Origin of the sequence: Palleronia caenipelagi, assembly GCF_007004065.1 — a bacterium.
Taxonomy (GTDB): Bacteria; Pseudomonadota; Alphaproteobacteria; order Rhodobacterales; family Rhodobacteraceae; genus Palleronia; species Palleronia caenipelagi.
Genome location: NZ_VFSV01000006.1, coordinates 113,241 through 164,970 on the forward strand (window position 1 = coordinate 113,241; position 51,730 = coordinate 164,970).

At 62.6% G+C, this 51,730-nt stretch carries 51 protein-coding genes, 1 tRNA gene and 1 pseudogene (1 of these 53 running past the window's edge); 23 read left to right on the plus strand and 30 right to left on the minus strand.

Annotated elements, in window-relative coordinates:
* Together FEV53_RS05120 and FEV53_RS05125 are read left to right on the plus strand one after the other, a co-directional pair.
* Positions 1-1,529 carry the 3' portion of an efflux RND transporter permease subunit gene (locus FEV53_RS05120; protein ID WP_142833742.1) on the plus strand. 1,831 nt of this gene lie to the left of the window's left edge, so the window shows 1,529 of its 3,360 coding nt (coding positions 1,832-3,360); its start codon lies beyond the left edge, outside the window; it ends in the stop codon at positions 1,527-1,529.
* 46 nt (positions 1,530-1,575) lie between these two features.
* Positions 1,576-2,655 (plus strand): Hint domain-containing protein, encoded by a 1,080-nt coding sequence (locus tag FEV53_RS05125; protein ID WP_142833743.1) that lies wholly within the window; start codon positions 1,576-1,578, stop codon positions 2,653-2,655.
* 146 nt (positions 2,656-2,801) lie between these two features.
* On the opposite strand, the gene FEV53_RS05130 is transcribed toward FEV53_RS05125, so the two are convergent.
* The 9 genes from FEV53_RS05130 to secG all read right to left on the minus strand — a co-directional run bounded on the left by FEV53_RS05130 (position 2,802) and on the right by secG (position 12,354).
* The gene (locus tag FEV53_RS05130; protein WP_142833744.1) at positions 2,802-3,125 is read right to left on the minus strand and encodes a 2Fe-2S iron-sulfur cluster-binding protein; all 324 of its coding nucleotides are present in this window, start codon (positions 3,123-3,125) and stop codon (positions 2,802-2,804) included.
* Between the two features lie 99 nt (positions 3,126-3,224).
* Positions 3,225-4,622, minus strand: a complete 1,398-nt coding sequence (locus tag FEV53_RS05135; RefSeq protein ID WP_142833789.1) for a DegQ family serine endoprotease — start codon at positions 4,620-4,622, stop codon at positions 3,225-3,227.
* Between the two features lie 196 nt (positions 4,623-4,818).
* Positions 4,819-6,219 (minus strand): MATE family efflux transporter, encoded by a 1,401-nt coding sequence (locus FEV53_RS05140; protein WP_246100734.1) that lies wholly within the window; start codon positions 6,217-6,219, stop codon positions 4,819-4,821.
* 91 nt (positions 6,220-6,310) lie between these two features.
* Positions 6,311-7,192 carry a protease modulator HflC gene (gene hflC / locus FEV53_RS05145; RefSeq protein WP_142833745.1) on the minus strand — a complete coding sequence of 294 codons (882 nt, stop codon included), beginning with the start codon at positions 7,190-7,192 and terminating at the stop codon, positions 6,311-6,313.
* A complete protein-coding gene (gene hflK / locus FEV53_RS05150; RefSeq protein ID WP_142833746.1) occupies positions 7,192-8,328 on the minus strand; it encodes an FtsH protease activity modulator HflK in 1,137 nt (378 codons plus the stop codon). The genes hflC and hflK overlap by 1 nt, the downstream gene beginning before the upstream one ends.
* A 71-nt stretch (positions 8,329-8,399) precedes the next feature.
* Positions 8,400-9,848, minus strand: a complete 1,449-nt coding sequence (locus FEV53_RS05155; protein WP_142833747.1) for an FAD-dependent oxidoreductase — start codon at positions 9,846-9,848, stop codon at positions 8,400-8,402.
* A gap of 98 nt (positions 9,849-9,946) precedes the next feature.
* A complete protein-coding gene (locus FEV53_RS05160; RefSeq protein WP_142833748.1) occupies positions 9,947-10,126 on the minus strand; it encodes a CsbD family protein in 180 nt (59 codons plus the stop codon).
* Positions 10,127-10,234: 108 nt separating this feature from the next.
* Entirely contained in the window at positions 10,235-11,881 is a 1,647-nt protein-coding gene (locus tag FEV53_RS05165; protein ID WP_142833749.1) for a CTP synthase, read from the minus strand.
* Positions 11,882-11,985: 104 nt separating this feature from the next.
* A complete protein-coding gene (secG, locus tag FEV53_RS05170; protein WP_142833750.1) occupies positions 11,986-12,354 on the minus strand; it encodes a preprotein translocase subunit SecG in 369 nt (122 codons plus the stop codon).
* 176 nt (positions 12,355-12,530) lie between these two features.
* Here secG and FEV53_RS05175 point away from each other — a divergent pair, with 176 nt between their 5' ends.
* Together FEV53_RS05175 and FEV53_RS05180 are read left to right on the plus strand one after the other, a co-directional pair.
* A complete protein-coding gene (locus tag FEV53_RS05175; protein WP_142833751.1) occupies positions 12,531-13,823 on the plus strand; it encodes an adenylosuccinate synthase in 1,293 nt (430 codons plus the stop codon).
* 3 nt (positions 13,824-13,826) lie between these two features.
* On the plus strand, positions 13,827-14,051 hold the full coding sequence (locus tag FEV53_RS05180) for a DUF2842 domain-containing protein (protein ID WP_142833752.1): 225 nt from the start codon (positions 13,827-13,829) through the stop codon (positions 14,049-14,051).
* Positions 14,052-14,059: 8 nt separating this feature from the next.
* Here FEV53_RS05180 and FEV53_RS05185 read toward each other — a convergent pair whose 3' ends face one another.
* Positions 14,060-15,199 carry a hypothetical protein gene (locus tag FEV53_RS05185; protein ID WP_142833753.1) on the minus strand — a complete coding sequence of 380 codons (1,140 nt, stop codon included), beginning with the start codon at positions 15,197-15,199 and terminating at the stop codon, positions 14,060-14,062.
* Between the two features lie 79 nt (positions 15,200-15,278).
* Here FEV53_RS05185 and FEV53_RS05190 point away from each other — a divergent pair, with 79 nt between their 5' ends.
* Entirely contained in the window at positions 15,279-15,968 is a 690-nt protein-coding gene (locus FEV53_RS05190; RefSeq protein ID WP_142833754.1) for a thiamine diphosphokinase, read from the plus strand.
* On the opposite strand, the gene FEV53_RS05195 is transcribed toward FEV53_RS05190, so the two are convergent.
* The gene (locus FEV53_RS05195) at positions 15,949-17,322 is read right to left on the minus strand and encodes an L-serine ammonia-lyase (protein ID WP_142833755.1); all 1,374 of its coding nucleotides are present in this window, start codon (positions 17,320-17,322) and stop codon (positions 15,949-15,951) included. The genes FEV53_RS05190 and FEV53_RS05195 overlap by 20 nt on opposite strands.
* Positions 17,323-18,008: 686 nt before the next feature.
* Here FEV53_RS05195 and rpiA point away from each other — a divergent pair.
* Positions 18,009-18,791 (plus strand): ribose-5-phosphate isomerase RpiA, encoded by a 783-nt coding sequence (gene rpiA / locus FEV53_RS05200; protein WP_142833756.1) that lies wholly within the window; start codon positions 18,009-18,011, stop codon positions 18,789-18,791.
* A 60-nt stretch (positions 18,792-18,851) separates the two neighbouring features.
* Here the strand turns inward: rpiA and FEV53_RS05205 are convergent, their stop codons facing one another.
* Positions 18,852-19,643, minus strand: coding sequence for a MipA/OmpV family protein (locus FEV53_RS05205; RefSeq protein WP_185962109.1), 792 nt, complete (start codon positions 19,641-19,643; stop codon positions 18,852-18,854).
* Positions 19,644-19,782: 139 nt separating this feature from the next.
* Between FEV53_RS05205 and FEV53_RS05210 the strand changes: the two genes are divergently transcribed.
* From FEV53_RS05210 to FEV53_RS05235, 6 genes are all read left to right on the plus strand, one after another.
* A complete protein-coding gene (locus FEV53_RS05210; protein ID WP_142833758.1) occupies positions 19,783-20,223 on the plus strand; it encodes a tellurite resistance TerB family protein in 441 nt (146 codons plus the stop codon).
* A gap of 67 nt (positions 20,224-20,290) precedes the next feature.
* Positions 20,291-21,082 (plus strand): ABC transporter ATP-binding protein, encoded by a 792-nt coding sequence (locus FEV53_RS05215; RefSeq protein ID WP_142833759.1) that lies wholly within the window; start codon positions 20,291-20,293, stop codon positions 21,080-21,082.
* 122 nt (positions 21,083-21,204) lie between these two features.
* Complete coding sequence (locus FEV53_RS05220) at positions 21,205-21,927, plus strand: transporter substrate-binding domain-containing protein (protein ID WP_142833760.1); 723 nt, start codon at positions 21,205-21,207, stop codon at positions 21,925-21,927.
* 56 nt (positions 21,928-21,983) lie between these two features.
* A complete protein-coding gene (locus tag FEV53_RS05225; RefSeq protein ID WP_142833761.1) occupies positions 21,984-22,841 on the plus strand; it encodes an ABC transporter permease in 858 nt (285 codons plus the stop codon).
* Positions 22,838-23,644 (plus strand): ABC transporter permease, encoded by an 807-nt coding sequence (locus FEV53_RS05230; RefSeq protein ID WP_142833762.1) that lies wholly within the window; start codon positions 22,838-22,840, stop codon positions 23,642-23,644. The genes FEV53_RS05225 and FEV53_RS05230 overlap by 4 nt, the downstream gene beginning before the upstream one ends.
* 249 nt (positions 23,645-23,893) lie before the next feature.
* Complete coding sequence (locus FEV53_RS05235; protein ID WP_142833763.1) at positions 23,894-24,634, plus strand: hypothetical protein; 741 nt, start codon at positions 23,894-23,896, stop codon at positions 24,632-24,634.
* Here FEV53_RS05235 and FEV53_RS05240 read toward each other — a convergent pair.
* From FEV53_RS05240 to coxB, 10 genes are all read right to left on the minus strand, one after another.
* Positions 24,606-25,991 carry an FAD-binding oxidoreductase gene (locus FEV53_RS05240; RefSeq protein WP_142833764.1) on the minus strand — a complete coding sequence of 462 codons (1,386 nt, stop codon included), beginning with the start codon at positions 25,989-25,991 and terminating at the stop codon, positions 24,606-24,608. The genes FEV53_RS05235 and FEV53_RS05240 overlap by 29 nt on opposite strands.
* 21 nt (positions 25,992-26,012) lie before the next feature.
* Positions 26,013-26,591 carry a GNAT family N-acetyltransferase gene (locus tag FEV53_RS05245; protein ID WP_142833765.1) on the minus strand — a complete coding sequence of 193 codons (579 nt, stop codon included), beginning with the start codon at positions 26,589-26,591 and terminating at the stop codon, positions 26,013-26,015.
* On the minus strand, positions 26,588-27,850 hold the full coding sequence (locus FEV53_RS05250; protein ID WP_142833766.1) for a M16 family metallopeptidase: 1,263 nt from the start codon (positions 27,848-27,850) through the stop codon (positions 26,588-26,590). The genes FEV53_RS05245 and FEV53_RS05250 overlap by 4 nt, the downstream gene beginning before the upstream one ends.
* Positions 27,850-29,226, minus strand: a complete 1,377-nt coding sequence (gene thrC / locus FEV53_RS05255; RefSeq protein WP_142833767.1) for a threonine synthase — start codon at positions 29,224-29,226, stop codon at positions 27,850-27,852. The genes FEV53_RS05250 and thrC overlap by 1 nt, the downstream gene beginning before the upstream one ends.
* Positions 29,227-29,236: 10 nt before the next feature.
* Positions 29,237-29,899 carry an SURF1 family protein gene (locus FEV53_RS05260; RefSeq protein ID WP_142833768.1) on the minus strand — a complete coding sequence of 221 codons (663 nt, stop codon included), beginning with the start codon at positions 29,897-29,899 and terminating at the stop codon, positions 29,237-29,239.
* A gap of 72 nt (positions 29,900-29,971) precedes the next feature.
* Positions 29,972-30,775: a cytochrome c oxidase subunit 3 gene (locus FEV53_RS05265; RefSeq protein WP_142833769.1), complete on the minus strand. Its 804-nt coding sequence runs from the start codon at positions 30,773-30,775 to the stop codon at positions 29,972-29,974.
* A gap of 16 nt (positions 30,776-30,791) precedes the next feature.
* On the minus strand, positions 30,792-31,358 hold the full coding sequence (locus FEV53_RS05270) for a cytochrome c oxidase assembly protein (protein ID WP_142833770.1): 567 nt from the start codon (positions 31,356-31,358) through the stop codon (positions 30,792-30,794).
* Positions 31,355-31,495 carry a hypothetical protein gene (locus FEV53_RS20785; protein ID WP_185962110.1) on the minus strand — a complete coding sequence of 47 codons (141 nt, stop codon included), beginning with the start codon at positions 31,493-31,495 and terminating at the stop codon, positions 31,355-31,357. The genes FEV53_RS05270 and FEV53_RS20785 overlap by 4 nt, the downstream gene beginning before the upstream one ends.
* Positions 31,496-31,539: 44 nt before the next feature.
* Positions 31,540-32,451, minus strand: coding sequence for a heme o synthase (gene cyoE, locus FEV53_RS05275; protein WP_142833791.1), 912 nt, complete (start codon positions 32,449-32,451; stop codon positions 31,540-31,542).
* Between the two features lie 41 nt (positions 32,452-32,492).
* On the minus strand, positions 32,493-33,395 hold the full coding sequence (coxB, locus tag FEV53_RS05280; RefSeq protein WP_142833771.1) for a cytochrome c oxidase subunit II: 903 nt from the start codon (positions 33,393-33,395) through the stop codon (positions 32,493-32,495).
* A 160-nt stretch (positions 33,396-33,555) separates the two neighbouring features.
* Here coxB and tldD point away from each other — a divergent pair, with 160 nt between their 5' ends.
* The 9 genes from tldD (at position 33,556) to FEV53_RS20790 (ending at position 44,109) form a co-directional block, all read left to right on the plus strand.
* The gene (gene tldD, locus FEV53_RS05285) at positions 33,556-34,977 is read left to right on the plus strand and encodes a metalloprotease TldD (RefSeq protein ID WP_142833772.1); all 1,422 of its coding nucleotides are present in this window, start codon (positions 33,556-33,558) and stop codon (positions 34,975-34,977) included.
* A 161-nt stretch (positions 34,978-35,138) separates the two neighbouring features.
* Positions 35,139-36,257, plus strand: a complete 1,119-nt coding sequence (gene dprA, locus FEV53_RS05290; protein WP_484217475.1) for a DNA-processing protein DprA — start codon at positions 35,139-35,141, stop codon at positions 36,255-36,257.
* A gap of 88 nt (positions 36,258-36,345) precedes the next feature.
* Positions 36,346-39,039, plus strand: a complete 2,694-nt coding sequence (topA, locus tag FEV53_RS05295; RefSeq protein ID WP_142833774.1) for a type I DNA topoisomerase — start codon at positions 36,346-36,348, stop codon at positions 39,037-39,039.
* 111 nt (positions 39,040-39,150) lie between these two features.
* Positions 39,151-39,855 (plus strand): CoA transferase subunit A, encoded by a 705-nt coding sequence (locus tag FEV53_RS05300; RefSeq protein ID WP_142833775.1) that lies wholly within the window; start codon positions 39,151-39,153, stop codon positions 39,853-39,855.
* Positions 39,855-40,034: a hypothetical protein gene (locus FEV53_RS05305; protein ID WP_142833776.1), complete on the plus strand. Its 180-nt coding sequence runs from the start codon at positions 39,855-39,857 to the stop codon at positions 40,032-40,034. Before FEV53_RS05300 ends, FEV53_RS05305 begins: the two co-directional genes overlap by 1 nt.
* A gap of 3 nt (positions 40,035-40,037) precedes the next feature.
* Complete coding sequence (locus tag FEV53_RS05310; RefSeq protein WP_142833777.1) at positions 40,038-40,664, plus strand: 3-oxoacid CoA-transferase subunit B; 627 nt, start codon at positions 40,038-40,040, stop codon at positions 40,662-40,664.
* Between the two features lie 106 nt (positions 40,665-40,770).
* Positions 40,771-43,209 (plus strand): ligase-associated DNA damage response DEXH box helicase, encoded by a 2,439-nt coding sequence (locus FEV53_RS05315; protein ID WP_142833792.1) that lies wholly within the window; start codon positions 40,771-40,773, stop codon positions 43,207-43,209.
* 15 nt (positions 43,210-43,224) lie between these two features.
* A complete protein-coding gene (pdeM, locus tag FEV53_RS05320) occupies positions 43,225-43,938 on the plus strand; it encodes a ligase-associated DNA damage response endonuclease PdeM (protein WP_142833778.1) in 714 nt (237 codons plus the stop codon).
* Between the two features lie 12 nt (positions 43,939-43,950).
* Entirely contained in the window at positions 43,951-44,109 is a 159-nt protein-coding gene (locus FEV53_RS20790) for a hypothetical protein (RefSeq protein WP_185962111.1), read from the plus strand.
* A gap of 60 nt (positions 44,110-44,169) precedes the next feature.
* On the opposite strand, the gene FEV53_RS05325 is transcribed toward FEV53_RS20790, so the two are convergent.
* From FEV53_RS05325 to dapF, 7 genes are all read right to left on the minus strand, one after another.
* Entirely contained in the window at positions 44,170-44,754 is a 585-nt protein-coding gene (locus FEV53_RS05325; protein ID WP_142833779.1) for an MOSC domain-containing protein, read from the minus strand.
* A 198-nt stretch (positions 44,755-44,952) separates the two neighbouring features.
* Entirely contained in the window at positions 44,953-45,825 is an 873-nt protein-coding gene (locus tag FEV53_RS05330; RefSeq protein ID WP_142833780.1) for a cytochrome c1, read from the minus strand.
* Between the two features lie 8 nt (positions 45,826-45,833).
* The gene (locus FEV53_RS05335) at positions 45,834-47,177 is read right to left on the minus strand and encodes a cytochrome b (RefSeq protein ID WP_142833781.1); all 1,344 of its coding nucleotides are present in this window, start codon (positions 47,175-47,177) and stop codon (positions 45,834-45,836) included.
* Positions 47,178-47,189: 12 nt separating this feature from the next.
* Positions 47,190-47,768: a ubiquinol-cytochrome c reductase iron-sulfur subunit gene (gene petA / locus FEV53_RS05340; RefSeq protein ID WP_142833782.1), complete on the minus strand. Its 579-nt coding sequence runs from the start codon at positions 47,766-47,768 to the stop codon at positions 47,190-47,192.
* A gap of 171 nt (positions 47,769-47,939) precedes the next feature.
* Entirely contained in the window at positions 47,940-48,539 is a 600-nt protein-coding gene (locus FEV53_RS05345; protein WP_142833793.1) for a glutathione S-transferase, read from the minus strand.
* Between the two features lie 50 nt (positions 48,540-48,589).
* Positions 48,590-49,843 (minus strand): tRNA (N(6)-L-threonylcarbamoyladenosine(37)-C(2))-methylthiotransferase MtaB, encoded by a 1,254-nt coding sequence (mtaB, locus tag FEV53_RS05350; RefSeq protein WP_142833783.1) that lies wholly within the window; start codon positions 49,841-49,843, stop codon positions 48,590-48,592.
* Positions 49,840-50,673 carry a diaminopimelate epimerase gene (gene dapF, locus FEV53_RS05355; RefSeq protein ID WP_246100735.1) on the minus strand — a complete coding sequence of 278 codons (834 nt, stop codon included), beginning with the start codon at positions 50,671-50,673 and terminating at the stop codon, positions 49,840-49,842. Before dapF ends, mtaB begins: the two co-directional genes overlap by 4 nt.
* 91 nt (positions 50,674-50,764) lie before the next feature.
* Here dapF and FEV53_RS05360 point away from each other — a divergent pair.
* Positions 50,765-50,840: transfer RNA gene (locus tag FEV53_RS05360), tRNA-Lys, on the plus strand.
* A gap of 227 nt (positions 50,841-51,067) precedes the next feature.
* On the opposite strand, the pseudogene FEV53_RS05365 reads toward FEV53_RS05360, so the two are convergent.
* A pseudogene (locus FEV53_RS05365) lies at positions 51,068-51,412 on the minus strand (integrase core domain-containing protein); the annotation flags it as partial.
* A gap of 140 nt (positions 51,413-51,552) precedes the next feature.
* On the opposite strand from FEV53_RS05365, the gene FEV53_RS05370 reads away from it, so the two are divergent.
* Positions 51,553-51,730: transposase (locus FEV53_RS05370; RefSeq protein WP_185962112.1), on the plus strand; the 178-nt coding region annotated here is incomplete at its 3' end.

Consider the following 51,730-nt stretch of genomic DNA (forward strand, 5'->3'; position numbering starts at 1 on the left):
CCGAGCTGGGCGGCAATACAGGGCGCGGGCTGTCCGGCGCCGATAATATCGACCCCGACCTCCTGGGCGCCATCTCCATCGAGCTGATCGACCCCGACCTGCGCCCCTATTCCAGCTTTGCCTTCGTGGGCGACCTTCAGGACCGCGTTGCCCGCCATCCCCGCCTGCAAGAGCTGAGCTTCCGCGGCTGGCGCTCCGGTCCCGGCGGCAGCGCCATCGACATCCGCCTGTCGGGCGCGGAAACCCGCATTCTGAAGGACGCCGCCGAAACGCTCAAATCCGAGATCAGTGCCTTTGGCGAGGTATCCGGCGTCGAGGACAGCCTCTCCTATGACAAGCAGGAATTCGTCCTCGAACTGACCCCGCGGGGCGAGGCGCTGGGCTTTACCATCGACGAGATCGGACGGCTCCTGCGCGACTGGCTCTCGGGGATCGAGGCCGCCACCTATCCCGAGGGCAACCGCTCCGCCACGATCCGCGTCATCGCCCCCGAAGACGAGGTGACCGCCGACTTCCTCAGCCGTGCCATCCTGCCCACCGAAGACGGCAAATTCGCCCCGCTCGCCGATCTGGTGGAGATCACGGTTCTGGACGGCTTCTCCACCGTGCAGCGCGAGGACGGGCTACGGGTGGTCACGGTGATCGGCGATCTGGACAGCTCCGACGCCGCCCGCGCTGCTGACATCACCACGCAGATCGCCGAAGAGATCCTGCCCCGCCTTTCAGAGACCTACGGCGTCACCACCGAAATGGCGGGACTGAACGCCGAGGAGAAAGCCTTCCTCAACGACGCCCTGATCGGGTTCCTCCTGTGCCTGCTCGGGATTTACCTGACCCTGGCGTGGATCTTCGCAAGCTGGACCCGGCCCGCCGTGGTGATGGCCGTGATTCCCTTCGGCCTCATCGGGGCGATCTGGGGCCATTTCATCTGGGACGTACCCCTGTCCATGTTCTCGGTCGTGGGCCTGATCGGCATGACGGGAATCATCATCAACGATTCGATCGTTCTCGTCACCACAGTGGACGAATACGCCGAAGCGCGCGGCATCCGCCCGGCAATCATCGACGCCGCCTGCGACCGCTTGCGCCCGGTGCTCCTGACCACGCTGACCACGGTGCTGGGCCTCGCGCCGCTGCTTTATGAACAATCGAGTCAGGCGCAATTCCTCCGCCCTACGGTGATCACGCTGGTCTACGGTCTGGGCTTCGGCGTGGTGCTGGTGCTCCTCGTCGTCCCCGCGCTGCTGGCCGCCCAGGAAGACGTGGGCCGCGCCTTTAAAGCGCTCCGCCGGGGCCTCAGACCCCGCGCCGGTACGGCCCGCACAGCGATTCTGCTCGCCGGTCTCGGCATCGCCGCCGCCTTTGCCGCCACCGTCGGATCGCTGGCCGTCACCGGAGCGATGGCAGGTCCGTTAGCGGCCCTTGGCCCCGGACCCTTTACGGCCTTCGGGGTCTTCACCGTGATCGCCCTCACCGCCTGCGTCACGGCGCCGCTAGTACTTTCGAGATCTTGCTCCAAGCGAAACTGACAACTAGAGGTGTAAAAAATATAAGAAAATCATCAATGGTACACGCATGGCGACCTACACGCTGAATAACCTGTACAGAGCAAACCAGCTCACCGGCTCAGGCCTTGTGGCTCAGGGCGGGGTGACAAGTGACGGGGCCTTATTTGAATTTACCTACAACGGTGGCGCGGCGCAGACCACGACGGTTCTGGATATCGATCCGTCCCCCAAGGACTTCCAGCTCAACGACGCGCCCCAAACCTCGGTCAATGTAAACAACCAGAAAATTCAGTCTCCCATTGTCCATGAGGTCACGACCTACAACTCCGGGACGAACCTGAACGCCGAGGCGGTTTATGATATCGAGATTGACCGTGGCGGCACGATCATCACTGCGACGCTCCATGCGCTGAACCTCGGTTCGACGGCCTTCCCGCGTGAGTTCATCTACTATACCAGTGAGACGCTGCAGGACGGCGACGTCATCACGTATACGCGGACAGCCAACATCGACGGGACGATTTTTATCTGCTTCGTCGCGGGGACTATGATTGAGACCAAGGCGGGCCTGAAGCCGGTGGAAACGCTTGAGACAGGCGATCTGGTTTTGACCAAGGACAACGGCTGGAAGCCCGTTCAGTGGATTGGCAAAAAGACGGTCCCCCTGCGCAACGGGATCAACGCGGAACGCGCCTATCCTGTCCGGATCAAGGCCGGAGCCCTTGGCGGGGACCTGCCGGAGCGGGATCTCTACGTCTCCCAACAGCACCGCGTCCTCGTGAAGTCCAAAGTGGCGGAACGGATGACGGGCAGTACGGAAATCCTCGTCCCGGCCAAGAAACTGGTCGGCATGGACGGCATCGATCTGGTGACAGACTGCGACGAAGTGACATACGTGCACTTCCTGCTCGACCAGCACGAAATCGTTTACGCGAACGGCGCCGAGGCGGAATCCCTGTTCACCGGCCCGGAAGCGCTGAAAGCGGTGTCGAGAAAGGCCAGGGAGGAAATCCTGGAACTGTTCCCGGAGTTGACGGAAATGATGTCCACCACGCGCGTCGGGGTCCGGGACATCCCCTCGGGCAAGATTGCGAAAAAGCTGGTCGACCGAATCAAGTCGAACAATCGGGCTCTGTACGAGGTCTGAGCGCGGCCTCAACGCCCCCGGTTTCCGCCCCACGACGGAGACTTGGGCGTTCCGTACAAAATCGGGGATGGAATTGCCAAATGGCGTACATTTCCGATGGCGAAAATATACGGAACCGCCCCATGAGGGGCGGTTTTTTTGTGAGTTCAGATCTGCTTTTCGGGCATGTGGACCACGAGACCGTCCAGCGCGTCGGTGACTTTGATCTGGCAGGTCAGACGAGACCGCTTGGTATCCGGCTCGAAAGCGAAATCGAGCATGTCTTCTTCCATGTCATCCTTGGCGGGCAGCTTTTCCACCCAGTTTTCAGCCACATAGACGTGACAGGTCGAGCAGGCACAGGCGCCGCCGCAATCGGCCTCGATCCCCGGAATGCCATTATCCCGCGCGCCTTCCATGACTGTCAGGCCGTTGGCGACCTCGACCACATGCTCTTTACCGCCATGTTCCACATAGGTAATTTTCGCCATCTCGGGGCTCCCAGACTCTCGTTTCCGCCTAGCTAGGACGAACAGCGTCAAAATGCCAGAGGCAGCGCGTCGCGCGCCGCCTCCGGTGTCGTCAGGACGTCACTCGCCCACGGGCAAGGCGACAAAGCGCGGGTCTTCGCCACGACGGATCAGCAGGAGCACGGTCTTGCGCCCGGCCTCGCGGGCCTCCTCAACCTGCGCATCAAGATCCTCCAGAGACGCAACCCGCTGCTGACCGGCCTCGTAGATCACATCACCGGGTCGAATGCCCTTTTGATAGGCGTCGCTGTCTTCGGCCACGTCGAGGACCGCCAGACCAGAGGCATCGCCGTCGAGACCCAGCTGCTCACGCAATTCGTCGTCGAGGCCACGCAGGGTGACGCCCAGCACATCGCGCTCAGGCTCTTCCTCCGGCATGTCCTTCGACAGCGAAGCGGGTACCGCCTCGGCCTCTTCACGGCGGCCAAGGGTCACCTGCAGATCCTCGGTGTCGCCGTCCCGCCAGACGGTCACGTCAACCTTTTGGCCCACGGGCGCATCGCCCACGCGACGCACCAGATCCCGGGTATCCTCGATCTCGGACCCGTCAAAGGAGAGGATCACGTCGCCTGCCTTCATGCCTGCCTCAGCCGCCGGACCTTCGGGAACGTCGGTGACAAGCGCGCCTGTGGCCGATGCCAGACCGATGGATTCCGCAATGTCATCCGTGACATCCTGAATGCGCACGCCGAGCCAGCCGCGCCGGGTCTCGCCGAATTCCTTGAGCTGATCGACCACATTGGCAACCACGTTCGACGACATGGCAAACCCGATCCCGATGGAGCCGCCATTGGGCGACAGGATCGCGGTGTTCACCCCAATCACTTCCCCGTCCATGTTGAACAGCGGACCGCCGGAGTTGCCACGGTTGATCGCGGCATCGGTCTGGATGTAGTCGTCATAGGTGCCCGACAGCTCGCGATTGCGGGCCGAGACGATCCCGGCGGACACGGAGAAACCCTGCCCCAGCGGGTTGCCCATGGCCATCACCCAGTCGCCCACGGAGGCGTCGTCCGAGTCGCCGAAAGGCACGGGCTTGAGAGGCGCGTCGCTCTCGACCTTCAGCAGCGCGATGTCTGTCTTGGGGTCGGTGCCAACGACCTTGGCGGGCAGAACCTCACCGTTGAAGAACTCGATGTCGATCTCATCGGCGCCGTCGATCACGTGGTTGTTGGTCACGATGAAGCCGTCATCGGAGATCACAAAGCCCGAGCCCAGCGCCTCGGAGCGGCGAGGACGGTTGGGACCCTGATTGCGCTCCATGAAGTCGCGAAAAAAATCCTCGAAGGGCGAGCCTTCGGGCACGATCGGACCGGGGCCAGAACGGGCGGAAACCGTGGTGGCGGTGGTGATGTTCACCACAGAATCGCTGATCTTCTCCGCCAGAGGTGCGAACGAGTCAGGCGCCGCAGCCACGGCTTCATAGGCCGGGACAAGGGCCAGAGCGGTGCCGAGCATCAGCGCCCCGGTCAGGTTCCTCAGGCCGCCAAAGGACGATTGTTTAAAGCTGTTCACGTGTCTCTCCTTGGAATCAGAACTACGCGTCGCTGGCCGCCAAACCGGCCTGCTGCTTTTTCCAGATATGTTGCCTGAATGACAACACAAGCACCCGTGAGCCCTGTTCAACAGCAGGTGATTGGACTGAAACCAACCCTTAGCGGTTTCGACCGGTAATAATCAGCAGGCGACGTTCCTTTTGGAACGGGTCAACTTCCTCGGCCTCTGCTGCCGCAGCAACCGGGTTGGCGGTGATACGTCGCAGCAAAATGACCGATAGCAGGGCAAAGATCACGCCCCCCGCCGCTTGCCCGATCAGCACGCCCGGCGCACCGAGGAGCACCGCTCCCAATGCCGCGAGGGGCCATGTCCCCAGCGTGTGCCGCCCCCAGTTCACCACGGTGGAATAGAACGGAGAGCCCAGATTATTGAACCCCGCGTTGCCGACGAAGATCACCCCGTTAAAGAACCACGTGAGCGCGATAGGGCCGCAAAACAGGTAAATGAGCGATCTGGACACCCCTTCAGCGTCGAAAATCCCGGCGATGGGCGCGCGCAGGAGGAACAGCACCACCGAGACCACCAGCACATAGGCCCCGACAAAGAGGATCCCCGCGCGGATCGCAGCCCGGACCCGGTCGAAAAGCCCAGCGCCGAAATTCTGCCCGATGATCGGCCCGATGGCGCCCGAGAGCGCAAAGACCACGGCAAAGGCCACCGGCGAGAGGCGCGAAATCACGGCCAGTCCGGCCACCGCATCGGTGCCGAATTTCGCCATCTGCCGGGTGACGATGGCCATGCCCACGGGGGTCGCCACATTGGTCAGAACGGCGGGCAGCGCGATGGCAAAGATCGAGCGAAGCCGCGCCAGAATGTCGCGCGCCGACGGGATCGCAAAAGCGTCATAACGCCGGATCGCCGGGGCCAGCGTCATCACCGCCATGGCCACACGCGCGCAAACCGTGGCCCAGGCCGCGCCCTCCAGATCCAGCCCAAGGCCAAAGATGAACAACGGGTCAAGCGCGGCATTCACCGTGCCTCCCGCCACTGTGGCCAGCATTGAGCGGCGCGCGTCGCCATAGGCGCGCAGCACCGCGCCTCCCGCCATGGCAAGCCCCACGATCATCATCGAGGGCAGCACGATCCGCAGGTATTCTGCTGCGCGCAGGGCGACGTCTCCTTCGGCGCCCAACAGGGACAGAAGCTGCGGCAGGAACATCAGCGCGCCAATGGGTACGACGATACCGACCCCCACCACCAGCGCCGCCACACCCGTGGCGTAGGATCGCGCGTCTTCGGCCTGCCCGCCGCCGACAGATCTGGCCACCAGCGAGCCAGCGGCAATAGAGAGGCCAATGTTGATCGCGCTGGTAAAAAACAGCAGCGTCGCCGCGTAGCCGACGGCAGCTGCCAGCGCGGTTTTGCCAAGCATCGAGATGAAAATCATGTCGATGAAATCCACCGCGAACATGGCCATCAGGCCGATGCTGGTGGTGAAGGACATGACAGAGACATGCCGCATCAGGCTGCCTGTCAGGAATACGGCACGGGTGGTCATCGGACCTCCGGTATGGGTGCTGGATCTGAAGATCGCAAGAAAAAGGCCCACCAGCGCGGTGGGCCTCTTCAGAACGGTCGCGCCGGTCGGATCAGTTGTCGGACAGCGTGTCGCTCTTCAGGTAGTCAAAGAACTCGCTGTCAGGAGACAGGATCATCGTCGAATTCTCGCCCTTGAGCGACCGCTGATAGGCGGTCAGCGAGCGGTAGAATTCGAAGAACTCCTGATCCTCGCCAAAGGCTTCGGCAAAGATTCCGTTCCGCTCGGCATCGGCGAGACCGCGGGTGATGTCCGCTTCGCGCTGGGCCTCGGAGACCAGCTCGACCCGGGTCCGGTCGGCCTGGGCACGGACACGCTGAGCGGCTTCTTCACCACGGGCACGTTCGTCGGTGGCTTCACGCTCCCGCTCGGCCCGCATCCGCTCAAAAGTGGCGTTGAGGTTCTGCTCGGGCAGCGCGGTCTGCTTGAGCCGCACGTCGATCAGCTCCAGCCCCAGATTATCAGCTTGCAGCCGGGCCTGATCGCGGATCCGCGTCATCAACTCGGCCCGGTCCGAGGACAGGATGGTGTTCGAGGTCACACCGTCCGAACCGAGAACCGCTCGGGTCTGGGTGACGAGAATCGGGGCCAGCCGGCCCTCGGCAGCCCGGATGCCCCCCACGCCCACGGCGCGGCGGAACTGCTCGACATCCTTGATCCGGTAGCGCGCGAAGGCGTCCACGATCAGACGACGGTCATCGGAAGGCGTGACTTCGATCGGGTCCGTGTCGAGCGACAGAATCCGGTCGTCATAGCGCACAACGTTCTGGATGAAGGGCAACTTGACCGCGAGGCCCGGGTCTTCCTTCACCGCCTTGATCTGGCCAAATTGCAGCACCAGCGCTTTTTGCCGCTCGTCCACGACGAACAACGCATTTCCAGCCACGAAGAGGATCACGGCGACCAGAATGAGAAAAATCGGTCCCTTACGCATCAGTTGGACCCTCCGTCAGTCGTGCGCCCGGAGCGCAGCTCGTTCAGGGGCAGGTAGGGGACAACGCCCTGTCCGCCGCCACCGCCGGATTCGTCGAGAATCACCTTATCCACGCGGCCCAGAACCTCTTCCATGGTCTCCAGATAGAGACGTTTGCGGGTGACCTCGGGTGCCTTGCGGTATTCTTCGAGCACAGAGGTGAAGCGCGCCGCCTCACCCTGAGCCTCGTTAACCTGCTGCGCGCGATAGCCTTCGGCATCCTCAAGGATCGAGGCCGATTCACCCCGTGCCCCGGCGAGAATGCGGTTAGCGTAGGCGTCGGCCTGTCGTTCCAGACGATCCCGCTCCTGCTCGGCGGCCTGCACATCACGGAAGGCGTCGATCACCTCGTTCGGCGGGTCGGCCTTATCGAGGTTCAGTCGCACGATGTTCACGCCGCTGTCATAGCTGTCGAGCGTGGACTGGATCAACATCCGCACGTCGTCGGCGATCAGACCCCGGTCCCGGTTCAGGATCGGCGCCAGCTCGGACTGGGCGATGACTTCGCGCATGGCCGATTCGCTCACCGCACGAATGGTTTCTAAGGGTTCGGCGAGGTTGAACAGGAACAGGGCCGGATCGCTGATGTTCCAGACCACCTCAAAGTCGATATCGACGATGTTTTCGTCGGTGGTCAGCATCAAACCATCATCGCCCGTGCTGCCACGTCCAACACCGATTTGCTCGGTCTGTTCGCGCGTCACAGGGATAACCTCGTAGGTCACAAACGGCCACGGAGCAAAATTCAGACCGGGGTTGCCAGTCGAGGAATACTTACCGAGGAACAGTTCCACCGACTGCTCTTCGGGCTTTACCGTGTAGAGGCTGGCAAAAATCCACGCACCAACAGCCAAAAGCCCGGCAAGAATCCACGTGCCGCGCCCAAAGGACGGCATACCGGGACCGCCGGAGCCATCGCCACCGGACCCGCCCCTGCCGCCCATGAGGACGCGGAGCTGGTCCTGGCTCTTCTTCATCAGCTCTTCGATGTCAGGCACATTGCCCTGATTTCCTCCCGGACGCTGTCCGGGCGGACGCCGGTCTCCGCCGCCGCCTCCCTTATTGCTGCCCCAGGGGCCGCCATTATTGCTCGCCATGCGTGGTGAGTCCCTTTGTTCGTATTCGTTCGTGGCTATCGTGACCTACATGTGTCCGAAGCGAAAGGCGTTCAACCCACCCGGACCGGCTGCGACATGGTGACGAGCTCTTCGGCAACGGTGGGATGGACCGCACAGGTCGCATCAAACTGCGCCTTGGTCAGCTTGTTCTTCACGGCGATGCCGATGAGCTGGATCATCTCGCCCGCGTTTTCATCGACCACCTGAGCGCCCATGACCACCTGCGATTCCTTGCAAACAATGAGCTTTAGCATGGTGCGCGTGGGCTGTCCGGCAAAGGAAGACCGCATCGGGCGGAACGAGGTCGCATAAACCTCGATGGGACGATCGTCCCGCGCTTCTTCTTCGGTCATGCCCACCGTGCCCAGTTCCGGTCGGGTGAACACCGCCGAGGGGATATTTTCGTGATCCACCGGACAATCGTGCCCCTGAAACACCGTCTGCACAAAAGCCATGGCCTCGCGAATCGCCACCGGGGTGAGCTGCACCCGGTCGGTCACGTCGCCGATGGCGTAGACCGAGGGGATGTTGGTCTGGCTGTAACCATCCACGAGGATCTCGCCCTTGCGCCCGGTTTTCACCCCGACCTCTTCAAGACCCAGATCATCCGTATTCGGCGCCCGACCGGTGGCGAACATCACGTGATCGTAGACCCCCTCATGGCCGGTGGTACATTTCACCCAGATCGGTCCCGATCCGGTGTGGTCAGAGCGGGTAAAATCCGTCCCGGTTCCGCTGGAGGCCGCGTCAGACCCGCGCAGGATCGGGTGATCCTTATGCTCCGAGGCGCGCTCCATTTCGAGGATCGACGTGCCGGTGTGGATGTCGATACCCTGCTCGCGCATCATCTCGGCCACCAGCCCCCGGCATTCCTCGTCAAACCCGTTCAGGATCTGACCGCCCCGCAGGAACATGGTCACCTCGACCCCGAGCCCGGCCATGATGCAGGCAAATTCGCAACCGATATACCCGCCGCCGACGATCAGGAGACGCTTGGGCAGGGCATCGAGGTTGAACATATCGTCAGACACAAGGCCCATCGTGGCGTTCTTCATGTCGGGCCGGACGGGGCGGCCGCCAGTGGCAATTAGGATATGGCGCGCGGATTTCACCGTACCATCGGCCAGCGTCACCTCGTGGGGCCCAGAGAGCCGGGCGCGACTGTCGAACACCTCGACCCCGGATTTATTCAGCAGAGATCCGTAGACTCCTTCGAGCCGGTCGAGTTCCTCGTGGAGCTTGCCCCGGAACTTCAGCCAGTCGAAATCCGTGCAGGAGGCATCCCAGCCATAGGCGTTCGCGTCCTCGATATGGGAGGGATAGCTGCTGGCAAAGACCATCAGCTTCTTCGGCACGCAGCCCCGGATCACGCAGGTCCCGCCGAGGCGGCTGTCCTCGGCCAAGGCGACCCTGGCCCCGGTTCCGGCAGCCACCCGCGCCGCGCGGACCCCGCCAGAGCCCCCGCCGATCACGAAAAGATCGTAGTCGAATTCACCCATGGCATTTTCCCCTCAAGCCGGCGCATCGTTCAGAGATCTATGCCTAAAAAAAACGGGCGCTTGAAGCGCCCGTTTGTCATTTCGCTGTGAGAACCGGATCAGTCGGTCACGCTGCGCACGGCATCCTTGGCGTTGCCAGCGGCTTGCTGGGCCTTGCCCTCAACCTGCTGGGCCTTGCCCTCAGCTTCCATCTCGTGGTTGTCGGTGGCATCGCCCAGAGTCTCTTTGGCCTTGCCGGCGAGTTCGTTGGCTTTGCCTTTGATCTTATCGGTGTCCATCGTTGTCACTCCTGAAGGTGTCTATTGCACGGAGAACGATGGCAGCGCTGATTGGTTCCAGACAATTTGAAGGTGTGCGGCAGGCTGCCGCACACAATCAGACATCCCTCAGACCAAACGGCTGTTTTCCTTGGCGGCACGCACGAAATCAGCAAAGAGCGGGTGCGGCGCGAAGGGTTTGGATTTCAGCTCAGGGTGGAACTGCACACCGATGAACCACGGGTGGTCCTTGTACTCGACGATTTCGGGCAGCTGGCCGTCGGGCGAGATCCCGGAGAAATGCAGCCCGACATCTTCAAGCTTTTCGCGGTACTTCATATCCACCTCGTAACGGTGGCGGTGACGTTCCTCGATCCGGTGGGCACCATAAACGTCCGCAGCCTTCGAGCCGTCCTTCAGGAGCGCGGTATAAGCGCCGAGACGCATGGTGCCGCCCTTGTCATCCAGCACATCGCGGGCAATTTTCTCGTTATCCTTGATCCACTCCTTGAGGTGGTAGATCACCGGCACAAACCGCGCACCCTCACCGGATTCATGGTCAAATTCCTGGCTCCCGGCGCTCTCCATCCCCGCAAGGTTCCGCGCCGCCTCGACCACGGCCATCTGCATCCCGAGGCAGATCCCGAGATAAGGCACGCCCCGGGTGCGGGCGAATTCGGCGGCCTTGATCTTGCCCTCGGTGCCGCGCTCGCCAAAGCCGCCGGGCACGAGGATCGCGTCGAATCCTTCGAGATAGGGGGCCGCATCGCCCTCATCGAACTGCTCGGAATCGACCCAGTCGATTTTCACCTTCACCCGGTTAGCCATGCCCCCATGGGTGAGCGCCTCGGCGATGGATTTATAGGCATCCTCAAGCTGGGTGTATTTGCCGACAATGCCGATCCGTACCTCACCCTCCGGATTGAACACCCGGTCGGCCACGTCTTCCCAGCGGGCCAGATTGGGCTTGGGTGCCGGATGGATGCCAAACGCGTCGAGCACCGCCTGATCGAGCCCCTCACGATGATAGGCCAGCGGCGCCTCGTAGATCGACTTCAGGTCGTAGGCCGCAATGACGCTGTCGGGACGAACGTTGCAGAACAGCGCCAGCTTGGCGCGCTCTTTTTCGGGGATCGTACGCTCGGACCGGCAGACCAGCACATCCGGCGCGATCCCGATGGAGCGGAGTTCTTTCACCGAGTGCTGTGTGGGCTTCGTCTTCAGCTCGCCCGACGCGGCAATCCACGGCAGGAGCGTCAGATGCATAAAAATGCACTGCCCCCGGGGCCGCTCCTGCGCGAACTGGCGGATCGCCTCGAAAAAGGGCAGGCCCTCGATATCGCCGACCGTGCCGCCGATTTCGCAGAGCATGAAGTCGACCTCATCCGCGCCGACGGTCAGGAAGTCCTTGATCTCATTGGTGACGTGCGGGATCACCTGAATGGTCTTCCCCAGATAGTCCCCGCGCCGCTCCTTCTCCAGCACGCTGGAATAGATCCGGCCAGAGGAAACACTGTCCGTGGATCGCGCCGCAACGCCGGTAAAGCGCTCGTAATGACCCAGATCGAGATCCGTCTCGGCGCCGTCATCGGTGACGAAGACCTCGCCATGCTCGAACGGGCTCATGGTCCCGGGATCGACGTTCAGATAGGGATCAAGTTTGCGCAGACGAACCGAAAAACCCCGCGCCTGCAACAATGCGCCGAGCGCCGCCGAGGCCAGACCCTTGCCCAGCGAAGAGACCACACCGCCGGTGATGAAGATATATCGTGCCATAGGAAAAGGGCCCCCGTGCCTGCCAGAGAGGTTACGCGTGTTTCAACACTCACGGGACCCAAGCCCTATCCGTTCGGGCAGGGTTCCGCAATATCCCGTACGTATCAGTCGGCGCGCGGCGGCTGCTGCGGCGCATCGGCGGCCGGCGGCGGCAACAAGTTGCCGCCAAGCGGCGCATCTGCGGGCGCTTCGACATCGGCCTCAACCGGGGCGCTGCCGCCCACACGGTCGAGGACCGAGCTGTCGGCGGAATTCTCAGCCGCGATGATCGTGAGCCAGATGGATGTCGCAATGAACGCGATGGCCAGACCCCAGGTCATTTTCCCCAGCGCCGTCGCCGCACCCCGTGCCGACATAGCACCACCACCGCCGCCTCCCATCCCGAGGCCGCCGCCCTCGGAGCGCTGAATCAGCACAACACCGATCAGGCACAGGGCAAGGATCAGGTGGATGGTAAGGACAATGTTTTCCATGGTCGGTCTTCCGATCTCGCGTGACCGCACTCACCTAGGGCCATTGCTCCGGCGGTGCAACCCGTCTCATGGACCGATTGCCCCGGCAATTCGTACGCAATGCGTTCGCGGGGGCTGGTCGCCGGGTCACTCTCCGGCTACACACAGGACCGTTTGCAGCGCGAGGAAGACAGCTCATGGCCAATGTGGCAGTGATCGGCGCCCAGTGGGGCGATGAAGGCAAAGGCAAGATCGTCGACTGGCTCAGCGAGCGGGCCGATGTCATCGTCCGCTTTCAGGGTGGACATAATGCCGGTCACACGCTGGTGGTGGATGGCGAGGTCTACAAGCTCCACGCCCTGCCTTCCGGCGTGGTCCGTAAGGGCAAGCTGTCGGTGATCGGCAACGGCGTCGTGCTGGACCCCTGGCACCTCGTGAAGGAAATCGAGACGATTCGCGCCCAGGGCGTGGAGATTACCCCCGAGACGCTGATGATCGCGGAAAACACGCCGCTGATCCTGCCCTTCCACGGCGAGCTTGACCGCGCTCGCGAGAGCCAGAACTCGGTTGCCAAAATCGGCACCACCGGACGTGGCATCGGCCCCGCCTATGAGGACAAGGTCGGACGCCGGGTGATCCGTGTCGCCGATCTGGCGGATGAGGCGACGCTGGCCCGCCGGGTGGATCGGGCGCTGGTCCATCACAATGCGCTGAGGAACGGGCTCGGCCTGCCCGAGATCGACCGCGACGCACTGATCGTGGACCTTCAGGAGATCGCGCCGAAGATCCTGCCCTACGCGAAACCCGTCTGGTACGAGTTGAACGAACGTCAGCATGCGGGCAAGCGGATCCTCTTCGAGGGCGCGCAGGGCGCGCTGCTGGACGTGGATTTCGGGACCTATCCCTTTGTCACCTCCTCGAACGTGATCGCGGGACAAGCGGCCACGGGGTCGGGCCTCGGTCCCGATGCGGTGGATTTCACCCTCGGCATCGTCAAGGCTTACACCACCCGCGTCGGCGAAGGCCCCTTTCCCACCGAGTTGGATGACGAGGATGGCGAACGGCTCGGCACCCGAGGGCACGAATTCGGCACCACGACAGGCCGCAAGCGCCGCTGCGGCTGGTTCGATGCCTGCCTCGTCCGCCAGACGGCGGCGATCTCCGGCATGACTGGCATCGCCCTGACGAAGCTCGACGTGCTGGACGGGTTCGAGCGCATCCGGATCTGCACCGGCTATGACCTTGACGGGCAGCGACTGGATTACCTGCCGACCGCCTCCGAGTCGCAGGCGCGCTGCACCCCGATCTACGAAGAGGTGCCGGGCTGGAGCGAATCCACCGAGGGCGCACGCAGCTGGGCCGATCTGCCGGGCAATGCGGTGAAATACGTCCGCCGCATCGAAGAGCTGATCGGCTGCCCGGTGGCTCTGCTGTCCACCTCGCCCGAGCGGGACGACACGATCCTCGTCACCGACCCGTTCCGGGACTGAGTGATGGCCCTGTCGCACAAGGCAAAACGGCGCTGGTCGCTGGTGATCCTGCTGATCGGCCTGCCGGTCTGGATTATCGTCGCATCCAGCGCCATGACGGCACTGGGCCGCCCGCCGATCTTCGTGGAACTGCTGGTTTATATGGTGTTGGGCGTGATCTGGGCGCTGCCCTTCAAGCACGTCTTTCGCGGCGTAGGTCAGCGCGACCCGGACGATCCCGAAGACTGATCCGGTCGCTACGCCAGAACGAAATGGTCGTCACCCGCATCCGTGAGGCGACCCTGAGCCACCAGCGCTGCGATGGCCTCGGAACCGTTCTCGTCAGACAGATCCGTCTGAACCTCGCGGGCATGGGAGACGATTTCGTCCCGCGTCGCCGTGTCGCGATGCTCAAGTATTGTGACATAGGCTGTCGCGGCCTCAATCAGGTCAGGCAGCGCCGTCGCGCCCCGCTCCTCGGCAAAACTGGTAAAGCTCTGACGGCCCCGGTGCGGATCCGACGGCGAATCCACACGTGCGTCACTGGGCAGCACAAGCACCCCAAGCGTCTCTTCGGCCTGAGCAACAACGGCCTCAAGATCGCTGCGAAACTCAGCGCTGGGGTCCAGACGCGCATCTTCGTTCTCGATGCTGCCTTCGGCGTAGGCTTTCTTGAGATGCTGAAGCGTCTCCCGCGACCGCGTCAGTTCTGCTGACTGCATGCGCTCTGACGTGCCTTCGATCAGGCGCTCCATAGCGGCCGCATCCATCTCACCGGTCCCGGCCGATGGGTTGTCGTCCCCGCCGGCGATTCCCGGGGCGTCCAGATCCTCCAGACGATGTTCCAGCTCGATCTCGACCAACTCAGCGATCAGAATTTCATGCTGATCCTCGCTGAGGCTGGTCGGTTCGATCAGCTTGCGGATCTCGTCCTCAAACTCTTCGGCAGCGGCTTCCTCAGGAGAAAGCTCTTCGATCTCGCCACGCGCAACGGCGGCCTCGAATTCTTCAGGAGTCAGGCGAACCGTGACAACCTCGTCATTCTCGTCGAGCATTTCGACCTCAACAAGATCATCGGTGTCATTCTCCGGATCTTCATCCTGCTCAATTTCGGGTGCGGCCGCAGCAGGAATGTCTTCGGGTTTGGCAGGGGACAGCATGACGATGCCGTCCTCCTGTTGGGCCGTCACCGGCCCGCCAGACGCCCGGGAGGCCACCTTGCACAGCAACTCGTCTGGCAAAACAACCTGCGAAAGCCCGCGCTCACGGGCATCCGCCTCGGCATCCCGGACACATTCCACGATCCACTGCATGATGCTGAACGGGTCCGCAAACCCGACGAGCCGGCACGTAAAGATCCCATAGCTCAGCGTCAGCGCTTTATCCGTCGCACTCAATCTCTGGCCCTCCGTGGCCTTGGCTGCAAAAACCGATTACATGTTCTGGGCAAGAAAGGCGACACTGGGCGGCAGATCAATGGAAATTACCGGAAATCTACCGCCAACTCCTGCGATACTCAGCTCCCGGCATCCTGTGACCCTCGTCGGGGACGGACCTGTTCGCGATGAGGAGATCCACTGGTCCCTGCAAAACGCACCCCGCGTCGTGGCCGCAGATGGGGGGGCGGCTAAACTGATCGCTACCGGAGTGCAGCCGCAACATGTGATAGGCGATATGGATTCGCTGCCTCGGGACCTGACCGCACAGCTCGACCCTGCCCGGCTCCATAAGGTGGACGAACAGGATAGCACAGATTTTCAGAAGTGCCTGTCCCGCATCGAGGCACCTCTGGTGATAGGGCTTGGTTTTCTTGGCGGACGGCTGGACCACACGCTGGCCAGCCTGACAACGCTCATTCAGTCGAGGACCCCGTGCCTGCTGATCGGGGACGGCATGCTGGCGTTCCACGTGACGCAAGACATCGCCATGGAGCTTCCCATGGGGAGTCTCCTGTCGCTCTACCCGCTGCGCAGGGTAACGGGCCGCTCAGAAGGCCTGCGCTGGCCCATCGACGGGATCACGCTGGACCCGTCCGGCCGGGTCGGCACATCAAACGAGGTCAGCGGATCGGTGAAGCTCAGCTTTGACAACCCTGGCATGATCGTGATCCTGCCCGACGAGGTGCGTGACGCGGCGCTGGCGGCGCTCAGCAGTTCGGGACGTTGACCGCAAGACCGCCGAGGGACGTTTCCTTGTACTTTTCGCTCATATCGCGGCCCGTCTGGCGCATGGTCTCAATCGCCGAATCAAGGGGCACGAAATGGGTCCCGTCACCGCGCAGGGCCAGCGACGCAGCACCGACGGCCTTCATCGCGCCCATGCCGTTGCGTTCGATGCAGGGCACCTGCACCAGCCCGCGCACCGGATCGCAGGTCATGCCCAGATGGTGCTCCAGCGCGATCTCGGCCGCGTTTTCGATCTGCTCCGGCGTCCCGCCCATCACGGCACAAAGCCCCGCCGCCGCCATGGCTGCCGCACTGCCCACCTCGGCTTGACAGCCGCATTCCGCACCGCTGATCGAGGCATTGTGCTTGATCAGCCCACCAATCGCGCCTGCGGTCAGCAGGAACTCTGGCACAAGCCGCTCGGTCCCGCCGGGCACGTGGTCGAGCCAGTAACGTATGGTCGCAGGGATCACTCCCGCCGCCCCGTTGGTGGGTGCGGTCACGACCCTCCCCCCCGCGGCGTTCTCCTCATTCACCGCCATGGCGTAGGCCGAGAGCCAGTCCATCGCCAGATGGGGCTGGCTGATGTTGCGCCCGTGCTCTTCACGTAAGGTGCGCCCAAGCACACCGGCACGGCGTTTCACGTTCAGACCTCCGGGCAGGATGCCGTCCGCATCCAGCCCCCGGTCCATGCAGGCGCGCATCTCGGTCCAGATCCGCTTCAGCCCATCATCCAGCGCGGCACGAGACATGCGGCTGAGCTCGTTGGCGCGCTTCAGCCCGGCGATGCTCTTCCCCTCACGGGCGCACATCTCCAGCATCTCGGCGGCCGATTTGAACGGATAGGGCACAGGCGCGCCGTCATCCGTATTGGCGCCCTCCGCCAGCTCTTCGGCGGTCAGAACAAAGCCCCCGCCAACCGAGTAATACACCTCGCGCACGATGACATCGCCCTGCGCATCAAGGGCAAACAGCTCCAGCCCGTTGGCATGGCCGGGTAAGGGTGTCTCATAGTCGAACACCACATCTTCTGAGGGCTGCAACCGCAGGGTCCCGAGGCCCTCCGGAGTGACAATGCCCTCACGGGTGATCCGGTCAAGCTCAGCATCCCCGGCGTCACGGTCGTACTCCGCCAGCGTCATCCCCGCCAGCCCGAGGATCACCGCCCGGTCAGTGGCATGCCCCTTACCAGTAAAGGCCAAAGACCCGCAGAGCCGCGCCCGCAGCCCCCGCACATCAAACGCCTGATGGCGCAAGAGGTCGAGGAACCGCTCAGCAGCCACCATTGGCCCCATCGTGTGAGACGAGGACGGACCCATGCCGACCTTAAAGACGTCCAGAACGGAAACGAACATGAGAGACCCTCCGAATTTGACGGAAGCCCTACCGGTTGCGACGAGTACACCGGAGATCGAAAGCGACTCTTTTTGATCCAAGCCGCTCTTTCCGGCGCGGAAATCACCCGTTCGGGTGATGAGCCCCCGTCCAACGTACTCTTACACTGGGCATATGTTTGACGACTTGACGGTATCAGGAGAACGTCGATGAAAAGGCTTCACACGCTCCGCACCGCAGCCCTTGCTGTGATCTGTCTGGGTTTACCCACACTTGCAACCGCCGGCTTCGCGATTGAGATCGAGCCAGGCCCTTGCATCACGGGACCTGGAATCGTGACCTTCGAATACCTTATGCGAAATGAAGGATCCCGGCCCGGCACCCTGAGCAGCAGCTTCGAGTTCACTTACTCCGGACGAACCTATTCGGCCGCAGGTGACACAGTTTATCTCAGCCCCGGAGACTCTTGGAGGACGCGGAAATCCATGCGCCTCCGGATATTGCGCGGGGTCCCCCAAGAGGTCGATTTGGAAATTCACGCCGTCGGGCCCGATGGCGGCGGAGCGACGGGCACGCGAATTTGGAACTGTGACGTCAGGCAAAAGAAGACCGCGCCGAAACTGAACTTTGGAAACTGATCTGCGGCAGGCGTGGCCTTCCAGCGCAGGGGAGACTATAGGGGCCGCAGACCAGCCGGAGGAGCCTCATGTCTGCGAACCTGTCCCCCATCGATGCCGCCAAATACGCCGCCGCCCGCAAGGCTTGTGACTACGTAGAGAGCGGCATGAAGATCGGTCTCGGCACCGGCTCCACCGCCGCCTGGCTGGTCCGGTGCCTCGCCGAAATGGTCCGCGAGGACGGGTTGAAGATCACCGGCGTGCCGACCTCCTCGCGCACCGCCGAAATGGCGCAGGCCGCCGGCATCCCGATCACCACGCTGGACGAAGTCGGGCGGCTCGACCTGACCATCGACGGGGCCGACGAGGCCGATGGCAACCTGACGCTTATCAAGGGCGGCGGTGGGGCGCTGTTGCAGGAGAAGATCGTCGCGACCGCCTCGGAGCGGATGATCGTGATCGCGGACACAACCAAGCGCGTCGAGACACTGGGCGCTTTTCCGCTGCCCATCGAAGTGGTGCGGTTCGGCTGGAAGAGCACCCGCGAGGCCGTGGCCGAGATCCTTTCTGCGGCAGACGTGATGGACACGAAAATTACCCTGCGCGAGGCGGACGGACAGCCCTATGTCACCGACGAAGGACACCACATTCTCGATCTGCACCTCGGCCGCATCGGCGCGCCCGGTCGACTGGCCCAGAGCCTTCTGTCCCTCCCGGGTGTGGTCGAGACGGGGCTATTCATTGATATCTGCGACGTACTGATCACCGGTCACGGCGACGGGCGCGTCGAGATCCGCGACCTTGATGCAGGCACCGTGACCGAGGATCGCGTGACCCTCGGAGCGGACGACAACATTTTCCGCGCTCTCTGATACAAAAAAACGCCCCGACCATCTGGATCGGGGCGCTGATTTGCAGAACCGTTATTCGGATCAGAAGTCCAGTGTGATCCGGCGAATCACCCGGAACCGGATGCCGTACTGGTCGTCATCGCCTTCTTCGACAATCGGGCTATCATCGGCGTCGCCGACGAACTTGTCGTAGCTGATCGCGCCTTCAAGGCTCCAGTTGTCGTTGATCAGATACTCAGCGCCAAATTCCACACCAGCCGTCACCAGACCACCATCGGCGTCATAAGCATCGAACTGGCTGCGGGCCGCTTCATCGTCGGACACGCTGAAATAGGCGTCGGCAAAGTCATCGTCACCAATCAGGAAACGCGGACCCGCGAGCAGGGTCAGGCGGTCATTGGGGTGCATCTTGAAGTCGGCGCCCAGCTCACCAACGAAACCTTCGTGACCTGCAAAGCCGTAGCGCAGGTCAGCATAGGCATCGAAATTGTAGGACTGATACGCAACGCCCATGCCCAGCTCGTAGGTCGCGTCGACGTCATCGAGCCCTTCGAGTTCGTCCTCGTCATCCGAATCCCGCTCGCCGATATAGGCGAAAGACGCGCGCAGGCGAAATCCTTCGGGCTGGCTGTTCGGGTCGAGCGATCCAAACCGCAGCGGACCGACATTCGCGTATTCCAGCCGGAACGTGCCGGACGGTCCGACTTCGTAGTCGTCGGACCCATAATATTTCGGGCTGTAATTCATGCCGAGACCGGCAGAAATCACAAGATCCGGGGTTCCAGCCTGAGCCACAGGAGCCTGGTAGGTCTCCTGAGCGTGGGCGGCAGATCCGGCGGCGACAAGGCCAGCGATGAACGCGAGGTGTTTCAACTCACATACTCCAAGGGTGTTGCCCTCATACATAGTCGCTGCGGCGCAGCTTTGAAACGTACAAGCTGAATTATTACCATTTATCGCGCCTTTTTCATGCCACATTTGCAACGCTGCAACAGCCGAGTATAGGAATGGAATGCTTAACGATCTGCTACGCCGTCTCACCACCCCAACGCCCGAACCTCTCGGCATGTCCGACGCGCGTCTGGCGCTGGCCGCATTGCTGGTCCGCGTCGCCAGGGCCGATGCCGACTACGCCGCGACAGAGCGCGCCCGGATCCTGAAAATTCTCAGCAACCGCTACAACCTCGACGCGCTAAAGAGTGAAGCGCTGCTGTGCGAAGCCGAATCGATCGAGGCAGACGCCCCGGATACCGTTCGCTTTACCCGCGCGATCAAGGACGCGGTCCCCTACGAGGACCGGATCGGCGTCATCGAGGCGTTGTGGCAAGTCGCTCTGGCCGATGGCAACCGTGACGCAGAAGAGGACGCACTGTTGCGGATGGTTGCCCCGATGCTGGGGGTGAATGACCGCGAGTCGAACCTTGCGCGTCAAAGGGTTGCTCCGAAGGGATAGAGAGGGATGACTTGCCTTTCCCGGTCGGATCAGTCCTAATCTGCCGTAGACAAAAACCGGAGACTTCGTGACAGAGACCACCGCCTCCCCCGCCGAGCTGCCCGTCCTCGAAGTGCGCGATCTGCACAAGAGTTACGGCAATCTGGAAGTCCTGAAAGGTGTCGATCTCACGGCGCGCAAAGGATCCGTGATATCACTGATCGGTTCATCCGGATCCGGAAAATCGACCCTCCTGCGGTGTTGCAACCTGCTTGAGGACAGTCAGGGCGGCGAGATTCTGTTTGAGGGCGAACCCGTGCGTTGGCGGGGTCAGGGCGCGGACCGCCATCCCGCGGACGCGAAACAGGTGACCCGCATCCGAACGAACCTGTCCATGGTGTTCCAGAGCTTTAACCTCTGGGCGCATATGACAATTCTGCAAAATGTCATGGAAGCCCCGGTGAAGGTTCTCAAGCGCGACGCGGGCGAGGTCGAGCAGGCCGCCCGCGCCTATCTTGGCAAGGTGGGCATCGCGGACAAAGCAGACCGTTACCCCGCTGAACTTTCCGGCGGCCAGCAGCAGCGCGCCGCCATCGCGCGAGCGTTGTGCATGGAGCCGCGAGCGTTGTTGTTCGACGAACCAACGTCGGCGCTCGACCCGGAGCTGGAGCAAGAGGTTGTGCGGGTGGTCCAGTCACTGGCGCAGGAAGGCCGGACCATGGTTCTGGTGACCCATGACATGAAGATGGCGGCCGATTGTTCGGACCACGTCATTTTCCTGCATCAGGGACTCATCGAGGAGGAGGGACCGCCCGATCAGCTGTTTGGTCAACCTAAAAGCGATCGCCTCCGTGGATTCTTATCGTCAACGGCGGCATGACGTTGGGGAAACCTGACTAAATGGATCGCGGTTTGTGCAGATCTCTTGCCAAAACGGGCGATTCCCATAAGCCTTCGGACCACCAAACGCGGAACACACCGCGAAGACACTAGGGAGATACCATGAAACGCATCCTTTTGGGCACCGCCCTTTTGGCCGCCTCGGTCGTGACCGCCAGCGCGCAGGACGTTATCCGCCTCGGCACCGAGGGCGCCTACCCTCCGTACAACTTCATCGACGACAGTGGCGAAGTGGCGGGCTTCGAGCGGGTTCTGGGCGATGAGCTCTGCAAGCGCGCCGAACTGACCTGTGAGTGGGTGACCAACGACTGGGATTCGATCATCCCGAACCTCGTCTCCGGCAACTACGATGCCATCATCGCCGGCATGTCCATCACCGCCGAGCGCGCGGAAAAAATCGCCTTTTCGCAGAACTACGTGCCCCCGTCGCCCTCCGCCTACGTGGGTCTGACCGAGGATGCGGACACCACGGGCGGTGTTGTGGCCGCGCAGACCGGCACCATTCAGGCCGACCACGTCACCAGCACGGATGCGAGCCTGCTGGAGTATCCGAACCCCGAGGAAGTCGTTGCCGCAGTGCGCTCCGGCGAAGCGGACGCCGCGCTGGCGGACAAGGACTTCCTGACGCCCTTTGTCGAGAACGACGGCGACCTGATGTTCGTAGGCGATGATGTGCCGCTGGGTGATGGGATCGGCATGGGCTTCCGCCAGTCCGATGACGAGACCCGCGCCAAGTTCGACGCTGCCATCCAGTCCATGAAGGATGATGGAACTCTGAAAGCCCTCATCACTGAGTGGCTGCCCGATTCGCCGAACTTCGACTGATCTTTCGGGGGCGCCCGACCCGGCGCCCCCGTTGCTCTGACGCGGAGACCTGAGCCATCTTTTCCTACTGCGCCGATCCCTCAACCCTGAGCACCCTGGCCTGGTTCAGCTGCTACCTCACCACGGGCAAGCTCTTCGCGTTCTACACCTCCTTCGGCACGGTGATGATCCTGCTTGCCGTCACCGCCCCCGCAGCGCTCCTGTTCGGATTCGGCGGTGCCGTCGCGGCCCGGTCCCAGATCCTGCCCCTGCGCCTCTTTGGTAAGGGCTATACCTCGATCGTGCGGGGCGTCCCCGACATCGCCTTCTTCCTGTTCTTCGTCATCGCACTCGATCAGGGCATCGAATGGACACGTCACCAGATCGTTTGCCCCGACTGGACCGAGGCGATCCGGCAAGGATCGGATTTCCTCGTCTGCCCCGAGGCCAAGACCCCGTCGGGCAACGCCCCCCAATGGATCCATGAGATCTACGGGTTTGCCATCGCTGTGCTGACCTTTGCCATCGTCTTCGGGGCCTTTGCCGCCAATGTGCTTTACGGTGCGATGCAGGCCATTCCTCGCCCACAAATCGAAACGGCCGCCGCATACGGCATGAGCCAGCGCCAAACCTTCCGCCGGATCATCGTGCCGCAGATGTGGGTGTACGCGCTACCGGGTCTCGGCAATCTCTGGATGATCCTCGTCAAGGCCACCCCGCTGCTGTTCCTCCTCGGCATCGAGGACATCGTCTACTGGGCACGGGAACTCGGCGGGACCAAAACTCCGGGCTTCACCGATTATCCCCATGGGGACTGGCGCATGTGGTATTTCTTTGTCTTGCTGGTGTTTTACCTCGCCCTGACCCGCGTCTCTGAGGTCGTCCTCGAACGCATCATGGCGCGGCTCACCTTCGGGCAGGCGGTAGCAAAATGAGCTGTCTTGAGACCATTCAGGCCTACGCCTTCCGCTCCGTCGGCTTCGGCGAGCGTCTGCTGCCCCGTGATGATTTCACCCTCTGCCAGCAATTCACCCTGATCGGCTCCGGTCTGATCTGGAATGTCTACTTTGCCGTCTGCGCGCTGGCCCTCGGGTTCAGCCTCGCGGTTGCGCTGGCCGTCGCGAAATCCAGCAAGACATGGGCGATCCGCAAACTGGCCGAATGGTTCATCCTGATCTTCCGGGGCTCACCGCTCTTTATCCAGTTTTTCTTCGCCTACTTCCTGTTCGTCTCACTCAAGTCGAGCATCCCCGCTATGGCCCCCTTCACCGCCGCGTGGCTGGGCGCGCTGGTGGTCCTGTTCCTCAACACGTCAGCCTATGCAGGCGAGATCTTCTACGGCGCGCTCAAGACCATCCCCCGCGGAGACATCGAGGCCGCAGACGCCTATGGCATGAGCGGCTGGACGAAGTTCCGCTCGGTGACGTTCCCCACCATGTTGCGGCTCGCCTGGCCCGCATACACGAACGAAGCGATCTTCCTGTTCCACTCGACTGCACTGGTCTTCTTCTCCGGCTTCCCGGCGTGGCAGCAGAGGGGCGACGCGCTCTACTACGCGAACTACTTCGCGGATAAGACCTTCAATCCCTTCGTCCCTTACCCGATCCTGGCCTTCTTCTTCATCCTGCTGACACTGTGCATCGTTGGCTTCTTTGGCCGGATCTCAAAACGACTCAATCGCCATCTGCCGCAAGGCATACGCGTCCGGACGCGACCAAAGCCGAATTTCTTTCGCTGACGTACGTTAAATCCTGCGGCAGAAACTGGTCTGTTACGCAAAAGGCTCCGCAAAATTTCCGGCCCATTATCCGCCGAACCGGGCAGAAGTCGGTACGGTTGTTACTCGCCCCTTTACAAAGCTCTGCAATTCCCTCGGAAGTGCCTAAAAACGAATGATTAATTGGCACTCTTTTCCGAATGATCTTCTTTTGCTCTAATCCTGAATCCCACACCCTGACCGACATTCGACGGGATGTGGAGGGACAGGATGACGGAGGGAGACGCAGATACCGCAGAATACCTGTTCGACGGCGATCATCTGCGCATGAGCTGGTTCGATGCGGGAAGGACCTTCCTGCTGGTTACTTTCGATCACTGGCAGCCCGATCGATCAGATTTCGGATCATTCGAGAGATCCCAGTTCTGGACCAGACAGGGGGTCTCACAGCTACGCATCGGCACGCGGCACAACGACTGGTTTCTCAATCCGGAGACAGCCGAGATCGAATCTTTGCTCGCAGAATTTCGGCAAAGGTTCGAACGGGTCCATGCGCTTGCTTTCAGCATGGGCGGCTTTGGCGCGCTGCGTCTATCCAAAGCCCTGAACGCAAACAGGATGCTCCTGTTTTCACCTCAGGCCTCCGTCTGGAGCGAAGATGTCCAGGACAGTTTCTGGTGCCGCGCCTACAAGGGCACTTTGGGTCGATCTACGGGATTGCACGAGAGCCCGGTCAAGCGTGGGCAGTCCGGCACGCTGGTGTTTGATCCGGACAACAGAGATGACACACGGCACGCGAACCTCTGCGCCACTCTGTTTCCCAAACTTGAGCTCTGTCCAATCTCCGGATCCGGCCATTCCTTTTCCCGTTTGCTGTCTGTCAAAGGCTCGTTTGCCGCTGTACAAAAAGCCTCTCTGAAACTCGGCCGATGCGGTGATTTCCTGCGGAGCCGGTGCAAAGTTCTACAACCTGACGTGACCGTCAGCGCAGAACGGCCCCCGGGTTCATGATCCCCATCGGGTCGATACTGGTCTTGATCGCGCGCATTGCAGACAGTTTCCCGGAGTCGCCATAACGCTCAAGCTCGCCCACCTTGAGCCGACCAATGCCGTGCTCCGCAGAGAAGGATCCGTCTCGCCGGACCACTTCATCTGTCACGATCTCCCGCAACGCCTCGGACAGATGCGCGTAGTCGGACTTGCTGCGGCCCGGGGCTGGAAAAAGATTATAGTGGAGGTTCCCATCTCCAAGATGACCGAAGGCATTGATCCGAACGTCTGACATCGCCCGCAGCCGCGCCTTACAATCTTCAAGGAACACTGGAATTTCCGACAGCGGCAGCGAGATATCGTTGGACACCACAGCGCCAATGGCCCTGTTGGCGAGGGGGATCGATTCACGGACAGCCCAGAGTTCCGTTCGTTGCGCCTCTGATAACGCGACAACACCGTCCTTACTGAGACCGGCCTCCATGGCCTCAGCGAACAGCGCGTTGAACCAATCGGCAGGGTCGCCACCGGGGCCCAGACCGATATCGATCAGGACCGACCAGTCAGGGACAGGATCGAGAGGGATCCGTATCGGCAAACTGGCCTCGACAAGAAAACGCAGCCCCTGCCCGGAGATCAGCTCAAAGGCCGAAACGCCCCCACGCGCGAGGGCGAGAGCCAGCAGATCCAGTGCGGCGGCGGGGTCAGGAACCGCCAGCAATGCAGCACCGCTGGCCGCCGGTTGCGGAAAGAGCTTCAACGAGGCCGCCGTGATCACACCAAGCGTGCCTTCAGAGCCGATCAATAACTGGCGCAGATCGTAACCGGTGTTATCTTTGCGGAGGCGTTTGAGGCCGTGGATCACCTGACCGTCGGGCAAAACGGCCTCGATCCCCAGCGTCAGATCGCGAGCATTGCCGTATCGGAGCACGTTCACCCCGCCCGCGTTGGTTGACAGCAATCCTCCGATCCGAGCCGACCCCTCCGACGCGAGCGACAGCGGAAACAGCCGGTCGGCCTCCACAGCGGCCTTCTGAACGTCGGCGAGAACCGCTCCGGCCTCTGCAACGAGGACGTTCTCCGCAGGATAGACCGCGCGGATTGCGCGCATTCTCTCCAGAGACAGCACGATCGGCGTCCCGCCCGGCAGCGTTTGTCCTCCGACCAGACCTGTCCCTCCACCGAACGGGACCACCGGAATGCCACGGGCGTTGGCGAAACGGAGGATTTGCGACACCTCATCGACAGACCGCGGCGCGAGCACGGCGCCAGCAGATCCAGACCACTGGCCCCGCGGCTCGGTAATATACGCGTCGCTGAGGTCGCGCCGGGTACCGGCCGGCAGAAGTTTCTCCAGATCTGATACCCAGTGCGTCATGCCACCCTCCACAGGGATCAATCAGGCGCGTCCACGCCGGTCATTGCGAAGGTTGGCGTAAAGCACATGATTGCGCCAGCGCCCCGCGATCTCCAGATACGACTGCGCGACACCTTCGTATTTGAAGCCGCTTTTTTCCAGCACCCCACGCGATGCAGCATTCTCGGGAAGACAGGCCGCCTCTAGTCGGCTGAGGCTCAGCCTGTTGAACGCGTAATGGACCGTGGCCTCGATCGCCTCGCGCATATATCCCTGCCGGGCAAAAGGCGCGCCGATCCAGTAGCCCAGCGTGCCAGCCTGCGCGGGCCCTCGGCGGATGTTGTCGAGCGTGAGAGCTCCGAGAAGCTCATCGCTGTCGCGTCGGATCAGGAACAGGCCAAGAGCGGTTTGTCTGCTCAGAGAATTATGAGACCAGACGACGCGCTTTTGAAAATTCTGGCGGCTGAAATGATCTGCAGCCCAGATCGGCTCCCACGGTTTCAGAAAGTCAGCACTGTCACGCCGCAGAGTGCACCACGCCACATGGTCGGTCGACTCCGGCAAGCGGAGCGTCATGCGCTCGGTCTCGATCCGAAACTGTCGCCGACCCAAACGGATCATGCGGCCAACCGCGCGCCGATCTGGGACAGGTCGGGGGCGCGTTCGACAGGGCCGTAAAGGGCCACAGCGGGGGTCGCGGCAGACAAGAGTTTAGCACCATAATCCTGCAGATCAGACAGGTGGACTGCGTCGATCTTGGCGACGGTTTCCTCGATGGACGGAATGCGTCCCCAGATTGCCAGCAGCCGGGCCAGCCGCTCGGCACGGGAGGACGCGCTCTCCAGTCCCATGAGCATCCCTGCCTTCATTTGCGCCCGGGATCGCTCAAGCTCGGCGGAGGCCAGTCCCGACGTCGCCCGTTTGATCTCGTCGACAGTGACTTCGATGAGATGTCCCACGTCATCACCGGACGTCCCGGCATAGATCGTCAGCATACCGCTATCGGCATAGGCGCCAGCCTGCGCAAAGATCGAGTAACAGAGCCCGCGATTTTCCCGCAATTCCTGAAACAGCCGCGAGGACATGCCGCCCCCAAGCGCGCTCGCAAAAATTTGCGCCGCGTAGAAGTCGTCGTGCAGATAAGAGGGCGCCTCAAAGCCAAGGGTCACATGGGCTTGCTCCAGAGCCTTCGTCTCCCGGCGTTCGCCCCCGGCAAACCGCGCGGGATCGGGAGATGCCCCGAAGCGCGGCGAGAGATGGCCAAAGGTCTCTTCCGCAAAACGGCAGATGACGTCATGATCCACCGCACCGGCTGCCGCGAGGATCAGGTCGCCCGGACCATAGCGCTCGCGCACAAAGGTCGAGAGATCGTCACGGGAGAAGTTCCGCACCCGTTCCGACGGACCAAGGATCGGACGGCCAAGAGGTTGATTCGGATAGGCAACCTCCTGCAACCAGTCGAAAACGATGTCGTCGGGCGTGTCGAAGACCTGACCGATTTCCTGCAGAATCACGCCACGCTCGACCTCGATTTCGCGCGGGTCAAAGATCGGGTTGAGCACGATATCCGAGATCACATCGAGAGCCAGCGGCACATCCGCCTCCAGCACCCGCGCGTAATACGCCGTCATCTCGCGGCTGGTATAGGCGTTGATATAGCCCCCCACATCCTCAATGGATTCCGCGATTTGCAGGGCCGTGCGCCGCTCGGTGCCCTTAAAGGCCATGTGCTCCAGAAAATGCGCGATCCCGTTCTGCTCGGGCCGCTCATGGCGCCCGCCCGCATTCACCCAGATGCCGACGCTGGCCGATTGCAGGCCCGGCATGTGCTCGGTGACGATCCGGAGACCGTTTGCCAGCGTGTGGGTGGCAATACTCATCAAAGACGACCTTCGATCAGGGTTTTCAGGGCATCCAAATCATTGGCGACGCGGGTCTGCCGCTCGGGCCGGTCGAACAGGTCCACCATCCGCTCGGGCAGAGCGGGGTGGAGACCCGTGGCCTCGGTCACAGCGTCGGGAAACTTGGCCGGGTGGGCGGTGGCCAGCGTGATCATCGGGCAATCCGACAGATGCTCTTCGGCGACCTTCACACCGACGGCGCTATGGGGGCAGAGAATCTCGCCAGTGGTCTCGTGCAGCCGCCGGATCGTCGCCATGGTTTCGTCTTCGGAGGCGCGTCCTGAGCCATAGATCGACCGCAGCTCGGCCATGGCATTGTCGGAGATGGTGAAGCCGCCCTGCGCCTTCAGTTCCGCCATCATCCGGGTGACAGCAGCACCGTCGCGGTCATGGGCCATAAACAGCGCGCGCTCGAAATTGGACGAGACCTCGATATCCATCGACGGGCTGATGGTGGGCTGCACACCTTCTTTCCGGTGGTCACCGGTCTCAAAGGTCCGGTGCAGGATGTCGTTGCTGTTGGTCGCAATGATCAGCCGCCGGATCGGCAGCCCCATGGACCGCGCGATGTAACCCGCGAAGATGTCGCCGAAATTGCCCGTGGGAACGGTGACGTCCACTTCGCGGTGGGGCGCGCCAAGGCTGGTAGCGGCGCTGAAGAAATACACCACCTGCGCCAGAACCCGGGCCCAGTTGATCGAATTCACCGCCGTCAGCCCTACCCGGTCGCGGAAGGCATGATCGTTGAACATATCCTTCACCGCCGCCTGACAGTCGTCAAAATGGCCGTCGAGGGCGAGGGCGTGGACGTTCTCCTCGACCGGCGTGGTCATCTGGCGGCGCTGCACATCGGAGACGCGACCATGCGGGAACAGAATGAAGCACTCGACCGCATCGAGCCCCCGGAATGCCTCGATCGCCGCGGAGCCCGTATCGCCGGAGGTGGCGCCGACGATCGTGATCCGGTCACCGCGCCGGGACATGGCGTCCTGAAATAGCTGACCGATCAGCTGCATGGCAAAGTCCTTGAAGGCCAGCGTCGGCCCGTGGAACAGCTCCAGCAGGAAGTGGCCCTGCGACAATTGCACCAATGGAGCACGGGCGGTGTGGCCGAACCCGCCATAGGCCTTGGCGATCAGGTCACCGAGGCGCTCCTCGCTCATGCCCGTAAAGGGCAGCATCACCCGGAGCGCGATCTCCTCATAGGGCAGCGTGGCCAGCGCGGCGATGTCCTCGCGGGACATTTGCGGGATCTCGCCGGGGACATAGAGCCCCCCATCCCGCGCCAGACCGGCCAGCATAGCACCTTCGAAATCGAGAACGGGCGCCGTGCCGCGGGTTGAGTGATACTGCATCGAAAACCTCTCAGATCGTCCGCTTTGCCATACGCCAAGCCAGAAGCGCTGTCATCCCCGCCCAAAGGACGGCGATGGAGAACCATGTAATCGCATATTGCAGGTGGTCATTTGGGATCCCGGCAGTGGAGACGGGGAGCGGCGTCAGGCCCTCAATCCCGGGGGCAAGGCTGCGCGCCACGATAAGGGTGGGCTCGGTCTCCAGAGCCTGCGCCATCGCAGGTACATCACGGGCAAACCAGATGTTCTCGGACAGATCCGGCTCGGGCGTATAGCCATCCACTTCGTCGGGCCAGTGAAGATTGCCCGTCACGGTGAGCGGTGTCGTGGGCAGCGCGATCTCCGCCGCCACGGGAGCAGCGCCCAGATCCACCATGACGCGCCGCGTGCCCGTGTCAAAGGGCGCGATCAGCCGGTAAGCCGGACCCAGCTCGACCGTCGAGATCAGCACCCGGAGCGGCTCCCCGGAAATGGTGCCGCGCGCCTCGACCGGCAAATATTTCTGGGCTGGGTAGGGATTGTCGGGCAGCTCGGTCGCCGGCGCGTCAATCGCGGCCTCGATCTCGGCCAGCATATCGGTTTTCCAGTCCAGCCGCTTGACCTGCCATGTGCCCAACGACAGCAGGACGGCCAACCCGCCCAGCCCGATGATCACCAGAGAGATCCACCGCATGTTGCAAACTCCCGCAGAAAGGGGCGCCGCAGCGCCCCTGTCATGTCTTCTTTTCGCCCGAAATCGAAGGGGTCAGGAACCCCAGATGTAGATCGCGCAGAACAGGAACAGCCAGACCACGTCCACGAAGTGCCAGTACCAGGCTGCCGCTTCGAACCCGATATGCTTTTCGGGAGTGAAATGCCCGGCGCGGACACGCAGGTAGCACACGAAGAGGAAGATCGTCCCGATGATCACGTGCGCCCCGTGGAAGCCCGTCGCCATGAAGAAGTTGGCGCCGTAGATGTTGCCAGCGAAGCCAAAGGCCGCATGGCTGTACTCATAGGCCTGGAAGAAGGTGAAGATCAGGCCAAGGATCACGGCGAGGATGATGCCGTTGGCCATGTCCTTACGGTTATTCTCGTGAACCAGCGCGTGGTGCGCCCAGGTGGCAGCGGCACCGGAGCAGAGCAGGATCAGCGTGTTGATCAACGGCAGGTGCCACGGGTCAAAGGTCTCGATGCCCTGCGGCGGCCAGGTCTGGAATTCAGCCGCCGTGCCGCCATTATTGCCGGGATACATGGCGTGCTTGAAGAACGACCAGAACCAGGCGGCGAAGAACATGACTTCGGACATGATGAACATGATGAAGCCGTAGCGCAGGCCGATCCGCACCACCGGGGTGTGGTCGCCCACATTCGATTCGCGAATCACGTCACCCCACCAGGCAACCATCGTGTAGAGAACGACGGCAAGGCCGATGAAGAACATGAACGGCGTGATGCCCTTCATCCACATCACGGCACCGAACAGCATGATGAACGCCCCGACCGACGCGATAAAAGGGTGCAGCGACGGGGGGAGAATGTGGTAGTCGTGGTTTTTTTCGTGCGCCATGGCGTCCCTCGGGTGGCTAGTTTGTCGGGAGGCTCGCCTGCCGTTCTTCGTCGGGCAGGTCGATCTCGTAGAAGGTATAAGACAGGGTGATGTGCTTCACAAACTTTGCGTCGGGGTCATCAACGATGGCCGGGTCAACGTAAAAGGACACAGGCATCTGCACGGTTTCCCCGGGCTGAAGCACCTGTTCCGTAAAGCAGAAGCACTCGATTTTTGAAAAGAACTCCCCGGCATAGAACGGGGTGACGTTGTAGCTCGCCTGCCCCGCGACCGGGCGGTCTGTAGGATTATGCGCCTCGTAGAAGGCCAATCCGGTCTCGCCGATGCGGATCTCCATCTCGCGCTCGACCGGCTTGAAGGTCCAGGGCATGCCCTTTTCCAGCGTCGCGTCGAAGCGGACTTTCATGGTCCGCTCGAGGATTTCATCCGCTTCGGCCTCAGCGGAATTAGTGGTGCCACCATATCCCGTGATCTGGCAAAAGATCGTGTAGAGCGGCACAGATGCCCACGCGAGTGCGCCCATCGTGAGGACGACGCCGACCAGCCAGCGAACGGTACGCATCTTGTCAGTCTGCGCGCTCATCGAGAATCCTCGGCAGGCGCAGCGCTGGGCGTCGGAACGCGATCGAAACTCTGATTCGCGCCGAGTTGTTTGACCTTTACGACCGTCAGGCCGAAGACGATCCCGATAAACGCGATCAGCACCAGCAGCAGCCCCATGTTGCGGGAGCGACGGCGCCGGTGAAGGTCGTGTTCAACCTGTATCACGCGAACACCCCCAAACGCAGCAGAGCTGCATCGACCAGCAAAGCGCCGAAATGCAGGAAGAGGTACAGGAGCGAGAAGCGGAAGAACCTCTTTTCCACCAGATAGTTGTCGCCCTCGGCGTCGGTCTCGTCACGGCGCAGGATCCTCCATGCGCCGAAAACGAACCACGCGTTCAGCGCGATGGCGGTGATGAGGTAGACCGGACCGCTAATCGGCGACAGCGCCAGCAGCACAGCGAACACCGCGAGGATCACCGTGTAGACAAAAATGTGACGGCGGGTGGAGGGGCGGCCATGGGTCACGGTCAGCATCGGAACGCCAGCATCGTCGTAGTCCGAGCGCATGAACAGAGCCAGTGCCCAGAAATGCGGCGGCGTCCACAGGAAAATCAGCGCGAACATCAGCACCGATTCGACCGAAATCGACCCGGTTGCCGCGACCCATCCGATCATCGGCGGGAAAGCCCCAGCAGCCCCGCCGATAACGATGTTCTGCGGCGTCGAGCGCTTGAGCCACATGGAATAGACGACGGCGTAGAAAAAGATGGTAAAGGCCAGCAGGGCGGCAGCGGCCCAATTTGTGGCCAATCCTAGCATCACGACCGAGAACCCGGACAGCGTCAGCCCGATGGCCAGCGCCTCAGAGCCGGTGACCCGGCCCGAAGGGATTGGGCGGCGCGAGGTCCGGCGCATGACCGCGTCGATATCCGCATCCCACCACATGTTCAGGGCGCCCGAGGCACCGCCGCCGACGGCGATGAACAGGATCGCGCAAAAACCGATGAACGGATGCACCGGGACCGGCGCAACGAGGAGGCCGACAAAGGCGGTGAACACCACCAGCGTCATGACGCGCGGCTTCAGCAGGGCGAAGTAATCGCCGAACTGCGCCTCGCCCTCATGCGCCATATCCTGTGTCAGATCGGTCACGCCGGCCTCCAGGGTTCAGATCAGTTGGCCGCCGAAGCGTCAGCGACTTCGCGCGGCGTACCGCCGTACTCGGCGATCGCCCAGTCCAGCCACTCTTCGTACTTCTCTTCGCTCACGACCTTGACCGTGATCGGCATGTAGGCGTGAGAGATACCGCAAAGCTCGGAGCACTGGCCAAAGTAAACGCCCTCTTCCTCAGCCTTGAACCACAGCTCGGCCAGGCGACCCGGAACACCGTCCTGCTTCACGCCGAAGGCGGGCACCGTCCAGGAGTGGATCACGTCAGCGGCAGTAACCTGCACGACGATGGTCTTGCCAACAGGGACGACCATGGCGGTGTCGGTGGCCAGACGGAACTCGTCTTCGGTATAGCCAGCGGCTTCGAGCTGGGCGCGGACCTCCTCGGTCATGCGGTTGTCGCCGCCGGTGGCCGGAGCGCCGATCATGTAGCTGTCGAACTGGAAACCGTGATCGGGATACTCGTAACCCCAATACCACTGGTAGCCGGTGGTCTTGATGGTGATATCGCCCTCTGGGATTTCCTGCTGATTAAACAGAATCGGCAGCGAGAAGGCACCAATAAACATCAGGATCAGGATCGGCCCGACGGTCCAGGCGATCTCGAGCGGCGTGTTGTGGGTGAAGGTCTTCGGCGTCGAGTTGGCTTTCTGATTGTAACGCAGCAGCACAAAGCCCAGCAGACCAATCACGAAGATGGTGATCACAGTGATGATGACCAGCACCATGCCGTCAAGCCACTGGAGATCCCGGGCGAGACTGGTGGCGGCAGGCTGAAAGCCAATGCCAGAGGCGGTCGGGGCGCCAATAATCGGCAGATCGCCAACCGGGTTACCGTCCTGCGCCAGCGCGGCGGCCCCGTAAAACAGCGAAGCGAAAGCGGTCAGAAGTGTGCGTGCGCGCATCGAGTGATCCTGTTCGGCTCTTGTCGGTGGACGTCCCTTTGGCAGATGATACCCCAGAGCGCGCCCTTCATTCGTGACGGGTATGAACCATATATGACGCTGAACAGCAAGCTACCGGATTGCATCAATCGGACGCAGTCCTATTCAGACAGGAGCCCCCATGACCGACGCCCCGTTCCGACCGCTCTCTGACCGCATCGACGAGGCCGCCGCGCAGAGGGCCCTCGCGCGGGCCTGCGATGGCGCCGAGGATGGCGAGATCTTCTTTGAACGGCGTCGTTCCGAAGGGTTGGTCTTTGATGACGGGCGCCTGCGCAACGCGTCCTACGATGCGACCGAAGGGTTTGGCCTGCGGGCCGTCAAAGGCGAGGTCTCCGGTTACGCCCATTCCACCGAACTGAGCGAATCCGCCCTGCTGCGGGCCGCTGAGACTGCCCGGCTGGCCGTGGGCAATGGCGGCGGAAAGCTGGCCCCGCCCCCTGCCGCGACCAACCGGCGGCTCTATGGCGACAGCGATCCCATGGCCGATGCGGGATTCGGGCTGAAGGTGGAGACCCTGCGCGAGATCGACGCCTTTGCCCGCGACCTCGATCCGCGCGTCGTGCAGGTCAGCGCCTCCCTCGGGGCCTCGCTGCAAGAGGTTGAGATCCTCCGCCCCGACGGCCAGATCCTGCACGACACCCGCCCCATGACCCGGATTAACGTCTCGGTCATCGTCGACGAAAACGGTCGGCGTGAACAGGGCGGCGCAGGCGGCGGCGGACGGCACGGGCTGAGCGGCCTGATGGATCGCGACCACTGGCAAGGGCTGGCCCGTGAAGCGCTAAGGATTGCGCTGGTGAACCTGTGCGCCGAACCCGCCCCGGCGGGCGTCATGGACGTGGTGCTCGGTCCCGGCTGGCCCGGCATCCTGCTGCACGAAGCGATTGGCCATGGGCTCGAAGGAGACTTCAACCGCAAGAAAAGTTCCGCCTTCGCCGGGCTCATGGGACAGCGAATCGCGGCTCCCGGAGTGACGGTTCTTGACGACGGCACCCTGCCCGACCGGCGCGGTTCGATCACCATTGACGACGAGGGCACGCCCTCCGCCGCCAATGTACTGATCGAGGACGGGATTCTCGTGGGCTACATGCAGGACCGCCAGAACGCCCGCCTGATGGGCGTCGCACCCACCGGCAACGGGCGCCGCGAGAGCTACGCCCACGCGCCGATGCCGCGGATGACCAACACCTACATGCTGGGCGGCACCGAAGATCCCGCCTCCATCGTCGCCGGGCTCGAAGACGGGATCTACGCGGTGGGATTTGGCGGCGGGCAGGTGGACATCACCAACGGCAAGTTCGTGTTTTCCTGCACTGAGGCCTATCGGGTGAAAAACGGTGTCGTCGGAGCTCCGGTCCGTGGCGCGACCCTGATCGGCGACGGTGCGACAGCGCTGAAGCAGATACGGGCCATCGGCTCTGACATGGCGCTTGATCCCGGCATGGGCAATTGCGGCAAAGCCGGGCAGTGGGTGCCGGTTGGCGTCGGCCAGCCGACCTTGCGAATCGGCGGGCTTACCGTGGGAGGCTCGGCCGCCTGACAGCGACCCGTCCCCCGCCAGATATCGCAAACGAAAAATTCATGCATTCCGAGATGTTAAGTATGGGGATGCAATTCAGGCGATAATGTTAACCCTGTGTTAACCCTGCTGAACGAAAACTTGAGAGGCAAGTCGGCGGAGACAGACGGTTCTTGGAGCAAATCCCTTCCCCATCCCCTCTCACCCCCCCACACACCGAGGAAGATTGGATCGGATGGCTCCGCCTCTTGCGCTCTCACCGGGTCGGCCCGGTAACCTTTCGCAAATTACTGGTACAATTCGGATCCGCTGGAGCCGCGCTGGATGCGTTGCCCGGTCTCGCCAAATCCTCTGGCAGCCCGCGCTACACCCCCTGCTCTGAGGCCGACGCCCGGCGTGAGCTGGATCTGGGCCGCGCGGCTGGCGCCCGCCCTGTCGCACTGGGCAGCGATCTTTATCCCGCGGCTCTGACCGAATTGCCCGACGCCCCACCGCTGCTTTGGCTTCGTGGGCATCCCGAATTGCTGCACCGGCCCACCATCGGCATGGTTGGCGCCCGCAATGCCTCAACCCTCGGACGTCGGATGGCTGCCAGCCTTGCCCATGGGGTCGGCGCCGCAGGTTATGTGGTCGCGTCAGGTCTTGCGCGAGGGATCGACGGAGCTTGCCACGAAGCCGCGCTGGAGACCGGAACGGTCGCCGTCATCGCCGGGGGCATCGACATCGCCTACCCGCCCGAGCATGAGGTGCTGATGGCTCGGATTGCCGCACGTGGCCTTTTGATAAGCGCCCGCCAACCCGGATTGAGCCCGACCGCGCGGGATTTCCCCCGCCGCAACCGGATCATCGCCGGGCTCTCCCGCGCCGTCATCGTTGTCGAGGCGGCGCTGAAATCCGGCTCCCTGATCACCGCACGCGATGCGCTTGATCTCGGGCGCGAGGTGCTGGCGGTGCCGGGCCATCCATTCGACGGGCGCGCGGGTGGCTGCAATGCCCTGATCCGCGACGGTGCCACGCTGATCCGCGGACCACGTGATGTCCTTGACCATCTGACCGTCGAAAGCCCTGCCAGCCGCCCCGAGCCACCAATCACAGACAGTCCCCCGCTGCGCGCCTCGTCTGGGGATCTCGCCCGCCGCATTCTCGACCATCTGGGGCAGACCCCCACCCCTGAGGACCTCCTGATCCGCGATCTGGGACTGCCGGCCGCCGAGGTTGCCCGGCAGCTGACCTTGCTGGAACTTAGCGGCCAGATTGCGCGCGATCCAGGGGGTGGCGTTCTGCTCCAGCCCCCCTCCTGACCGGGAGTTTCAGGCCCGCTCAATTGACAAAGCCCCCATTCCTCCCACATCTAGCGCCGAATTTGTGATCGCCCCAGAGGGAGCCTCCATGCCAGTCGTTGTCGTCGAATCGCCTGCTAAGGCCAAGACAATCAACAAGTATCTCGGCTCGGACTACACGGTCCTGGCATCTTATGGGCATGTTCGCGACCTGCCACCAAAGAACGGTTCCGTCGATCCCGACAACGATTTCCACATGGAATGGGAGGTCGGAAGCGACTCCCGGAAGCACGTCAAGGCCATCGCCGATGCGCTGAAAGACGATCCGAAGCTAATCCTCGCCACCGACCCCGACCGCGAGGGGGAGGCGATTTCGTGGCACCTTGAAGAAACGCTTCGCAAGCGCAAGGCGATCAAGAAGGATACCGAAGTCAGCCGCGTGGTGTTCAACGCCATCACGAAAAACGCCGTGACCGAGGCGATGAAGAACCCGCGTCAGGTCGACGCACCGCTGGTCGAGGCCTATCTGGCCCGCCGCGCGCTCGATTATCTGGTGGGCTTCAACCTGTCGCCGGTCCTTTGGCGCAAGCTCCCCGGCGCGCGGTCAGCGGGGCGGGTTCAATCTGTCTGCCTGCGCCTCATCGTAGAGCGCGAGATGGAGATCGAGGCGTTCAAACCCCGCGAATACTGGTCGGTGAAGGCTCTGCTGGAGACTCCGCGCGGCCAGACCTTTACCGCGCGGCTGGTGACGCTGGCGGGCAAGAAGCTCGACAAGTTCGACCTTGCCGACACGGTCCAGGCGGAGATGGCCGTACAGGCGATCGCGTCCCGCGCGCTCTCGGTGATGAAAGTCGAGGCCAAGCCCGGCACCCGCCGCCCCTCCGCGCCCTTCATGACCTCGACGCTCCAGCAAGAGGCCAGCCGCAAGTTTGGTATGGGTGCGCGCCAGACCATGTCCGCCGCCCAGCGTCTCTACGAGGCCGGACACATCACCTACATGCGGACCGACGGCATCGACATGGCCCCCGAGGCCGTTCATGCCGCCCGCGACGCAATCAAGGATCGCTATGGCGCGGAATATGTGCCGTCGAGCCCGCGCATGTACAAAAACAAGGCCAAGAACGCACAAGAAGCCCACGAATGTATCCGCCCGACCAATATGGCGGCGGATGCGGGTCGGCTGCGGCTCACCGATCCCGACCAGCGCAAGCTCTACGATCTGATCTGGAAACGCACTTTGGCCAGCCAGATGGAAGCCGCGCGGCTGGAACGCACCAGCGTCGACATTTCCGATCCCCATCAGGACGTGGTGCTGCGGGCGACCGGGCAGGTCGTGCTCTTTGACGGCTTCCTGAAGATCTACGAAGAGGGCCGCGACGAGCCGCTTGAGGACGATGACGCCCGCCTGCCGCAACTGTCCGAGGGCGAAAAAACTCCCTTTGCCAAGGGTGGTCTCGCCGCCGAGCACGCCAAAGCCGAGGTCTCGCATCTCTCGGAGGACGGCGCGACCCTCGCGCTCCAGCACCACACCCAGCCGCCACCCCGTTATACCGAGGCCACGCTGGTGAAACGGATGGAAGAGCTCGGCATCGGGCGTCCCTCCACCTATGCCTCCATCGTGACCACGATTCAGGATCGCGGCTACGTGCGCAAGGACGGCAACCGTCTGTTCCCCGAGGACAAAGGCCGCCTTGTCACGGCGTTTTTGACCAATTATTTCAAGCGCTACCTCGAATACGACTTCACCGCCGATCTGGAACAATCCCTCGACCACGTCTCAGCGGGGGATGAGGATTGGAAGGCGCTCCTCTCCCGCTTCTGGCGCGATTTTTCGGCGGCGATCGAGGAAACCTCCGAGCTGCGCATCACCGAGGTGTTGGAGAAGATCAACGAGGTGCTTGAGCCGCATCTTTTCCCGCCGACCGAAGACGGCTCCGACCCGCGGCTTTGCCCCAATTGCGGTCAGGGACGCCTGTCCATGCGCACTGCACGGTCCGGCGGCGCCTTTATCGGCTGCTCCAACTATCCCGAATGTCGCTTCACACGCCCCTTCGGCCCGCCGCTGGAGGGCGAGGCTGCCGAGAATGCGATCCCGCCCGAGGGCAAGGTTCTCGGTGAGGATCAGGGCGACAAGATCTACGCCTTCAAGGGACGGTTCGGCCCCTATGTTCAGCGGGGCGAGGTGACCGAAGAGAACAAGAAACCCCCGCGCCAGTCGATCCCCAAGGGCTGGACGCCCGAGGAAGTGGATCTGGAACAGGCGGTGCGACTCTTGTCCCTGCCCCGTGAAATCGGCCCGCACCCCGAGGATGGGGTGATGATCTGGGCCAATATCGGACGCTATGGCCCCTACCTGAAGCACGCCGACACGATCAGTCACAAGGGCGGCACCAACGCCAACCTTGAGAGCGTTGAGGATGTCTGGGAGATCGGCATGAACCGCGCCGTTCAGGTGCTGGCGGATAAGCCCAAGCGCGGTAAACCCAGCGCCGTCAAACCGTTGCGCGAACTGGGCGAGCACCCGGAACGCGGCGGGCCGGTCAACGTGATGAAGGGGCGCTACGGACCGTATGTGAAGTGGGACAAGGTGAACGCCACTATCCCCGAGACCATCGAGCCTGAGGCGATCACCCTCGATCAGGCTGTCGAGTTGATCACGGAGCGTGAGGCGAAGGGAGGCAAGAAAACCACCCGCAAGGCCGCGCCTCGGAAAACCTCCGCAAAGAAAACGACAGCCAGGAAACCGGCGGCAAAAAAGACCACGACCCGCAAGACCGCCGCAAAGAAGGCTTCGTCGGAGTAAGGCGCTCTTGGGGCGGGGGATAACATCTCCGCCCCCGTTTTAGCGCCAACAAGCGTTGACCTCCTCCGCCCGCGTCCCGATAGATGGGGCAACACAGAGGAGACGCTGCACATGCAGAAAATCTACGACTCGGCCGAGGCGGCGCTGGACGGGCTCCTGCGCGACAACCTGCTGATCGCCGCCGGGGGCTTTGGCCTCTGCGGCATTCCTGAACTCCTGCTCGAAGCGATCCGCAAGAGCGGCGTCAAGGGCCTGACCTTCGCCTCGAACAACGCGGGAGTGGATGATTTTGGCATCGGCATCCTGCTGCAGACCAAACAGGTCAGGAAGATGATGTCCTCCTATGTGGGCGAGAACGCCGAATTCATGCGCCAGTATCTGGAGGGTGAGCTGGAGGTCGAGTTCAACCCGCAGGGCACTTTGGCCGAGCGTATGCGCGCCGGCGGCGCCGGCATACCGGGCTTCTACACCAAAACCGGCGTCGGGACCCAGATTGCCGAGGGCAAGGAGCATAAGGACTTTAACGGCGAGACCTACATCCTTGAGCACGGGATATTTGCCGACCTCGCCATCGTCAAGGCCTGGAAAGCCGATGACACCGGCAACCTGATCTTCCGCAAGACCGCCCGCAACTTCAACGTCCCCGCAGCCACCTGCGGTCGGATCTGCATTGCCGAGGTCGAGGAAATCGTCCCTCGTGGCAGCCTTGACCCCGATCAGATCCATCTGCCCGGCGTCTATGTGCATCGGATCGTTCAGGGCGAGCACGAAAAGCGCATCGAACAGCGCACCACCCGCAAGCGTGAGGAGGCATAATGGCCCAGATCGACCCCAGCCTTCGCGAAGCAACCGAAACGTTCCTCGACGAGGCGGCCAGCATCGCGACGAAGAAATTCGGTGCCGATGCCGTCCGCGACAATCCGGGTCTAACGACCGATATCGCCCTCTTCATGAGCAACCTTATCGTGGCCCAAGCCACCCGCAGGAAAGGCTAAACCATGCCCTGGGACAGAAATCAGATGGCCGAACGAGCCGCTCAGGAGCTCGCCGATGGCATGTATGTGAACCTCGGCATCGGCATCCCCACGCTGGTGGCGAACTATACAGGTGACAAGGACATCACGCTGCAATCCGAAAACGGGATGCTCGGCATGGGACCTTTCCCCTTTGAGGGCGATGAGGATCCCGACCTGATCAACGCGGGCAAGCAGACCATCACCGAACTGGAGCGCACAGCCTATTTCGACAGCGCCACCTCCTTCGCCATGATCCGCGGCGGCAAGATCGCCTGCGCGATCCTCGGCGCCATGGAGGTGAGCGAAAAGGGCGATCTGGCCAACTGGATGATCCCCGGCAAGCTCGTCAAAGGCATGGGCGGGGCGATGGATCTCGTGGCCGGTGTGGGTCGCGTCGTGGTGGTGATGGACCACACGAATAAACATGGCGACTCCAAGGTCCTGCGCGAATGCACCCTGCCCCTGACGGGCAAGGGCGTGGTCGATCTGATCATCACCAATCTCGGTGTGCTCGAGGTGGGCCATAAGGGCCTCCACATCCTCGAATGCGCCCCCGGTGTAACGCGCGAAGACATCCGCGCCGCGACCGAGGCCACGATCGTCGACTGACGCCCCTGGGGCGGGCCGCTGCGGGTCCGCCCTTCATCTTTCCACAAGTACCCCGGGGGAGGTCGCTGCAGCGGCCGGGGGCAGCGCCCCCATGAACGGTTTCGTCATGTCCCAGTTGCCCGACAGTTTCGCCCGGTGGTTCGCCTCTCGCGGATGGTCGATCCACCCCCATCAGCAGCAGATGCTGGATCGCGCCGACGCGCCCGCGCTGCTGCTCATTGCGCCTACGGGCGGCGGCAAGACACTGGCGGGGTTTCTGCCGAGCCTCGTGGACCTCGCGGACGGAACGCATCAGGGGATGCACACGCTCTACGTCTCGCCGCTGAAGGCACTGGCTGCCGATATCCGCCGCAACCTGACGGCGCCTGTCACCGAGATGGGCCTACCCATCCGGATCGAGGACCGGACGGGGGATACCTCCTATACCCAGAAGCGCCGCCAGCGCGCCGACCCACCCCATATCCTGTTGACCACGCCCGAGAGCCTCGCGCTGATGCTCAGCTACGAGGACGCGCCGCGCATCTTTGCGGGACTGAAGCGGATCGCCGTGGACGAAATCCACGCGCTGGCAGAGTCGAAGCGGGGTGATCAGTTGATGCTGGCGCTCTCCCGATTGCAATCGCTGGTGCCCGGGCTTCGACGAGTCGGCCTGTCGGCCACGGTCGAGGATCCCGACGCCATTGCGGGCTTTCTGGCGCGCCACCCGGACCCCTGTCCGGTGCTCTACGCCGATCCGGGGCCGGAGCCGGACATCTCCATGCTCATCGCCGCCGCGCCGCCGCCCTGGGCCGGGGGGGGCGGGCGCTACGCGATCCCCGAAGTGCTGGAACAGGTCCGCCAGCACCGGACCACGCTGATTTTTCACAACACCCGCGCGCAGGCGGAGATCTTCTTTCACGAGCTGTGGCTTCAGAACGAGGACGCCCTGCCCATCGGCATCCATCACGGCTCGCTCTCCCGCGAACAACGGGCGAAGACCGAGGCGGCCATGGTGGCGGGCCAGCTCCGCGCCATTGTCTGCACCGGCTCGCTGGACCTCGGGATCGATTGGGGGGATGTCGATCTGGTGATTCAGGTCGGCGCCCCGAAGAACGTGAAACGTCTTGTCCAGCGCATCGGCCGCGCCAATCACCGCTACAATGCCCCCTCTAAGGCGCTGCTGGTCCCCGCCAACCGCTTTGAGGTGGTCGAGTGTGTCGCTGCGCTGGAGGCCGTAAAGGCGCGAGATCTGGATGGCGATCCGCGCGGCCCGGGTCCGCGGGACGTTCTGTGCCAGCATCTGCTGATCTGCGCTGCCTCGGCTCCATTCGATGCGGATTCGCTTTACACGGAGGTCACAACCGCTGGACCCTACCGCGCGCTGAGCCGTGCCGATTTTGACGCCTGCCTCGATTTCGTGGCCACCGGCGGCTACGCCCTCCGGGCCTATGATCGCTGGCAAAGGCTGGTCGAGCGCGATGGCCTCTGGCAGCTCCGCGACCCCCGCAGCGCGACGCGGATCCGGCAAAATATCGGCACGATCATGGATACCGACCTCCTGAAGGTGCGGATGCGGGGCCGGGGGGGCACACCGCTGGGCGAGATCGAAGAGGGCTTTGCCGCCACGCTCTCACCCGGTGACACCTTCCTCATCGGGGGGCAAATCGTCCGGTACGAGGGTCTGCGCGAGATGGTGGTGGAGGTCAGCCGCCGTGCGGATAAGCCGCCGAAGATCGCGACTTTCATGGGCACGAAATTCGCCACCTCGACCCAGCTTTCGCACCGTATCCTGCGAATGTTCCAGCAGGACGACTGGCCCGAACTGCCCCCGGCCACCCGCGATTGGCTGCACTTGCAACGGCGCGCGTCGAAACTGCCCGAACCGGATCGGCTGCTGGTTGAGAGCTTTCCCTGGATCGGACGGCATCACACCTGCATCTACGGTTTCGCCGGGCGCAACGCCATGCAGACGCTGGGCCTACTGGTCACCGCCCGAATGGAGGCCGGAGGGCTCGACCCGCTGGGATTTGTCGCCACAGACTACGCCACACTGATCTGGGGGCTGGAGCCAGTTGCCGAGCCCGGTGCGCTGTTTGCGGGCGACAACCTGCGCGAGACTTTCGAGACCTGGCTGTCCGGCAACGCGGTGATGAAGCGGACCTTCAAGCAGGCCGCCGTCATCACCGGCCTCATCGAGCGTCAGACGCAAGGCCAGCGCAAGAGCGGCAAGCAAGCGACGTTTTCTTCGGATATTCTCTACGACACGCTGCTGAAATATGATCCCGACCATCTGCTCATGGACATCACCCGCGAGGAAGCGCTCAAGGGGTTGGTGGATTTCGGCCGAATCGAGGAAATGCTGGCCCGCACGTCCGGACGCATCGACCACGTGATCACCGACCGCCCGACGCCGCTCGCCGCGCCCTTGTTCCTAGAGGCCGGACGCATCCCCGTCGAGGGGGCTGCCACTGACCGGTTGCTAGCCGATGAGGCGGAGCGCCTGATGAGTGGCACCGGGCTGGAGATGAGCGCCGAGGATCAGCGACGGTGGCGCGTCCCATTCTGAAGCTTGCGCAAGACGATGCAAAGCCGTATCGAACGCAGCGTGAACACCTGTGTCTTTACTCTTCGCGATGAAACGCTGCACGTCCTGCCGTCTGGCGGGCTCTGGTGGCCCGACCAGCAGAGCCTGATTGTCGCAGATCTACACCTCGGGAAATCCAAGCGGATCGCCCGGCGTGGCGGTGGATTGCTGCCCCCCTATGAAGGTCTCGACACCCTTTTTCGCCTCGACGCGGATATCACGGCGACCGGCGCGGCGCGGGTGGTTTGTCTTGGGGATAGCTTTGACGACGATGCCGCTCAAAGGGCCCTCGGATCTGCAGAGCAGGAGCTCTTGTCTCGGCTGCAAAAGCAGTGCGACTGGGTTTGGGTGACGGGCAATCATGATCCCGGCGTCGGAGGGCTGAGCGGGACTGTTCTAAGCGATATGCGGCTCGGGAGCCTGACTCTGCGGCACATCGCGGAGGCGGGAACCGACGGCGAGCTTTCGGGACATTACCACCCCAAGGCGCGGCTGACCCTGCGTGGAAAAACAATCTCCCGCCCCTGCTGTCTTGTCGACCAGTCACGGGCGATCCTACCGGCTTATGGCACATACACGGGCGGGCTGGACTGGCGAGACAAAGCGTTCAACGGTTTGTTCGAGGCACAAGCGATGGCGATTTTGACAGGGCAGAGACCGTGCCGCGTCCCTTACCGGGGCGGAGAAATCTCTGCGTCATCACATGTCTGAAGGGGCTCCCGAATGAATCTGCGAATTTCGCAGGTAGAGGACTTGGGCGGCCCGGCGGGAGAGGACCGGAGCCGCCCTGTCGGTCAGGTGTCAGACGAGAATGGCTGTGGCGAGAGCCATGCCGAAGAAAACACCGCCATGAATTGCAACGATCAGTCCGGTCATCTGTAAATCCTCCGTGGTTGAAAATGTAAGTCTGCAGCGACAGGCAAAGTTCCGCCGAAAATAAAATTATTCTCCTTTCCATGCCCGTTGGTTCGGAATGTGCAACCGGAGAGGATCCCCGATTCGCAATGTGCCGGGCCGTTCGACCCAGGCTGTCACGCCACGCAAACCTGCGGCGGCGGATTTGAAGCGTTTACCCGCGTCACCGATCTGTTCGACAAGAGTTTTCGCGACGAGCGTACAGGGCTCGTTCTGCATATCGACGACCAGCGTCGTTCCGTCCGGTGCTTGCAGCCGAGAAGAGGGCGGGATGTAGCTGAAATCGGGTAGACCTTCGATTGCAATCGAAGCGCCCAGCCACGCCGGGTCCAGCCGCTCCACGTCGAGACCACGGGCAATGGTGTCCAGCTCCTCGACTGAGACGATGGCGATTTGCCGGGTATTTGCGATTTCGGTGCCTCTTGGATGCTGGGCAAGAACACGCGCACATGATGGACGCGTCCGGCCCGCGTGGACCTCTCCCTCCAGACCGTCGAAACTCAGCGGCATCTCCCCCACCGGCTCCCCGTCGATTTCCAGACGGTCCCGGTGCGGCACCCGACCAAGCCAGGCAATGCGTCCGGAATGTTCTGTCGGCATCAGCGCTGGCATACGGCATCCAATCTTACAGTTCTAAAATAACTACTAAAATCAAGGTTTGGCAGAAGCCCCAACGATAGGTTGCATTTTCGAATCGGGACACGTCAAAGAAAAAGCGGCGGCGCGGCAGAAAAGAGGGCAAGCCGTACCCCACACGCAAAAAACCCGGCCACTGGGGCCGGGTTTTCGTCGTCTCAAACGGTGCGCCGATCAGGCGTCCGCGTGATCCTTGTACTTGCGCTTATGAGGCGCCCAGATCCGCTTGTTGGTCAGGTACAGCAGCGCGGCCAGCACAGACAACATCACGACGCCGGTGAAACCTGCCTGCTTGCGGGCGGCGAGCTTCGGCTCAGCGGTCCACATCAGAAAGGCCGCGACATCCTGGGATGTCTGCTCGATGGTCGCGGGAGTGCCGTCCTCATAGGTCACGTCGTCGCCATAGAGGGGCTGCGACATGGCGATCCAGCTGCCCGGATATTTGTGGTGACCGTCCTCGTCCTTGCACTCGTCGGGATAGCCGCCCGCGGCGAAGGCCGAGTTGTAGTAGCCGTCGAAATCCTCCGGAGCGCAGGAGGGCGGATCCTCGTAGCTGGCCAGCAGGGTCGCGATGTATTCCGGACCACCCATGCCCTTGAAGAGCTGGTTCAGGCCGGAGCCAACGGGGCCGTGAAAGCCTGCACGTGCCTTGGCCATCATGCTGAGATCGGGCGCACCGGCACCGTTATTCTCGTTGAAATGGTCGGTCGGCTTGGCGGGGCGATAGTCGCCCTCGCCTTCCAGCAGAGACTGGTCGAACACCTCGAACTGCGCGGCATAGGCGCGGACCTGCTCCTCGGGGAGGCCGGGACCACCCTCATCACCCAGCGTGCGGTAGGGCACGTATTTCAGGCCGTGGCAGGCCGAGCAGACCTCGGTGTAAACCTGCAGGCCACGCTGGAGCTGGAACTGGTCGTAGGTGCCGAACGGACCTTCGAAGGAGAAGTCATAGTCGGTGACATGCGCTTCGCCTCCGGCGGCCACGGCCGCCCCGGTCAGTCCCAGGGCAACAGCGGCGCTCAGCGTCAGGGTCTTGAGCATACTCATCCTCTTTCTCACTCGGCCGGGGTCGCGGCGGACGTCGTGGAGCCCTCGGCCGGGGCATAATGGCTGGCAAAGTCTTCTTCGATGGTCGCGGGCTGAGCCAGCGGCTTTTCGAAGATGCCCAAGAGCGGCAGGACCACCAGGAAGTAGCCGAACCAGTAGGCCGACGCGATCAGCGAGATCGTGGCATAGGGCTCCTCGGCGGGCATGGCGCCGCACCACATCAGCACGAAGAAATCGAGGATGAAGAGCCAGTACCAGATTCTGAACATCGGGCGATAGCGACCCGAACGGACCGACGAGGTGTCGAGCCACGGGGCCAGCGCCATGACGATGATCGCGCCGAACATGGCAACGACACCGAAGAACTTCGCATCGACGATGCCGCCGGTGACGAAGCTGGCGATCTGCACGACCCAGACCTCGCCCGTGAAGGCGCGCAGGATGGCGTAGAAAGGCAGGAAGTACCATTCGGGCACGATATGCGCCGGGGTGACCAGCGGGTTGGCTTCGATGTAGTTATCCGGGTGGCCCAAGTAGTTCGGCATGAATCCGACCACGGCGAAGAACACCGCCAGGATAACGGCCAGCGCGAACAGGTCCTTGATCACGAAGTAGGGCCAGAAGGGCAGCGTGTCCTTTTCGGCTTCTTCCTTCGAGCCACGGCGCACTTCTACCCCAGTGGGGTTGTTGTTGCCGGTGGTGTGGAAAGCCCAGATGTGAACCATCGTCAGGCCCGCGAGGATCATCGGCAGCAGATAGTGCAGCGAGAAGAAGCGGGTCAGGGTGTATTCGCCCACCGCAGGTCCACCCAGCAGCCAAGTCTGGAGCGATTCTCCGATGAACGGAATGGCGCCAAACAGGCCGGTGATCACGGTCGCGCCCCAGAAGGACATCTGACCCCAGGGCAACACATAGCCCATGAAGGCGGTGCCCATCATCAGCAGGTACATCAGGATACCGATGATCCACGTCACCTCACGAGGCTCCTTGTACGAGCCGTAATAGAGGTTGCGGAAGATGTGCAGATACACGGCCACAAAGAACAGCGAAGCACCGTTCATGTGCAGGTAGCGGATCATGAAGCCGCCATTCACATCGCGCATGATGTGCTCGACGGAGGCAAAGGCTGTCTCGGTCGAGGGGATGTAGTGCATCACCAGCACGATGCCGGTGGCGATTTGCAGCACCAGCGTAAAGGTCAGCACAATGCCCCAGATCCACATCCAGTTCAGGTTCTTGGGCGTGGGGATCATGATGGTGTCGTACATGAGTCCGACAACCGGCAGACGGCGATGCAGCCAACGCTCGCCGCCGGTCTTCGGCTCGTAATGGTCGTGGGGGATTCCGGCCATATTCAGGTCTCCTTATCCCAGAACGATAGTGTCAGTGCCGTCAAAGGCCGCAACCGGCACCGGCAGGTTTTCCGGCGCGGGACCTTTGCGGATCCGGCCAGCCGTGTCGTAGTGGGAGCCGTGGCAGGGGCAGAACCAGCCGCCGAACTCACCGGCACCATCGCCCAGCGGCACACAGCCGAGGTGGGTGCAGACACCCATCATCACCAGCCATTCTTCGCTGGTATCCTCGTCCGACATTTTCAGCGCGCGGTTGGTGTCGATTGCCGGCGCACCGGCCTCGATATTCGCGTTGCGCGCATCGGGATCGGGGAGGCTCGACACGTCAACGGCGTTGGCTTCCTCGATCTCCTTTTCCGTGCGGCGACGGATAAAGACGGGCTTGCCCAGCCAGAAGGCGGTGATCTGGGTGCCGGGCTCGACGCCGCTCACATCCACGCGGATGGAGGACAGGGCCTGCACATTGGCCGAGGGGTTCATCTGGTTGACCAGAGGCCACACTGCAGCACCGGCAACCACTGCGCCGGCCCCGCCCGTGGCATAGTAGAGGAAGTCGCGGCGCGTTCCGCCGGTATCGTCTGCGTGGGACAAGGGGTCTCTCTCCTTACTTGCAACCCGGCGCAGACGACCTAAATCAACCGTCTGCACAACGGTTCGTCGCGGACGGTCTAACGGTTCCGCGCGGCTGGGTCCAGCGGACAAACCTGCGCACCTCGAAAGACCGTGCCGTGAGCGCCACGCGCCTCTGAATGGACACGGTCGTCAGCCCTCGGGTGCGGTTAGCTTGAATGACTCACGCTCGGCGATCCGCGCCTCGAACGCCGCCAGACCAGGACGCCCCTTGCGCCAGGTACGCGCCTCGAACCGGAAATCGAGATAGCCCAGCGCGCAGCCGAGGGCGATCTGACCCATGTCGAGCGGCGCGGAGAGATGGCTCAGCCAGCGTTGCTCCAGCACATCAAGGGCGCGGGTGACCTTGCCCCATTGGGCTTCGACATAATCGGCGAACCGGATTTCTTCGGGGCGGACCTTGGCCTCATAGACCATGAGCACCGCGGCATCCATGATTCCGTCCGCCGTCGCCTCCAGCGTCAGCACGTCCCAGAGGCGGCTCTCGGGGTAGAGTTTGGCATCCGCGCGGACGTCAAGGTAGCGACAGATCACCCGGCTGTCATACAGCGCGGGGCCGTCGGGGCGCAGCAGACACGGGATTTTGCCCAGCGGATTGTGATTCTCCGGGTTGGGCGCCAGCGGCGTCTGCACCGAATCACGCAACCGGGTCTCGTCCGCGAGGCCAGTTTCATGGAGAACCACCCGCACTTTGCGGGCAAAGGGGGACGGGGCAGAGTAAAACAAATCCATCATGGGAGCGAGCTTAGCCGTTCCGCCGGACTTGTCTGCAAAATTCTGCGTCAGGCTATCAGATGGCTAGCGGTGGCGCCCTTGATGGTCAGAGTGCTGATCCGCCCCTCGGTCTGAGGCTCGGCCACGCGGACCTCCGCGAACTGCTCGGTCCGGCCCATCGTGTGGCTCTCCATCAGCACCCGATGGGTTTGCCCCACCTGCGCCGCCATATGCCGCGCCGCAGCCCGGTCACCCACCTCGCGCAGACGCGCGGCACGGTCCTTGATCAGCCCTCGATCCAGCTGAGGCATCCGCGCGGCAGGCGTGCCGGGACGCGGGGAATAAGGGAAGACATGCAGCCAGGTCAGATCGCACTCCTCCACCAACCGCAGGCTGTCGGCAAAGTGATCCTCAGTTTCGGTCGGAAAGCCCGCGATAAGATCGGCACCAAAGGTGATCCCTGGCCTCAGCCGCCGCGCCTCCTGACAAAAGGCGATGGCATCATCCCGCAGGTGCCGGCGCTTCATCCGCTTGAGGATCAGGTCCGCCCCGTGCTGGAGCGACAGGTGCAGATGGGGCATCAGCCGCTCTTCCCCGGCAATGGCCCGCATCAGCGCGTCATCGGCCTCGATCGAATCAATCGAACTGATTCGCAGACGCGGCAGCTCGGGCACGAGTTTCAGGATCCGCATGACCAGATCGCCCAGACGCGGCTGCCCCGGCAGATCCGCGCCCCAGGAGGTCATATCGACCCCGGTCAGCACGATCTCCTCAAAGCCCCCGGCCACCAGCCGCCGGATCTGGTCCACCACGACCCCGGCGGGCACCGAGCGCGAATTGCCCCGGCCAAAGGGAATGATGCAGAAGGTGCAGCGGTGATCACAGCCATTCTGCACCTGCACATAGGCCCGCGAGCGCGTCCCGAAGCCGTCGATCAAATGCCCCGCCGTCTCGGTCACCGACATGATATCGTTGACTTGCACGCGCTCGGTCTCACCGGTGAAATCCGGCGCCAAGGCGGCCCAGCGCGCGGGATCCATCTTTTCGCTGTTACCGAGGACGGTGGTCACCTCCTCCATGGCCGCAAAGCTCTCCGGCTCCGTCTGTGCCGCGCAGCCCGTTACCACGATTCGCGCACCGGGATTGTCGCGGGCGAGCTTACGAATGTCCTTCTTGGCCTTTCGCACCGCCTCGGCGGTCACTGCGCAAGTGTTGACGACGACAAGGTTCTCCAGCCCTGCCTGCCGCGCCATGGTCTGCATTGCCTCGGTCTCATAAGCGTTCAGCCGACAGCCATGGTTAGAGAAGACCGGCGCGGTCATGATACCGCGCTCAGCCACTCGGCGCGAAACACACCGTCGAACACATGCGCCGTCGGCCCGGTCATCCAGACGCCATCCTCGCGCCAGTCGATCAGCAGCGTGCCGCCATCCAGATCCACCGTGACCTTGCGCCCCGTCAGCCCCCGCCGCGCCGCCGCCACGGCAACCGCACAGGAGGACGAGCCAGAGGCCCGGGTGATCCCGGCGCCCCGCTCCCACACCCGCATCCGCAGCCGGTCCGGGCCTGAGACATGGGCCACCTGCACATTGGTCCGCTCGGGAAACAGCGGATGGTGCTCGTGCTCGGGACCGAATCGCTCCAGATTCACAGCCTCGGCGTCTTCGACGAAGAAACTGCAATGGGGATTGCCCATGCCCGTCGCCACCGGATCGCCGTCGATGGGTAGATGATCGAGATCCACTGACCGCGCCAGCGGTACCGCCTGCCAGTCCAGCAGCGGCGCCCCCATATTCACCGCCGTCAACCCGTTCCCGGCGTCCTCGGCATCGAGTACCCCCCGCTCGGTCTCCAGCGTTACTGCGCGCTGCCCGGTCTCCTCCATGAGAAACCGCGCGATGCATCGCGAGGCATTCCCGCAGGCCCCCGAGAGCGACCCGTCGGCATTCCAAAAAACAAGCCGGACATTCGCAGCGTCGCTCCGATCAATGGTCGCAAGCTGGTCAAATCCAACCCCGAACTGCCGGTCCCCTATCGCACGCGCAAGGGTGGCCGTCACAGGAACGGGCTCCGCGCGACGGTCGATCACCACGAAATCATTGCCGAGCCCATGCATCTTCATGAACCGGAGGGGGGAGAGAGCTTGTATCATGACGGTCCGCATATAGAGACTGCGTATTTACAAGAAAAGTCTCTCATTTCCGCTTGACGCCTCTGAGGGCAAACTCTAAACGGCCCCTCGTGAGCCGATAGCTCAGTTGGTAGAGCAACTGACTTTTAATCAGTAGGTCCAGGGTTCGAGCCCCTGTCGGCTCACCATCACAACCAACTTTGTCGGGCGACACCCGATTTAGTCATTGTTGAGAGGTCTCTGTCCATTTGTGACAGGCATCTTCTTCATTCGCCTTGCGGACGCACAGGTAAGCTGGCGTCCCGACTCTCCGTTTGCTTGGGCCGCTTCGGAGGAGGCCAGTCTGGTTTTCAGCACTTGGGTTTTTAACATTCGTTCACGTGAGCAGCTCCGCTGGGGTGGTCCAGTTTGAATGTTAGTGCATGACTGGCTTCCGGTCCGTTTCCGGTGCCGGTGGGCGGTATCTCAAGGCACTGTTTGGACGCTTCGTGTTGTAGTGCCGCCTCCATCGCTCGATCAGGATTTGGGCCTCGCGCAGGCTGGAGAAGATTTCTCCGTCGAGCAGTTCGTCGCGGAACCGCCCGTTGAAGCTTTCGCAATAGCCGTTTTCCCAAGGGTGAGGCGGAGCAGTAATTGGTCGGGGGATCAATTCCCCAACGAACGGCTCGATGTAAGCCGTCTTTGCGCGGACGGCACCGATCCAGTCCCGGACGGCCTGGGCGACAAACTCCGGACCATTGTCCGAGCGTATGAAGCTCGGCTTGCGCTCTGCCTTAATGGTTAGTGTCCGCGCACGTGGTGTAATTTCTGCGCCTTCAACGGTGTAATGCCGGGTGGCCATCGAGGTGTATGGTCAGGTGGAGTTTGACGACTTCAACCACGCACCACACGGAGCCCCCGATGACCAAGACCAACATGGACCTTTCCGAACGTCTGGCCAAGCAGGACGGCGGCGATTTTCTTCGCACCGTCGCCGAGGCCGTTTTGCAGCTGATCATGGAGGCTGACGTCGAAGGCCTGATTGGCGCCGGTAAGCACGAACGGGCTGATCAACGCACGACCTGGAGGAACGGGTATC

Bases quoted from the DNA above. Each gene is read 5' to 3' on its own strand.
- FEV53_RS05125 (WP_142833743.1), top strand. From the start codon at position 1,576: ATGGCGACCTACACGCTGAATAACCTGTACAGAGCAAACCAGCTCACC.
- FEV53_RS05130 (WP_142833744.1), bottom strand. From the start codon at position 3,125: ATGGCGAAAATTACCTATGTGGAACATGGCGGTAAAGAGCATGTGGTC.
- FEV53_RS05135 (WP_142833789.1), bottom strand. From the start codon at position 4,622: ATGCTCGGCACCGCTCTGGCCCTTGTCCCGGCCTATGAAGCCGTGGCT.
- FEV53_RS05140 (WP_246100734.1), bottom strand. From the start codon at position 6,219: ATGACCACCCGTGCCGTATTCCTGACAGGCAGCCTGATGCGGCATGTC.
- hflC (WP_142833745.1), bottom strand. From the start codon at position 7,192: ATGCGTAAGGGACCGATTTTTCTCATTCTGGTCGCCGTGATCCTCTTC.
- hflK (WP_142833746.1), bottom strand. From the start codon at position 8,328: ATGGCGAGCAATAATGGCGGCCCCTGGGGCAGCAATAAGGGAGGCGGC.
- FEV53_RS05155 (WP_142833747.1), bottom strand. From the start codon at position 9,848: ATGGGTGAATTCGACTACGATCTTTTCGTGATCGGCGGGGGCTCTGGC.
- FEV53_RS05160 (WP_142833748.1), bottom strand. From the start codon at position 10,126: ATGGACACCGATAAGATCAAAGGCAAAGCCAACGAACTCGCCGGCAAG.
- FEV53_RS05165 (WP_142833749.1), bottom strand. From the start codon at position 11,881: ATGGCACGATATATCTTCATCACCGGCGGTGTGGTCTCTTCGCTGGGC.
- secG (WP_142833750.1), bottom strand. From the start codon at position 12,354: ATGGAAAACATTGTCCTTACCATCCACCTGATCCTTGCCCTGTGCCTG.
- FEV53_RS05175 (WP_142833751.1), top strand. From the start codon at position 12,531: ATGGCCAATGTGGCAGTGATCGGCGCCCAGTGGGGCGATGAAGGCAAA.
- FEV53_RS05180 (WP_142833752.1), top strand. From the start codon at position 13,827: ATGGCCCTGTCGCACAAGGCAAAACGGCGCTGGTCGCTGGTGATCCTG.
- FEV53_RS05190 (WP_142833754.1), top strand. From the start codon at position 15,279: ATGGAAATTACCGGAAATCTACCGCCAACTCCTGCGATACTCAGCTCC.
- FEV53_RS05195 (WP_142833755.1), bottom strand. From the start codon at position 17,322: ATGTTCGTTTCCGTTCTGGACGTCTTTAAGGTCGGCATGGGTCCGTCC.
- rpiA (WP_142833756.1), top strand. From the start codon at position 18,009: ATGTCTGCGAACCTGTCCCCCATCGATGCCGCCAAATACGCCGCCGCC.
- FEV53_RS05210 (WP_142833758.1), top strand. From the start codon at position 19,783: ATGCTTAACGATCTGCTACGCCGTCTCACCACCCCAACGCCCGAACCT.
- FEV53_RS05220 (WP_142833760.1), top strand. From the start codon at position 21,205: ATGAAACGCATCCTTTTGGGCACCGCCCTTTTGGCCGCCTCGGTCGTG.
- FEV53_RS05230 (WP_142833762.1), top strand. From the start codon at position 22,838: ATGAGCTGTCTTGAGACCATTCAGGCCTACGCCTTCCGCTCCGTCGGC.
- FEV53_RS05235 (WP_142833763.1), top strand. From the start codon at position 23,894: ATGACGGAGGGAGACGCAGATACCGCAGAATACCTGTTCGACGGCGAT.
- FEV53_RS05240 (WP_142833764.1), bottom strand. From the start codon at position 25,991: ATGACGCACTGGGTATCAGATCTGGAGAAACTTCTGCCGGCCGGTACC.
- FEV53_RS05245 (WP_142833765.1), bottom strand. From the start codon at position 26,591: ATGATCCGTTTGGGTCGGCGACAGTTTCGGATCGAGACCGAGCGCATG.
- FEV53_RS05250 (WP_142833766.1), bottom strand. From the start codon at position 27,850: ATGAGTATTGCCACCCACACGCTGGCAAACGGTCTCCGGATCGTCACC.
- thrC (WP_142833767.1), bottom strand. From the start codon at position 29,226: ATGCAGTATCACTCAACCCGCGGCACGGCGCCCGTTCTCGATTTCGAA.
- FEV53_RS05260 (WP_142833768.1), bottom strand. From the start codon at position 29,899: ATGCGGTGGATCTCTCTGGTGATCATCGGGCTGGGCGGGTTGGCCGTC.
- FEV53_RS05265 (WP_142833769.1), bottom strand. From the start codon at position 30,775: ATGGCGCACGAAAAAAACCACGACTACCACATTCTCCCCCCGTCGCTG.
- FEV53_RS05270 (WP_142833770.1), bottom strand. From the start codon at position 31,358: ATGAGCGCGCAGACTGACAAGATGCGTACCGTTCGCTGGCTGGTCGGC.
- FEV53_RS20785 (WP_185962110.1), bottom strand. From the start codon at position 31,495: ATGGGGCTGCTGCTGGTGCTGATCGCGTTTATCGGGATCGTCTTCGGC.
- cyoE (WP_142833791.1), bottom strand. From the start codon at position 32,451: ATGGCGCATGAGGGCGAGGCGCAGTTCGGCGATTACTTCGCCCTGCTG.
- coxB (WP_142833771.1), bottom strand. From the start codon at position 33,395: ATGCGCGCACGCACACTTCTGACCGCTTTCGCTTCGCTGTTTTACGGG.
- tldD (WP_142833772.1), top strand. From the start codon at position 33,556: ATGACCGACGCCCCGTTCCGACCGCTCTCTGACCGCATCGACGAGGCC.
- topA (WP_142833774.1), top strand. From the start codon at position 36,346: ATGCCAGTCGTTGTCGTCGAATCGCCTGCTAAGGCCAAGACAATCAAC.
- FEV53_RS05300 (WP_142833775.1), top strand. From the start codon at position 39,151: ATGCAGAAAATCTACGACTCGGCCGAGGCGGCGCTGGACGGGCTCCTG.
- FEV53_RS05305 (WP_142833776.1), top strand. From the start codon at position 39,855: ATGGCCCAGATCGACCCCAGCCTTCGCGAAGCAACCGAAACGTTCCTC.
- FEV53_RS05310 (WP_142833777.1), top strand. From the start codon at position 40,038: ATGCCCTGGGACAGAAATCAGATGGCCGAACGAGCCGCTCAGGAGCTC.
- FEV53_RS05315 (WP_142833792.1), top strand. From the start codon at position 40,771: ATGTCCCAGTTGCCCGACAGTTTCGCCCGGTGGTTCGCCTCTCGCGGA.
- pdeM (WP_142833778.1), top strand. From the start codon at position 43,225: ATGCAAAGCCGTATCGAACGCAGCGTGAACACCTGTGTCTTTACTCTT.
- FEV53_RS20790 (WP_185962111.1), top strand. From the start codon at position 43,951: ATGAATCTGCGAATTTCGCAGGTAGAGGACTTGGGCGGCCCGGCGGGA.
- FEV53_RS05325 (WP_142833779.1), bottom strand. From the start codon at position 44,754: ATGCCAGCGCTGATGCCGACAGAACATTCCGGACGCATTGCCTGGCTT.
- FEV53_RS05330 (WP_142833780.1), bottom strand. From the start codon at position 45,825: ATGAGTATGCTCAAGACCCTGACGCTGAGCGCCGCTGTTGCCCTGGGA.
- FEV53_RS05335 (WP_142833781.1), bottom strand. From the start codon at position 47,177: ATGGCCGGAATCCCCCACGACCATTACGAGCCGAAGACCGGCGGCGAG.
- FEV53_RS05345 (WP_142833793.1), bottom strand. From the start codon at position 48,539: ATGGATTTGTTTTACTCTGCCCCGTCCCCCTTTGCCCGCAAAGTGCGG.
- mtaB (WP_142833783.1), bottom strand. From the start codon at position 49,843: ATGACCGCGCCGGTCTTCTCTAACCATGGCTGTCGGCTGAACGCTTAT.
- dapF (WP_246100735.1), bottom strand. From the start codon at position 50,673: ATGATACAAGCTCTCTCCCCCCTCCGGTTCATGAAGATGCATGGGCTC.